This window comes from Streptomyces sp. XD-27, from assembly GCF_030553055.1.
GTDB lineage: Bacteria > Actinomycetota > Actinomycetes > Streptomycetales > Streptomycetaceae > Streptomyces.
Genome location: NZ_CP130713.1, coordinates 919,874 through 976,650, shown reverse-complemented (window position 1 = coordinate 976,650; position 56,777 = coordinate 919,874). Strand labels below are relative to the sequence as shown.

At 73.4% G+C, this 56,777-nt stretch carries 47 protein-coding genes and 3 pseudogenes (2 of these 50 running past the window's edge); 22 read left to right on the top strand and 28 right to left on the bottom strand.

What is annotated here, in order from left to right; translation table 11 throughout:
- Positions 1-52, top strand: a pseudogene (gene wecB / locus Q3Y56_RS04170) (non-hydrolyzing UDP-N-acetylglucosamine 2-epimerase); its annotated part reaches 1,069 nt to the left of the window's first position; the annotation flags it as partial.
- Between the two features lie 166 nt (positions 53-218).
- Complete coding sequence (locus tag Q3Y56_RS04160; RefSeq protein WP_304460622.1) at positions 219-917, top strand: family 16 glycoside hydrolase; 699 nt, start codon at positions 219-221, stop codon at positions 915-917.
- Positions 918-993: 76 nt separating this feature from the next.
- Here Q3Y56_RS04160 and Q3Y56_RS04155 read toward each other — a convergent pair whose 3' ends face one another.
- Together Q3Y56_RS04155 and Q3Y56_RS04150 are read right to left on the bottom strand one after the other, a co-directional pair.
- Positions 994-1,617, bottom strand: coding sequence for an isochorismatase family protein (locus Q3Y56_RS04155; protein ID WP_304460621.1), 624 nt, complete (start codon positions 1,615-1,617; stop codon positions 994-996).
- 82 nt (positions 1,618-1,699) lie between these two features.
- On the bottom strand, positions 1,700-2,692 hold the full coding sequence (locus Q3Y56_RS04150) for a GlxA family transcriptional regulator (RefSeq protein WP_304460620.1): 993 nt from the start codon (positions 2,690-2,692) through the stop codon (positions 1,700-1,702).
- A 168-nt stretch (positions 2,693-2,860) separates the two neighbouring features.
- On the opposite strand from Q3Y56_RS04150, the gene Q3Y56_RS04145 reads away from it, so the two are divergent.
- Positions 2,861-3,298: a hypothetical protein gene (locus Q3Y56_RS04145; RefSeq protein ID WP_304460619.1), complete on the top strand. Its 438-nt coding sequence runs from the start codon at positions 2,861-2,863 to the stop codon at positions 3,296-3,298.
- 53 nt (positions 3,299-3,351) lie between these two features.
- Here the strand turns inward: Q3Y56_RS04145 and cynS are convergent, their stop codons facing one another.
- Together cynS and Q3Y56_RS04135 are read right to left on the bottom strand one after the other, a co-directional pair.
- On the bottom strand, positions 3,352-3,822 hold the full coding sequence (cynS, locus tag Q3Y56_RS04140) for a cyanase (protein WP_304460618.1): 471 nt from the start codon (positions 3,820-3,822) through the stop codon (positions 3,352-3,354).
- Positions 3,823-3,915: 93 nt separating this feature from the next.
- Positions 3,916-4,521 carry a carbonic anhydrase gene (locus Q3Y56_RS04135; RefSeq protein WP_304460617.1) on the bottom strand — a complete coding sequence of 202 codons (606 nt, stop codon included), beginning with the start codon at positions 4,519-4,521 and terminating at the stop codon, positions 3,916-3,918.
- Between the two features lie 134 nt (positions 4,522-4,655).
- Between Q3Y56_RS04135 and cynR the strand changes: the two genes are divergently transcribed.
- Positions 4,656-5,576, top strand: coding sequence for a transcriptional regulator CynR (gene cynR, locus Q3Y56_RS04130; protein ID WP_304465464.1), 921 nt, complete (start codon positions 4,656-4,658; stop codon positions 5,574-5,576).
- A gap of 43 nt (positions 5,577-5,619) precedes the next feature.
- Entirely contained in the window at positions 5,620-9,009 is a 3,390-nt protein-coding gene (locus tag Q3Y56_RS04125; RefSeq protein WP_304460616.1) for a hypothetical protein, read from the top strand.
- A gap of 39 nt (positions 9,010-9,048) precedes the next feature.
- Here the strand turns inward: Q3Y56_RS04125 and Q3Y56_RS04120 are convergent, their stop codons facing one another.
- Positions 9,049-10,647 carry an MFS transporter gene (locus tag Q3Y56_RS04120; RefSeq protein WP_304460615.1) on the bottom strand — a complete coding sequence of 533 codons (1,599 nt, stop codon included), beginning with the start codon at positions 10,645-10,647 and terminating at the stop codon, positions 9,049-9,051.
- Between the two features lie 387 nt (positions 10,648-11,034).
- Between Q3Y56_RS04120 and nadE the strand changes: the two genes are divergently transcribed.
- Positions 11,035-11,865, top strand: a complete 831-nt coding sequence (gene nadE / locus Q3Y56_RS04115; protein ID WP_304460614.1) for an ammonia-dependent NAD(+) synthetase — start codon at positions 11,035-11,037, stop codon at positions 11,863-11,865.
- On the opposite strand, the gene Q3Y56_RS04110 is transcribed toward nadE, so the two are convergent.
- The 9 genes and pseudogenes from Q3Y56_RS04110 to Q3Y56_RS04070 all read right to left on the bottom strand — a co-directional run bounded on the left by Q3Y56_RS04110 (position 11,862) and on the right by Q3Y56_RS04070 (position 21,317).
- Positions 11,862-12,023, bottom strand: coding sequence for a hypothetical protein (locus Q3Y56_RS04110; RefSeq protein WP_304460613.1), 162 nt, complete (start codon positions 12,021-12,023; stop codon positions 11,862-11,864). The genes nadE and Q3Y56_RS04110 overlap by 4 nt on opposite strands.
- Entirely contained in the window at positions 12,014-12,952 is a 939-nt protein-coding gene (locus Q3Y56_RS04105) for a protein kinase (RefSeq protein WP_304460612.1), read from the bottom strand. The genes Q3Y56_RS04110 and Q3Y56_RS04105 overlap by 10 nt, the downstream gene beginning before the upstream one ends.
- Positions 12,953-13,127: 175 nt before the next feature.
- Positions 13,128-14,864: an acyl-CoA reductase gene (locus tag Q3Y56_RS04100; RefSeq protein ID WP_304460611.1), complete on the bottom strand. Its 1,737-nt coding sequence runs from the start codon at positions 14,862-14,864 to the stop codon at positions 13,128-13,130.
- A 17-nt stretch (positions 14,865-14,881) separates the two neighbouring features.
- Positions 14,882-15,427, bottom strand: a pseudogene (locus tag Q3Y56_RS04095) (aldehyde dehydrogenase family protein); the annotation flags it as partial.
- 131 nt (positions 15,428-15,558) lie between these two features.
- A complete protein-coding gene (locus tag Q3Y56_RS04090; RefSeq protein ID WP_304460610.1) occupies positions 15,559-16,761 on the bottom strand; it encodes an acyl-protein synthase in 1,203 nt (400 codons plus the stop codon).
- Positions 16,758-17,951: a GNAT family N-acetyltransferase gene (locus Q3Y56_RS04085; protein ID WP_304460609.1), complete on the bottom strand. Its 1,194-nt coding sequence runs from the start codon at positions 17,949-17,951 to the stop codon at positions 16,758-16,760. Before Q3Y56_RS04085 ends, Q3Y56_RS04090 begins: the two co-directional genes overlap by 4 nt.
- Positions 17,948-19,342: an MFS transporter gene (locus Q3Y56_RS04080; protein WP_304460608.1), complete on the bottom strand. Its 1,395-nt coding sequence runs from the start codon at positions 19,340-19,342 to the stop codon at positions 17,948-17,950. The genes Q3Y56_RS04085 and Q3Y56_RS04080 overlap by 4 nt, the downstream gene beginning before the upstream one ends.
- Positions 19,339-20,604: a phenylacetate--CoA ligase family protein gene (locus Q3Y56_RS04075; RefSeq protein WP_304460607.1), complete on the bottom strand. Its 1,266-nt coding sequence runs from the start codon at positions 20,602-20,604 to the stop codon at positions 19,339-19,341. The genes Q3Y56_RS04080 and Q3Y56_RS04075 overlap by 4 nt, the downstream gene beginning before the upstream one ends.
- 488 nt (positions 20,605-21,092) lie before the next feature.
- Positions 21,093-21,317 (bottom strand): hypothetical protein, encoded by a 225-nt coding sequence (locus tag Q3Y56_RS04070; protein WP_304460606.1) that lies wholly within the window; start codon positions 21,315-21,317, stop codon positions 21,093-21,095.
- Here Q3Y56_RS04070 and Q3Y56_RS04065 point away from each other — a divergent pair.
- The 3 genes from Q3Y56_RS04065 (at position 21,316) to Q3Y56_RS04055 (ending at position 24,165) form a co-directional block, all read left to right on the top strand.
- On the top strand, positions 21,316-21,795 hold the full coding sequence (locus Q3Y56_RS04065; RefSeq protein ID WP_304460605.1) for an OsmC family protein: 480 nt from the start codon (positions 21,316-21,318) through the stop codon (positions 21,793-21,795). The two genes, Q3Y56_RS04070 and Q3Y56_RS04065, sit on opposite strands and share 2 nt — an antisense overlap.
- Before the next feature lie 154 nt (positions 21,796-21,949).
- Positions 21,950-23,248: a serine/threonine-protein kinase gene (locus Q3Y56_RS04060; RefSeq protein WP_304460604.1), complete on the top strand. Its 1,299-nt coding sequence runs from the start codon at positions 21,950-21,952 to the stop codon at positions 23,246-23,248.
- The gene (locus Q3Y56_RS04055; RefSeq protein ID WP_304460603.1) at positions 23,227-24,165 is read left to right on the top strand and encodes a PQQ-binding-like beta-propeller repeat protein; all 939 of its coding nucleotides are present in this window, start codon (positions 23,227-23,229) and stop codon (positions 24,163-24,165) included. The genes Q3Y56_RS04060 and Q3Y56_RS04055 overlap by 22 nt, the downstream gene beginning before the upstream one ends.
- A gap of 19 nt (positions 24,166-24,184) precedes the next feature.
- On the opposite strand, the gene Q3Y56_RS04050 is transcribed toward Q3Y56_RS04055, so the two are convergent.
- The 3 genes from Q3Y56_RS04050 to Q3Y56_RS04040 all read right to left on the bottom strand — a co-directional run bounded on the left by Q3Y56_RS04050 (position 24,185) and on the right by Q3Y56_RS04040 (position 28,285).
- Positions 24,185-25,600, bottom strand: a complete 1,416-nt coding sequence (locus Q3Y56_RS04050; protein WP_304460602.1) for an NAD-dependent malic enzyme — start codon at positions 25,598-25,600, stop codon at positions 24,185-24,187.
- Positions 25,601-25,661: 61 nt separating this feature from the next.
- Positions 25,662-27,128 (bottom strand): aspartate ammonia-lyase, encoded by a 1,467-nt coding sequence (gene aspA / locus Q3Y56_RS04045; RefSeq protein ID WP_304460601.1) that lies wholly within the window; start codon positions 27,126-27,128, stop codon positions 25,662-25,664.
- 113 nt (positions 27,129-27,241) lie between these two features.
- Positions 27,242-28,285 (bottom strand): asparaginase, encoded by a 1,044-nt coding sequence (locus tag Q3Y56_RS04040; protein ID WP_304460600.1) that lies wholly within the window; start codon positions 28,283-28,285, stop codon positions 27,242-27,244.
- A 164-nt stretch (positions 28,286-28,449) separates the two neighbouring features.
- Between Q3Y56_RS04040 and Q3Y56_RS04035 the strand changes: the two genes are divergently transcribed.
- Positions 28,450-28,905 carry an Lrp/AsnC family transcriptional regulator gene (locus tag Q3Y56_RS04035; protein WP_304460599.1) on the top strand — a complete coding sequence of 152 codons (456 nt, stop codon included), beginning with the start codon at positions 28,450-28,452 and terminating at the stop codon, positions 28,903-28,905.
- A 52-nt stretch (positions 28,906-28,957) separates the two neighbouring features.
- Here the strand turns inward: Q3Y56_RS04035 and Q3Y56_RS04030 are convergent, their stop codons facing one another.
- Both Q3Y56_RS04030 and Q3Y56_RS04025 read right to left on the bottom strand, forming a co-directional pair.
- Positions 28,958-29,659: a hypothetical protein gene (locus Q3Y56_RS04030; protein WP_304460598.1), complete on the bottom strand. Its 702-nt coding sequence runs from the start codon at positions 29,657-29,659 to the stop codon at positions 28,958-28,960.
- The gene (locus tag Q3Y56_RS04025; RefSeq protein WP_304460597.1) at positions 29,596-29,883 is read right to left on the bottom strand and encodes a KR domain-containing protein; all 288 of its coding nucleotides are present in this window, start codon (positions 29,881-29,883) and stop codon (positions 29,596-29,598) included. Before Q3Y56_RS04025 ends, Q3Y56_RS04030 begins: the two co-directional genes overlap by 64 nt.
- A gap of 292 nt (positions 29,884-30,175) precedes the next feature.
- On the opposite strand from Q3Y56_RS04025, the gene Q3Y56_RS04020 reads away from it, so the two are divergent.
- Positions 30,176-31,285, top strand: coding sequence for a DUF418 domain-containing protein (locus tag Q3Y56_RS04020; RefSeq protein WP_369696705.1), 1,110 nt, complete (start codon positions 30,176-30,178; stop codon positions 31,283-31,285).
- Positions 31,286-31,444: 159 nt separating this feature from the next.
- On the opposite strand, the gene Q3Y56_RS04015 is transcribed toward Q3Y56_RS04020, so the two are convergent.
- The 4 genes and pseudogenes from Q3Y56_RS04015 to Q3Y56_RS04000 form a co-directional block, all read right to left on the bottom strand.
- Entirely contained in the window at positions 31,445-31,816 is a 372-nt protein-coding gene (locus Q3Y56_RS04015) for a hypothetical protein (RefSeq protein ID WP_304460596.1), read from the bottom strand.
- A 2-nt stretch (positions 31,817-31,818) separates the two neighbouring features.
- Positions 31,819-32,369, bottom strand: a pseudogene (locus Q3Y56_RS04010) (roadblock/LC7 domain-containing protein).
- A 37-nt stretch (positions 32,370-32,406) separates the two neighbouring features.
- Entirely contained in the window at positions 32,407-33,171 is a 765-nt protein-coding gene (locus tag Q3Y56_RS04005; RefSeq protein ID WP_304460595.1) for a transcriptional regulator, read from the bottom strand.
- Positions 33,168-33,554 carry a hypothetical protein gene (locus Q3Y56_RS04000; RefSeq protein ID WP_304460594.1) on the bottom strand — a complete coding sequence of 129 codons (387 nt, stop codon included), beginning with the start codon at positions 33,552-33,554 and terminating at the stop codon, positions 33,168-33,170. Before Q3Y56_RS04000 ends, Q3Y56_RS04005 begins: the two co-directional genes overlap by 4 nt.
- Before the next feature lie 470 nt (positions 33,555-34,024).
- Between Q3Y56_RS04000 and Q3Y56_RS03995 the strand changes: the two genes are divergently transcribed.
- From Q3Y56_RS03995 to Q3Y56_RS03985, 3 genes are all read left to right on the top strand, one after another.
- Positions 34,025-35,749 carry a sigma-70 family RNA polymerase sigma factor gene (locus Q3Y56_RS03995; RefSeq protein ID WP_304460593.1) on the top strand — a complete coding sequence of 575 codons (1,725 nt, stop codon included), beginning with the start codon at positions 34,025-34,027 and terminating at the stop codon, positions 35,747-35,749.
- A 145-nt stretch (positions 35,750-35,894) separates the two neighbouring features.
- Positions 35,895-37,940, top strand: coding sequence for an RICIN domain-containing protein (locus Q3Y56_RS03990; RefSeq protein ID WP_304460592.1), 2,046 nt, complete (start codon positions 35,895-35,897; stop codon positions 37,938-37,940).
- A 160-nt stretch (positions 37,941-38,100) separates the two neighbouring features.
- A complete protein-coding gene (locus Q3Y56_RS03985) occupies positions 38,101-38,706 on the top strand; it encodes a hypothetical protein (protein WP_304460591.1) in 606 nt (201 codons plus the stop codon).
- A gap of 23 nt (positions 38,707-38,729) precedes the next feature.
- On the opposite strand, the gene Q3Y56_RS03980 is transcribed toward Q3Y56_RS03985, so the two are convergent.
- The 3 genes from Q3Y56_RS03980 to Q3Y56_RS03970 all read right to left on the bottom strand — a co-directional run bounded on the left by Q3Y56_RS03980 (position 38,730) and on the right by Q3Y56_RS03970 (position 42,956).
- Entirely contained in the window at positions 38,730-39,875 is a 1,146-nt protein-coding gene (locus Q3Y56_RS03980) for a hypothetical protein (protein WP_304460590.1), read from the bottom strand.
- Between the two features lie 210 nt (positions 39,876-40,085).
- Positions 40,086-41,987, bottom strand: a complete 1,902-nt coding sequence (locus tag Q3Y56_RS03975) for an FG-GAP-like repeat-containing protein (protein WP_304460589.1) — start codon at positions 41,985-41,987, stop codon at positions 40,086-40,088.
- A 120-nt stretch (positions 41,988-42,107) separates the two neighbouring features.
- Positions 42,108-42,956, bottom strand: a complete 849-nt coding sequence (locus tag Q3Y56_RS03970) for a hypothetical protein (protein ID WP_304460588.1) — start codon at positions 42,954-42,956, stop codon at positions 42,108-42,110.
- A gap of 214 nt (positions 42,957-43,170) precedes the next feature.
- On the opposite strand from Q3Y56_RS03970, the gene Q3Y56_RS03965 reads away from it, so the two are divergent.
- The 3 genes from Q3Y56_RS03965 (at position 43,171) to Q3Y56_RS03955 (ending at position 46,115) form a co-directional block, all read left to right on the top strand.
- A complete protein-coding gene (locus Q3Y56_RS03965; RefSeq protein WP_304460587.1) occupies positions 43,171-43,929 on the top strand; it encodes an IclR family transcriptional regulator in 759 nt (252 codons plus the stop codon).
- Positions 43,930-44,032: 103 nt separating this feature from the next.
- Positions 44,033-45,286 carry a PP2C family protein-serine/threonine phosphatase gene (locus Q3Y56_RS03960; RefSeq protein WP_304460586.1) on the top strand — a complete coding sequence of 418 codons (1,254 nt, stop codon included), beginning with the start codon at positions 44,033-44,035 and terminating at the stop codon, positions 45,284-45,286.
- Positions 45,287-45,314: 28 nt separating this feature from the next.
- Positions 45,315-46,115 carry a hypothetical protein gene (locus Q3Y56_RS03955; protein ID WP_304460585.1) on the top strand — a complete coding sequence of 267 codons (801 nt, stop codon included), beginning with the start codon at positions 45,315-45,317 and terminating at the stop codon, positions 46,113-46,115.
- Here the strand turns inward: Q3Y56_RS03955 and Q3Y56_RS03950 are convergent.
- A complete protein-coding gene (locus Q3Y56_RS03950) occupies positions 46,084-46,677 on the bottom strand; it encodes a hypothetical protein (RefSeq protein WP_304460584.1) in 594 nt (197 codons plus the stop codon). The genes Q3Y56_RS03955 and Q3Y56_RS03950 overlap by 32 nt on opposite strands.
- Positions 46,678-46,987: 310 nt before the next feature.
- Here Q3Y56_RS03950 and Q3Y56_RS03945 point away from each other — a divergent pair, with 310 nt between their 5' ends.
- The 5 genes from Q3Y56_RS03945 (at position 46,988) to Q3Y56_RS03925 (ending at position 56,505) form a co-directional block, all read left to right on the top strand.
- Complete coding sequence (locus tag Q3Y56_RS03945) at positions 46,988-47,497, top strand: ATP-binding protein (protein WP_304460583.1); 510 nt, start codon at positions 46,988-46,990, stop codon at positions 47,495-47,497.
- A gap of 131 nt (positions 47,498-47,628) precedes the next feature.
- Positions 47,629-50,505 carry an AAA family ATPase gene (locus Q3Y56_RS03940; RefSeq protein WP_304460582.1) on the top strand — a complete coding sequence of 959 codons (2,877 nt, stop codon included), beginning with the start codon at positions 47,629-47,631 and terminating at the stop codon, positions 50,503-50,505.
- A gap of 158 nt (positions 50,506-50,663) precedes the next feature.
- Positions 50,664-53,636, top strand: coding sequence for a tetratricopeptide repeat protein (locus Q3Y56_RS03935; protein WP_304460581.1), 2,973 nt, complete (start codon positions 50,664-50,666; stop codon positions 53,634-53,636).
- A gap of 64 nt (positions 53,637-53,700) precedes the next feature.
- Positions 53,701-55,326 carry an RNA repair domain-containing protein gene (locus Q3Y56_RS03930; protein WP_304460580.1) on the top strand — a complete coding sequence of 542 codons (1,626 nt, stop codon included), beginning with the start codon at positions 53,701-53,703 and terminating at the stop codon, positions 55,324-55,326.
- Positions 55,327-55,446: 120 nt separating this feature from the next.
- On the top strand, positions 55,447-56,505 hold the full coding sequence (locus tag Q3Y56_RS03925) for a phytase (RefSeq protein WP_304460579.1): 1,059 nt from the start codon (positions 55,447-55,449) through the stop codon (positions 56,503-56,505).
- Here the strand turns inward: Q3Y56_RS03925 and Q3Y56_RS03920 are convergent.
- Positions 56,495-56,777: the end of a hypothetical protein gene (locus tag Q3Y56_RS03920; RefSeq protein ID WP_304460578.1), read on the bottom strand. It continues 746 nt past the right edge of the window; 283 of the gene's 1,029 nt are visible here — the last part of the coding sequence; its start codon lies off the right edge, out of view; the stop codon is at positions 56,495-56,497. The two genes, Q3Y56_RS03925 and Q3Y56_RS03920, sit on opposite strands and share 11 nt — an antisense overlap.

The following is a 56,777-nucleotide window of genomic DNA, read 5'->3' as shown; positions in this document are numbered from 1 at the left end:
CCTGACCGCCGCGACACGGCTGCTGAACGACCGGGACGAGTACGGGCGGATGGCACAGGCCCGCCACCCGTTCGGCGACGGCCGGGCCGCGGAGCACATCGTGGCCCGGCTCGCCGAGGACTTCGGGGCGGACCGGTCCGCGCCGGTGCGAGCGGAGCGGCGGCGGACGACGGGCGCCCACTGGGCGACCGGGCATCGGGCTCGTATGATCCGTCGGCATGACGTCCGTGCGGTGGTGCGCCTTCCGGCGGTTCGCAGGGATCGTGCTCATCGCCGTCCTCGCGGTGAGCGGCGCACTCGTGGTGGACCGCGTCCGCGGAGAGGGGCGGCGGGACGAGCCGGTCCCGTCCTGGCAGGACGGCGCGGTGTACGGGCCGTGGCGGTCGGTCTTCCACGGGTACGGGAGCAACGGCGGCGGGGCGGACGAGCTGACGCTCACCCCGCGCGCGGCCCGCGAACCCGCCCGCACCCATGCCGCACTGGTGGTCTCCACCGCACGCTATGAGCGGGTGGACTACCGGGCGCGGATGCGTACCGCCGAGCAGTTGCGCAGCCCCGAGCCCAACCCGTGGGAAGTGGCGTGGCTGGTGTGGGCGTACACCGACCCCGAGCACTTCTACTATCTGGCGCTCAAGCCCAACGGCTGGGAGCTGGGGAAGCGGGACCCCGACTACCGGGGCGGGCAGCGGTTCCTGGCCACCGGCTCGCCGCCCTTTCCGGTCGGTACCTGGTCGGACATCAGGGTGCGGCAGCGGGGCCCGCGGATGACGGTGGTGGTGAACGACCATCCGCTGGTGGACTTCGAGGACCGGGAACGCCCGTACACGGCGGGCAGCGTGGGCGCCTACACCGAGGACGCCCGTGCCGAGTTCCGGAAGATCCGCGTCGCGGAGCACGGGTTCGACGAAGAGCGGTGAGAAGGGTGTCCGCCACGGCGGACACCCTTCCTGGCGTGGGCCCTTGCCGCCCGCGGAAGGGTGTCCCGCGTACCGCTCAGGCGCGGAGGGCGTCGGCGGTCGGGACGACGAGGCCGAACAGGTCGGTCATGGTGGTCAGGGCGGCGGTCTGGAGGGCGGTGGCGGGCAGGACGGTGCCGTCCGGGGCGGTGAGGGCGCGGGTGGCGGTGGTCTCGGCGACGACGGTGGGCCGGTAGCCGCGGTAGAAGGCGCCCTCGGCGGTGAAGGTGATGCACATGTGCGTCATGAATCCGGCCAGTACGAGGTTGCGGCCGCTGCCCGGGGCGAAGCCCAGGTCGCTCAGGGTCTTCTCCAGGTCCGTGCCGTGGAAGGCGTTGGGGACCTGCTTGACCACGACCGGTTCGCCGTCCACCGGGGCGACCTCGTCGCTGATGGAGCCGATGCGGGCGCGGATGTCGTACGGGGTGTTCTCGCCGCCGTCGTTGATGACGTGGATGACCGGGGCGCCCGCGGCGCGGGCGCGCTCCAGCAGGCGGGCGCCCGCCGCGAGGGCTTCCTCGGCGCCTTCCAGGGCCATGACGCCGGTGCGGTAGGTGTTCTGGAAGTCGATCATGATCAGGACGGACTCGCTCAGCCGGGGCGGCTGGTTGTCCAGGCCGCTCAGGTCGCGCAGGGTCGTGGACGCGGTGTTCGTGCTCATCAGGAACCTTTCATCACGGAAGTGGGCATGGCGAAGGTCTCCGCCTCGCTCCATGCCAGGCAGAAGAGGTGGGTGCGGCAGGTCAGGTCGGCTGCGTGCGGAAGCGGCGGCGGTAGGCCGCCGGGGTGGTGGTCAGCTGCCGCCTGAACGCCCGGTGCAGGGTCTCCGCCGAGCCGAGCCCGGAAGCGGCCGCGACCTGGTCGAGCGGGCAGTCGGTGGTCTCCAGCAGGCGCCGGGCCACCTCGATGCGGGCCGCTTCGACGTAGGCGCCGGGGCTGCTGCCCGTCTCCTGTTTGAAGACGCGGGCGAAGTGCCGTTCGCTCAGGCACATCCGGGCGGACAGGGCCCCGGCGGACAGGTCCTCGTCGAGGTGGTCGGCGATCCACAGCCGCAGCTCGTCGATGTCCCGGCGGGTGGCGGCGGGGCGGCTGAGCGGCACGGAGAACTGACTCTGGCCGCCCTGCCGTTTGAGGTACATCACCAGTTGCCGGGCCACCGCCAGCGCGGTCTGCTCACCGAGGTCCTCGGCGACCAGGGCCAGGGCGAGGTCCAGGCAGGCGCTGATTCCCGCCCCGGTCCACAGCCGGCCGCGGTCGGTGCGGACGAAGATCGGATCGGGGTCGACCGTGACGTCCGGATGGTCGGCGGCGAGCTGGGCGGCGGTCGACCAGTGGGTCGTCGCCGTCCTCCCGTCCAGCAGCCCGGCCGCCGCCAGCAGGTGCGCGCCCACGCACACCGACGCCACCCGCCGGGCGTGCGGGGCGGTCTCCTTCACCCACGCCACGACAGCGCTGTCGATCCGGGCGAGAGGGCCGTCGTCGGCCATGTCGACCGCGCCCGGCACCAGCAGCGTGTCCACCTGCGCGCCGACGTCGTCGAAAGCCACGTCGGTGAGCAGCCGCACCCCCGCCGACGTGCGGACCGCGCCGGCGACCGGCCCGGCGAGGCGGACCTGGTAGCGGGCGTGGCCCGCGGTCTCCCGGTTGGCCAGCGCGAAGACCTCGGCCGGGCCGGTGACGTCGAGGAGATCGACATCGGGGAAGACCGCGATGACGACACGGTGCGGAAGGGGCATGCGCCCATCCTCACCACCGCCCGTCCATGACGGCAATGACGATTCCCTGTCACATACGGACGCCGGGATGTCCCGGGCGGAAGGAACGCATCGGGGGCGAGACGCGATCGCTCCATGGACAATGCCCTTACAGGGCAGTGTTCGTGGGAGCGCAGGGGGAGGAGCATCATGCTGGAGGAACTGATCCTGGCCGGGGGAACCACGGTGGTCGGAGCCATGGCCACGGATTCCTGGATGGCCGCGCGTGACGGGGTCGCGAGGTTGTTCCGCGGCCGGGGAGAAGACCGGCAGGCGGCCATCGAGGCCCAGTTGGACAACAACGCGGCCCTCGTCGTACGGGCGGCCGACGCCGAGCGGGCGCGCCGGAGCCTGCTCCCCGTATGGTTGCTGGAGCTCGAATCGCTGCTGGATCAGCACCCGGACGTGGCCGGCGAACTACGGGAGCTGGTCAGCGAGATCCAGCGGCGGCTGCCCGAGACGCAGCGCGCATGGGTGCAGAACAACGTCGCCAAGGACGGCGGGCAGGTCTTCGCGGTCCAGGGCGGCAACGTCATCGTGCACCAGACTCCTCCCGGACAGGAAGGCGGCAGCGCAGAGGCCCGGTGAGGCGACGAGGCCCCTGCGCGGCGAACCCGACGAGGGTCGGTGGCGAGTGCCTGTCAGAAGGGCTTGGTCGGCAGGTACTTGCCGTCCAGGGTGATGACGGCGCGCTCGCCGCCCTCGGGGTCGGCGACCTTCTTCACGTCCAGCTTGAAGTTGATCGCGGAGATGACGCCGTCACCGAACTGCTCGTGGACCAGTGCCTTGAGCGTGGTGCCGTAGACCTGGAGCATCTCGTGGAAGCGGTAGACGGTCGGGTCGGTGGGGATGCCGCCGGGGATCGAGCCGCGGGTGGGGATCGTCTGCAGCAGCATCACCGCGTCCTCGTCAAGCCCCAGCAGCTCGGCCACGGCCTTCGCGGACGCTTCGGGGAGGGGGTGCTGGCCGAGGACCGCGGCGGTGGTGAACGCCACCGACAGACCGGAGGCGTCGGCGATCTGCTGCCAGGTGAGGTTCTTGCGGGTCTTGGCCGCCACGGCCTGAGCGGCCAGGGCCTGGCGGGCGTGGGGGTCGAACTGGGCGTGCACCATGAGAGGGGCTCCTTTTCTGGGGGCGTGCCGGTCCGCGTGGGAAGAACGGAAGAAGCGGAATGGCAGGTTCTTGGGGGCGGGGTCTGGCCCTGGTCAGGACGCGGGGGCCGTGCCCGTACGGGTGGCATCGAGTGCTTCGACGCGGCCGGTGGCGATGTCGAAGACCCAGCCGTGCAGCGTCACCTTCTTCTCCGAGAGAGCCCGGGCGACAGCGGGGTGGGTGGCCAGGTTCGCCAGTTGCGCGTACACGTTCTGCCGGACCAGGGCCCTTACCTTCCGCGGGCCTGCTTCCCTACCGGCAGTGCGGGCCAGGGCGGCGTCCGCGTGCCGCAGCCAGCCGGCGACCACCGGGGCGCCACTGAGGTCGTGGCCTTCGGCCAGGGCGGTCATCGCTCCGCAGGCGGAGTGCCCGCAGACGACGATGTCGGATACGCCCAGCACGGCGACGGCGTACTCGATGCTCGCCGTCACCCCGTTGGCACCGGGCGTGTAGGCGGGGACGAGGTTGCCGGCGGTGCGGATGACGAAGAGCTCGCCCGGCTCGCCCTGGGTGATCAGCTCCGGTACGACACGGGCGTCCGAGCAGCCGATGAACAGCGTGTGCGGCGTGTGGTGCGCGGCCAGATGGGCGAAGAGGTCCGCCTTGGCCGGGAAGACGTCCTGCTGGAAACGGGCGATGCCGTCGGCGAGGTCGGGCATGGGTCACTTCCTTCGGTGGCTACCGGCCTCCGTGGGCTGGTGCGATCCACTGTGCATGACCTGCGTCTATAGCGTCCAAGAGCTGTTCACCATGATTGCTATTGGCCATGTCTATAGTTCTGGGTATGGCCACCCTGGAACTGCGTCACCTGCGCTACCTGCTCGCCGTGGCCGAACACGGCAACTTCACCCGCGCCGCCGAAGACCTGCACATCTCCCAGCCCACCCTGTCCCAGCAGATCAAGCAGCTCGAGCGCACCCTCGGTGTGCAACTGCTGGACCGCACCGGCCGCACCGTGCGACTCACGGACGCCGGCGCCGTCTACACCGACCACGCCCGGCGCGCCCTGCGTGACCTGGCCGTCGCCGAACGCGCCGTCCACGACGTGCAGGACCTCTCCCGCGGCCACCTTCGGCTGGGAGTCACCCCCACCTTCACCGCCTACCTCATCGGCCCGCTCGCCGCCGAGCTCCACACCCGCCACCCCGGGGTCGACCTGACCCTGGTGGAGATGGCCCAGGAACGCATCGAAGCGGGGCTGCTCGCCGACGACCTCGACCTCGGCATCGCCTTCGCCGGCTCCCACCTACCCGGTATCACCGCCACCCCGCTGTTCACCGAAACCCTCAGCCTGGTCACCGGGGCCCACCACAGCCGGACGCCGCCGGAGCCCCTACCGGTCCGGGCCCTGGCAGACCGGCAACTGGCGCTGCTCAGTGGCGACTTCGCCACCCGCGGCCACATCGACGCCTACCTCACCGACCACCGCGTCACCCCCCGCATCGCGGTCGAGGCCGACTCCATCCAGGCCCTCACCGAAATCGTCCGACGCACCGGTCTGGCCACCGTCCTGCCCGACGCGATCACCCACGACCACCCCCACCTCACCCCCGTCGCCCTGGCCCCGCCCCTGCCCGCCCGCAGCGTCACCCTCCTGCAGCGCGAAGGCGCCTACCGCAGCGCCGCCTCGCGCGCCTTCGCCCAGCTCACCCACGACCTCGTCGGCACCCGCCGCTCCACCCGCCCTCATCGACAGGGCTGCCCGCCCTCCTGAAACCGCATCGCGCGGACGGATCACCAGCGGGCACAATCGGCGGATGCCGACCACCGCGGAGCAGCTGCTCTCCGCACTCGAACCACTGCCGTTCCCCGCCCGCCTCTCCCTCACCGCGAGGACCGCCCGCCGGCTTGCGGACGACGGGCGACTCACCCCGCTGCTCACCGACCTGGACGCGCGCGGGCCGTACGAGCGGCGGCTCGCGGCGCTGGCCGCCACCGCCGGACAGGACGCCGGCTTCCTCGCCGCGCGGCTGGCCGACCCCGACCCGGTCGTCGCCGGGTACGCGCTGCGCGCCGTCCGTGACCTGCCCGTGCCGGACGAGGCGGTGGAAGCGGCGTACGACGACGCACCGGCCGCCCTGCGGCACCGGCTGGCACGCCTGCTCGCCTCCGGCGGCCGTACCGCGCTCGCCGAACGGCTGGTGGCGCGGCTGCGCGCGGAATGGGGCGACGCCGAGGCAGCGCGCCTGCTGCCGGCCTGCTCCACCCCCTTCGTGGCACGGCACCTGCCCGCACTCGCGCACGCCGTCGACGGCTGGACCAGGCTCGCGCGCCGGCACCCCGACCCGGTGCTGGACCACGCCGAGGCCGCCCTGGCCGACCGCGCGGGCGGACAGCAGCGTCAGGACTGGTGGCGCCTCCACGCCACGACGGTCGCGGCACTCGCGCCGCTCCGCCCCGAGCGGGTACTGACCCTGCTGGAGCGGTACGGGCCCCACAGCCTGCCTCCCGCGCTGCGCAGCGGACTCGGCGCACTGGTCACCGCCGACGCCGAGCGCGTCATCCGCTGGATCACCTCCCCCGACCGGCACGAACAGCGGTACGAGCCGATACCGCCGCCGGGAGTGCTGCGCAGGCTGGTACGGGCCGCGCCCGCGTCGCTGCCCGCGCTGGGCCACCACTGGCTGCGCCGCGGCGACCACTTCGCCGCGCTGCTGAAGGCCATGGCCCCCCGCCTGCGCCCGGCGTTCCTCGACGCGGTCACCGCCGGCGGGGCGCGCGGCGAGCAGGCTCTCGGCGTTCTCGACCTGCTGCCCCGGACACGCCGCTGGGCGGAGGTGCGGCGGGCGGCGGCCGCGTTCACCGGCGAGAACTGGTGGGCGGACGACCTGGACACGCTCGCCCACGGCCCGTTCGACGAGGCGCGGCCCGCGCTCCTCGCCGCCGTCCGACGGCCCGACGCCGCCGACCGGGCCGTCGCCTGGCCGCTGCTGGTGGCCTGCGCCGCCCGGGACGGCGGCCGCGAGGCGGTCACCGAACTGCTCGCCGAGATGAGCCGCCTGCGCAACGAGCAGGACCCGGTGCGCGCCGCGGCGCTCGACGCCCTCGCCGGAGTGCGCCCGGGGCTGTTCGGCTCCGACGACGCCGCGCTGCTGGACCGGATCGCCGTCGACGCCCTGGAGGCACGGGACGGTTCGGTCAAGAGCCGCACGGCGGTACGCACACTCTCCGAGCGCGTGCTGGTCGAGCACGCCACGGATGGCGAAACGGCTCTGCGGCCCTGGGCGCTGCGCACCCTGGAGCGGATCGCGGGCCGGGCCGGCGTGCCCGACTTCGGCCCGCTGCACCGGGTCCTGCGCCGAGGCCAGGAGCGCGAGGTGTTCGAAGCACTGCGCCCATGGCTCGAGGCCGCGGCCCATCGGGCCGACTTCCGGCTGCTGCTGGGCCTGGCCGACGCGCTGGGGCCGCGCGCCCGGCTGCTGCCGGAGCTGCAGGACATGCTGGCCACGGCCCTGGAACGCGGCGACGACGAGACGTTCGCGGCGGCCGCGGAGCTGTGGCTGGCCGCACCGGCCACCCGTGACGAACGGGTCGCCAGGATCGTCGCGCTCGAACCGTCGGCGGCCGTCCTTACGCCCGTACGGCGCGTGCTGGCCCGGCGGCGCACGGATCTGCTGGACGCGCTGCTCGGCGACACCCCGCCGTACGGCCGCTTCCTGGTGCGCGGCGCCCGGCGGCCGCTGCCGGACCTCGGCGACAGCGACCGCTGGCTGCCCCGCCAGCAGCGAGCGGCGGCACGGCTCGCCGGGCAGGCGGCCGCGGACGGCTCCCTTCCGCTCGACGACCGGGCCGCCGCGATCCGGGCCGCCGCACCGGTCCCGGAGCTGGGACGCGCCCTGGCGATGAAGCACAAGGACGACGGGAACGTGGTCGTCGCCGAGGCGGCGCTCGGCGCGCTGCCCTGGACCGACCGGCCGCAGGACGCCCTGCCGGTACTGCTGGAGCAGGCCGGCGGCGACCGGGCGCGGGTCGCCGTGTACGCGGCGGCACGCGCCGCGCGCTTCACCGCCCCGTCCCAACTCGCCCAGGCACTCGGCGCGCTGCTGACCGGGGAGCAGGCCGCGAAGGTGACCTCCCGCAAGGAGGCCGTACGGCTCGCGGCCCGCTTCCTGCCGCCGCGGCGGGCGGCGGCCCTGCTGGCGCGCGCCTTCCACGCCCCCGACCGCCACCCGGACGTGCGGTCCGCCGTCGTCCGCGCGCTGCCGCCGCTGCTCGGCGCGCCTGAGGCATGGCCCCTCCTCGAGGACGCCGCACGCGACGGCGCCCCGGCCGTGCTCGACTCGCTCCTGCGGGTCACCCCATGGGAGCTGGCCGATGCGCACCGCCCCGGGTACGCCGCCGTGGTCGACGCGGCGTACGACGCGTGCCTGGCGTCGGCCGACGGCTTCGCGGGCTACGGCACGCTGCGGGCCGCGGGTGTCTGGTCCCGTTACGCCCCCGGGCTGGCCGACCGGATCGCCCGTACGGTCTGCGACCTCGGCAGCCGCACGCACTGGACATACGCGGCGTGGGTGCTGCGCGACCTGGCCACCTCCGAGCTGCCGCATCCCGTGGGCGGCGCGGCCGAGGGCAGTGTGTTCCACGGCGCGGTGGCCGAGCTGCTGGCCGCGGCACAGGGGCCCGAGGGCGGCTGCGACGCGCTGGAGGACCGGGACCTGCCGGCGCTGCAGCGGCTGCGGACCCTGGTGTCACCGGGCTCGGACCAGGGCGACCGGCCCGAGGTGCTCGAGGCGCTCGCCGAACAGCTGGCACCGGAACCGCTGCTGGCGGCCGAACGCGCCGACCTGCTGCGCAGGCTGGTGGACCGCACCGCGGAGCCGGCCGCGCTCCTCGGGCGCCTGCGGGATCTGGCGGACGCTCTGGAGGACGCCGGGGTGACCGTCGCGGCGCAGACCGCGGGCCGGCTGTGGACCTCCTGGGCGCACCGAGCGCTGCCGCAGCACACCGGGCCACTGCTGGCCGCCGCCGACCGGCTGGCCAGGGACGGCGGCACGGTCGGCGGCCTGCTGGCGGCCGGGCTGGTGACCGGGACGGGCAACGCCCTCGGCTGGCCCGAGGAGTGGCGGTCGCTGCTGCGCCTGCTGCGCAGGCACCCGGACCCTGACGTACGCCACGAGGCGTACCGGACGGTGACGGAGACCGAATGACGGTGCACTCCGGGGTCCACCTGATATCCGGGTCCGGGTTCACGTGGCCGGTCCGGAACGGGGGGTCGTCCCCGTCACGGAGCGGCTGCCTCCTCGATCGTATTCCGGCTCCTGCGCCGGCCCCGTGGGCTTTCCGGCAGGACGCAAGGCAATTGCCAGCACAGCTGCTCCGAAGAGTGCGATGAGCGTGATCCAGGCCGCGCCGACGTGCATAGCGTGGATAAACGCATCATCGGCGGCGTGCGCAAGCGTGGGCCGGTGGGTCGCGGTGGCGACATGCCGGGCCTGTTCGGCGGAAATCCGCGCCCGGTCCTGCACCGGCCCGGGTACATCGCTGAGCGAGGGCTCGATCGCGCGCCGATACACGATCGACATGATCGTGCCGCCGACGGCGATCCCGATCACGCTGCCGGTCTGTCGCACGGTGTTGGTGACGGCCGACCCGGCACCGGCCCGTTCCAACGGCAGGGAGCTGATCAATGCCGCCGTCACCGGGCCGATCACCATGCCGATGGAGAGGCCCTGGACCAACAACAGGATCTCGATCCAGATGAGCGGGGTGTGCAGTCCGAGGAACCCGTACGCGCCCATGGTCAGCGCCGCCACGGTGAGCGCTGATGCGGTGATGAGGCGTAGCGACCAGCGGCGGACCAGACGCGCGCCAAGCGTCGCCCCCAGGGTCGCGCCGAGCGCGGTCGGGAGGCTGGCCAAGCCCGCCTCCATCGGCGAAAAGCCGCGTGCGCCCTGCAGATAGAACGCGTTATAGAAGGTGACGGCGGCTATGGCAAGGAAGAGCAATCCGAGTGCCGCGTTGCCGCCACCGAATGTACGTTGCGCGAGCAGTCGGGGATCGAAGCTGGGCATCTTGATGCGCAGTTCGACGAGTACGAAAGCGGCCAGCAGGACCAGCCCGACGGCGATCGGCGCCCAGACGTCTGTGCGGCTCCAGGCGGTCACCTGCCCCGCACGGATCAGCCCGTAGGCCAACGCCGCGAGCCCGCTGATCGACAGCAGCATTCCAGCCGGGTCCAGCGGCCGCAGGACGGGGCTGCGGAAATTCGGGACCAGAATGGCGATCCCGACCAACGCCAGCGCCACGACCGGGACATTGACCAGAAAGACCGAGCCCCACCAGAAATGGTCGAGAAGCAACCCTGCCAACACCGGGCCTGCAGCCATTCCGACGCCGGCGGATGTCGAGGAAATGGCGATCGCGGTTGCCCGCGCGGGGCCGGTGAAGGTCCACATGAGGATGGCCAGGTTGGCCGGCATGATCAGCGCGCTGCCGACTCCCATCGCGGCTCGAGCGGCAGTCAGTTGGCCTGCGTCGCCTGCGTACGCCGCCCACACCGAGGACCCGGCGAAGATCACCAATCCGGTTGCGAGCACAGTCCGGTGACCGAAGCGATCACCCAGTGCGCCTGCGGTGAACATCAAGGTGGCGAAGGCCAGAGTGTACGAGCCAGTGGCCCATTGAAGCTCGGCCGGGCTGGCATCCAGTCCATGGACCGGGTCTGCGAGGGTCTCCAAGGTGGTACTCAGGACGGTGTTGTCCAGCCAGATCAGCAGTGAGCACAACATGAGAACGGCAAGGATCAACTGCTGCCTGAACTTCGGCAACGTTGGGGACGCGGTCATGAATACCCTCGGGTGCGATCGGTGAAAACCTGACGCGACGGGACCGTAGGCAATAGTCACGCCTCTGTCAATTCCTGAAAGACCGTGAACAAGCTGCTGTTTCAGCGAGTTATCGGGGGCATATCGTCGCGCCCCTTGTCAATTCCCGAGTACCCGTGAACAGCTGCTGGTTCAGTGAGTCGCCGGGGGCATATTGTGACGCCCCCTGTCAATTTCTTGGCTTGTCAATTCGCTGACGAGGGTTCTGTGTTTGAGTCGTGCGGTCCTTTCCGGGGCGGGGGCGGGCTGAGGGCCCGGCTCTCGCGTCGGGTGGGCGCCGGGTTCCCCACAAAACGTGCTGGGTAGGGTGGGCCGACCGCACATCGTGAACCGGAACAGGGAGCAGTCGTGAGCGAGCCGGAGTCCATCGCCCTGCAGCAGGAGATCGCCCGGGAACTCCAGGTCGCCGAGATCTTCGAGGCCGAGCGGGAGATCGAACGCCGGGTGGCCTTCCTCGCCGAGCGGCTGACCTCCACCGGCCTGCGCTCCCTCGTGCTCGGCATCAGCGGCGGCGTCGACTCCACCACCACCGGCCGGCTGTGCCAGCTCGCCGTCGAGCGGGCCCGCACCGCCGGGCACCAGGCGCGGTTCTACGCGATGCGGCTGCCCTACGGGGTCCAGGCCGACGAGTACGACGCCCAGCTCGCGCTCTCCTTCATCCGGGCCGACCACGTGCTGACCGTGGACATCAAGCCCGCGAGCGACGCCGCGCTCGAGGCCTCGCTGGCCGCCGGCGTGAGCTTCCGCGACGCCCACCACCAGGACTTCGTGCACGGCAACATCAAGGCGCGGCAGCGCATGATCGCCCAGTACGCGGTGGCCGGCGCGCACGACGGCCTGGTCGTCGGCACCGACCACGCCGCCGAGGCGGTCTCCGGCTTCTTCACCAAGTTCGGCGACGGCGCCGCCGACCTGGTCCCGCTGACCGGCCTGACCAAGCGCCGGGTGCGCGCCGTCGCGGACGCGCTGGGCGCGCCGGCCGAGCTGGTGTGGAAGACCCCGACGGCCGACCTGGAGACCCTCGACCCCGGCAAGGCCGACGAGGACGCGCTCGGCGTCACCTACGACGACATCGACGACTTCCTGGAGGGCAAGCCGGTGGACGAGCGGTCCTTTGAAACGATCGTCCGCCGCTACCGCCTCACCGACCACAAGCGGCAGCTGCCCGTCGCCCCCTAGCAGCGGGTCGACGGGCCGCTCTGGCGGGTGAGGTTGTCGTTGGACATCCAGCCCGTCGTGCTCGTGCCGGCGACGCGGACGTAGGTCCAGTTGTGGCCGTACGCGTTCACGACGGAGCAGTGGTACCAGAGCTTCGTTCCGGACTTGGTCAGGGACACGGCGGGGCGGCCTTGTGGTCCGTGTCGCCGTCCCCCGCCCGGCTCGGCCGCTGCGAGGGGGTGCCGGACGGCTTGCCGTGTGAGCCCGCGGAGGACGAGGCGCTCGGGGGGCTCATGTCGTTGGTCGCGTTGCCCGGGTTCGGCCGATCGGTGCCCGAGGGGGAACCGGCCCCGGGCCGCGCCGCCTGCGCCTCGTCGCCGTTCGTACCACCGTGCTCGCCTATCAACGCGTAGGTGAGGCCGCCTCCGACGAGCGCGACGGCGGCCGCCGCGGCGATGACGGTGCGGCTGCGGCGCCGCGCGCGGCGGGCCGCGGTGCGTCCTGTGGGGCGGCCGTCGCCAGGCTGGTGGAACGTTACGTCACCGGCCCCGGGCGGAGTCGGCGGGCCAAAGCCGGGCGCGGCCGGAGGAACGGGAGTCGGAGGAACGGGGGGCGTAGGAAGGGAGCCTGGAGGGACGGAGGGCGGAGGAACGGGGGCCGGCGGCGCGGCGTTCCACGTCCTGCCCTCGGCGACGCTCTCCAGCATCTCGCGCGCCTGGCCGGCGGAAGGCCGGTTCTCCGGCTCCTTCGCCATCAGCGCCCGCAGCACCGGCGTGAGCGGTCCGGCTCGCCGGGGCTCGGGCAGCGGCTCGGTGACGATCGCCGCGGCCTCGGACGGCTCCAGCGTGCCGCGCTCCGCCAGCACATCGTCCAGCGAGGGGCCGTCGACCAGTTCCATGACGATGACCGGCAGGCCCTGCTCCTCGGTCACGTCGTGCACGGTGACCACGCCGCTGTGCCGGATGCGGGCGGCGGCCTGCGCCTCCCGCTGCACCCGGGCCCGCAGGTCGGCGAGCTCGGGCGCCGAGGTGTCGGTGAAGGCCCGCAGGATCTTGACGGCGACCTCCCGGTTGAGCAGTTCGTCCACCGCACGGGCGACCACTCCCATGCCGCCGCGCCCGACCGTCGCGTGACCCGGTCGGCCGGGTGACCGGCCGACCGGACGCACACCGTGCTGACGGGGTGTCAGGCCCCGGCCGTGGCCGGCTCCTGGCGCGTGTCGACCACGGTCCGCAGTTTGCCGGTGCCCGGTGTCCGCTCCAGGGCGGCGCTGTCCACCTCCCTCACCTCCAGCTCCAGCAGCCCCTCGCCGACGGCCGCCCGCAGCTCCGGGTAGCCCGCGAGGAAGACCTCGCGCGCCCGTGCGGCGCGCGGCTCGCCGGCTGCCCGCTCCATGCGGACCGTGAGCCGCTCCCGCCGGCCGTCATGGGCGAGTACGAGCTGCGTCTCGCCGCGGTGGCCCAGGCCCTCCTCGGCGAGGGCGACGAACCGCCGGTAGTTGAGGAAGTACGTCGCCACCCGCACCACGTCCCGAGCCGCCCCAGCAGCTCGAACCGCGGGGCGCGGCTGCCGCACGGGCAGGGGCCCGGCACGGCCCGGCCGAGGTCCCCGATGACGTACCGGCCCAGGTCCTGGCCCCGCCGCGCGCGCGTGGTGAACACCAGGCGGCCCGTCTCCCCGTCGGCCACCGGCCGATCCTCCTCCCCATCGAGGATCTCCAGGGAGTGGAGGTCCGCGTGGAGGTGGTGCACGCCCCCGGTGCTCTCGGTGCACTGGTAGCCCAGCGGGCCCAGGTCCGTGCTGCCGTAGGTCAGCGAGCGGACCGTCTCGATGCCGAAGTCCTCGGCCAGCACCCGCCGCTGCTCGGCGGTGAAGTGCTCGCCGCCGTAGAAGATCCGGCGGATCCCGCCGTACGAGCGCAGTACATCGGCCTGGTCGTGCAGCAGTTGCCACAGGTACGAGGGCATGCCGAACAGCGTGTCGACCTCGTACGCCACCAGCGCCCGCGCCGTCGCCCGGTGGTCGGGGCCGGCGGCGAGGGGGATCTGTACGCCGCCCAGCCGCTCCAGTATGGAGAAGAAGCTGATGAACCCGCCGTACATGCCGCCGCAGTAGAAGAGGTTGGCGGTCCGGTCGCGGCGCGGGTCGTATCCGGCCGCCAGCAGGCCCCGCGCGGCGGCGTGCATCTGCGCGTCGTAGTCCTCGTACGTGAACAGCGACAGCGCGGGCGTGCCGGTGCTGCCGCCGCTGCGGAAGTACAGCTCCGCGTCGGCCCGGGAGACCGTCCCGTTCCGTTCCTGCACCGCGGCCTTGTCGCGCAGCGGGCCGCCCGGCGGGGGCGGCGGCACCGGGCGCACCAGGTCGTCGAGGCAGGCGACGGTGGCGAACCGCTCGTCGGCCCGCACCGCGACACGGCGGCTGTAGCGCTGGAGCGCGTACACCCCGTCGTGCGGCTCGCCGGAGTAGCCCGACGGCATTGCGCCCAGCGGCGTGACCCGGGTCGCGCCGGCGGCCAGCACCAGCTGGGACAGTTCGGCGACGTCGGCGCGGCCGCCCGCGATACCGGCCGTCTGGAGGTAGCGGCGCATCGGCCGCAGCACGGTGAGCGCCTGCTTGCGCGGCAGCGGCTTGACCCAGACGCTCCGGTGGAGCGGGGAGGCGGTGAGCGCCGGGCGGGTGTCGGCGATCACGCGCCAGGAGCCGTCGGCCGCGGCGTGCACGCGGGTGAGCCCGAGGTGCTCCTCCAACCGGGCGATCAGCTCGGTGGTGGTGACCTCGGCCTCCTCCGCACGGCCGGGCGCGTCGGCGGCGGCCGGGGCGGGCATCGCGGCCAGCACGCCGGCGAAGCGCTCCGCGAACGCGAAGACCTCCTCCTCGTCCTCGGTGTCGAGGTAGACCACCTGCGGGCTGGAGCAGGCCTGCTGCTCGTACGCGCAGACGTCGGCGGCCAGCGCCGCGAGCGCCCCTCGTCGTGCCAGGCATCGCGCGCCAGATAGGCGAAGGAGATCTTGTGGCCCCATTCCACCAGGCGGCAGCCCGGCGGCACGTGCGCGGCGACGCCCTCGACGGCGGCTTCGCCGCCCCACACCGCGACGGCGTCCGCGGGCGCGCACATCATGCGCAGCCACTCCTGCCGCGACGAGGGGAAGCGCAGCACGATCACGCGCTCGGCGACGGCTCCCGTGGGGTCCAGCGCGGCCAGTTCGGCCAGCACGTGCTGGGCGAGCAGGGTGTCGCCGGAGCTGGTCTTGAGCACGTTGACGTTGCCGGCGAGCAGGCCCTCGACGACGCTGAGCGGGGCCACCGTCGCGGCGTTGCCGGGCGCGATGTGGGCGACCAGGCCCACCGGCGCCCACGCCTCGTAGACGGTCTCCTTCGCGTCGGGGCGCAGCAGCCGCTGCGGCGCCGTACCGCCCAGCTCGCGGCGGAGCTTGGCGGTCAACTCGGCGCGGCTGAGGGCCATGCCCAGCTCGGCGAGCACGCCCTCGTCCTCGCCGGCGGGCAGGTGGGCGGCCAGGCGCACGCGCGTCGGATGGGCGGGGTCGCGCAGGGCGGTGGCCAGCGCGTCGCACGCGGACAGCACGGCCGCGGAGTCGAGCGGGGCGGCCAGGGCGGCCTCCACGGTCGCGGCCAGCTCCGCCAGGCGGCGGCCCGCCTCCCCGTCGCCGACGAACGCGCCCTGCCAGTAATGCTGGTGCTCTGCGGTGGGGGTGGTCACGACAGTCCCTTCATCAGTTCGGCGGCGGCCACCGCACAGCTCTTGTTGCGGCTCACCCCGGCCCGGCCGAGGACCGTGAACCAGGGAGTCTCCAGGTCGCACGGGCACTCCCGGCCCGGCTGAAGCGTCGCCAGGTCGCCCATGACGACGCTCTGCGCCGGTACGGAGGTGATGTACGGGGAGACCAGGTGCAGGAAGCCGGGCTCGCCGTGGGGGAGGGGCTCCAGCGTGCGCGTCGAGCGGACGGACACCCGCGACCACACGGGGGCGTGCAGCCGGTGGTGGTCGCACTCGATGTACGGGACGCAGTGCTCGACCGAGCCGAAGGTGTCGCGGATCCGCTCCGGCGGCACGCCCAACTGCTCGGTGACCCGGGCGTACAGCTCCTCCTTGCCGATCTGCCGGTCGGCGTGGCCCTTCCAGCCGCCGCCGAGCACGATCAGCGAGCCCTCCGGCAGGGCCAGTGGCGGCAGCTCCATGGCCCGCATCCGCTCCAGCGTGAACCACAGGAAGGCGGGGAAGCCGAGGATCCGCACCGGCACGTCGTCCTCGGCGAACCGCCGCAGCGCCGCCACGGCGCCGAACGGGTCGAACTCGTGGCCGCCGCCGGTGTGCCGCAGCGCGTACGCCACCCGTCGGGCGGGCGCGAAGTCGCACAGGTAGTTGTCGGTGAAGGAGGTGCCCAGCTTCAGGCCGGGCGCGGGCTCGTAGCTGTACAGCAGGTAGTTGACCTCCTGCTCCGGGGTGATCCAGCCGTTGCGCTCGAAGATGCGGGCGACCATGCGCTGGGCGGAGCGGATGGTCCAGTGGTCGAAGAACATCTGCGACTTCTGGCCGGTGGTGCCCGAGGAGGTCAGATGCAGCTCCACCGCGTCGCGGGGAATCGAGAGCACCTCGTGCCGCTTGAAGAAGTTGGCGTGCACCAAGGGGGCGCCGTACGGCTCGGCTGCCTCCCGGTCGGACAGCGAGCGGAAGAGCGAGCGGAAGAACGGGGAGCGGTCCGCGTGCCAGGCGTTGATCTCCGCCATGGCCGCGGCGAACAACTCGTCCTGCTCCGGGCCGCAAGCGTACGGATCGGTGAGATCGCACAGTTCCTGGACGCGCGGTAGCAGGGCGGGGTCGGGCACCTCGACGGGGGCGAGGTGGGGGTTGACGGTGGGATGGAGGACCGGCGAACCGGTCGAGGCGGTCGGAGTCATGAGGCAACCTCGAAAGGGGGCAGGTAGGTCGACGCCCAGGTCGACAGGTAGGCGTCCAAGTAGGGCTGCAGGGGCCCGTCGGCGACCACGCCGCGGAAGTCGATCTGCTCGGCGGTCCGCGACATCACCACGTAGTCGTGGAAGCCGTCGCCGCCGGGCTCGGGGCGCATCGCCGGGTAGAGCGCGCCGGGGATGAAGCCCTGCGCGAGGAACCCGGACAGCAGGTCGTGCCGCGCCAGCGGCAGCAGCGCCTCGACGTAGCCCGCGCCGGCCCGGGTCAGGGCGCGGGTGACGGGCTCCAGCCAGGCGGCCGCGGCCTCCGGGTCGGGGTGGGCGGCGACCAGGGAGCAGTAGCGCCCGGCCCGGTTCAGGTACGCGTACACCTCGAAGCCGTCGTCGTCCGGGACGAGCAGGGTGTTGGGCGTGTGCAGCGGGTAGAACCAGCGCTCGGTGCCCGGGAACCGGTCGCGGAAGCGGCGGCGGACGAAGCCGGGCGCCTCGATCATCTCCAGCCGGGCGCTCGGCGTGGCCGGAGGAGCCGCAGCCGCGGGGGCGGCCGGACTCGCCGGTGCGGCCGGGTGAGCCGGTGGGGGCTGCGGCGCGGTCGCGCGCGTGGACCCGTAGTCGACGCCCAGGCTGCGCTCGACGGCGCGGAGCAGCGGGGCCAGCGGGGCCGGCACCTCGGCGACGGGGACGCGGCGGTCCAGCACCCCCGCGGCGTGACGCGCGTAGAGGGCGAGGCTTTCACGGGTGCTGAGGTCCACGGCGTTGGCCAGCAGGCCCAGCGGCCGGAAGCCGTTGCGGGAGACGACGCGCTGCGGACCGGCGCCGACGGTGCGGACGGTGGCGTACACCGAGTCCAGGCGCCCGGTCTCCAGCGTGCGCCGGCACAGTTCGTCGGTGAGGGCCGAGGCCAGCCCGCCGGACCGGTGGCCGGGGTGCACGGCCACGCCCTCCAGTCGGCCGACCCTGCCGCCCGGCTCGCCGTGGACGGCGGCCGACGCGGTGAGGACGCCGCTGTCCGGGCAGCGGGCGACCAGCCAGAGCGTGTCGGGGTCGCCGATGAGCCGGGACATCTCGGCGGGGTCGGTGCCCAGCGCCACGGGGTAGTGCGGCCCGTAGACGGCGTAGTAGAGCTGGCGCAGCTCGGCGATGTCGGCCGGCGACGCCCGGTCGATCACGGCGGTCATCTCTCTCCTCCGGTGGCTTCCGACTCGGGGGACGGGACGGACGGGTGGGGCTCGTCGGACGGGTGCGGCTTCCGGCCGTCCGTGCCCGGCGCCCGCAGCAGCGCCAGCGTGATCGCGGCGGGCACCAGGCCCGCGGCCTGGACCAGGCACAGCGTCCGCGCCGGGAAGTGGTCGCCGAGCAGGCCGAACAGCAGCGAGGCGACGGGGAAGGACGCACCGAGCACGGCCTGCATGACGGCGAAGAACCCCGGCTTGTCCGCGGGCGGCACGAGCCGCTGGAACAGCGCCACGAAGCGCACGCCGATGACCCCGACGCACCAGCCGGCCACCACCAGGCAGCCTGCGAGCACCAGCCGCCCGGCCACCAGTCCGGCCACGGCGAACGCCGCGGCCATCAGGCCCAGCAGACAGGCCCCCAGGCGCGTGGGGCGGCCGGGGACCCGGGCGCCGGTGACCGAGCCGAGCAGGGTGCCCGCGCCCAGCGCCGCCTCCAGCAGCGCCACGGTCGAACCGCCGTCGCCCAGTTCGGACTTGGTGTAGAGCGGGATGACCACGAAGACCGCGGTGGTGAACAGGTTGGCCGCGGTGAAGCAGACCAGGATCCCCCGGATGACCGGGAGCCCGGCCAGCACGTCGCGCAGCCCGCGCGGCTTCCCGCCCGCGGCCTGGGCGCCGTCCTCCACGTCCTGCGCGGCGGCCGGACGGAAACGGACCGTCGTGACGAGGAGGGCTGCGGCCAGGTAGGCGGTGGCGCAGCCGGCGGCCAGCCCGGGAACCCCGGCCGCGTCCACGACCAGCGCGCCCAGCAGCGCACCGCCCAGACTCGCCAGCGACTGCGTGGACAGCTCGAAGCCGGTGGCGGCCTCGATGTCCTCGTCGTCGACGAGCTCGGGCACGGAGGTGGTCAGACACGGGTCGAAGAACGCCTGGCACGAGGCCAGCACCAGCGTCGCCGCGTACGCGGCCACCGGCGGCGCCGCGCTGCCGGAGGCCCACAGAGCCAGGCCCGCGACGGCGGTGCCGGCCGTCGCCGCGGCCGTACGGAGCACCGACCGGCGCGCGCAACGGGCCACGACCCGGGCGACCACGGGCGCCAGTGCCACGGCCGGCAGGGTGCTGACGGCCATGAACAGGCCCGACGCCAGCCCCCGCCCGGCGCCGACGGCGTAGGCCACCAGCCACCACGACACGCCGACCTGGAACATGCGGACCGCGGCCTGGGTCAGCACCTGGCCCAGCCAGACCGCGCCGAAGGCGCGGTTGCGCAGGACGAGCGGCAGCCTGCGGCGCTCTACCCCGGTGCGCGGGACGGGCGGCAGCCTGCGGCGCTCTGTGCCGGTGCGCGGGACGGACGGCGGCCCGCTCCCCGTCCTCTCGTCGGTGGCGGTCACGCGGTCGGCCTCTCGTCGACCACCCGGACCAGCTTGCCCGAGCGGGAGTTGACCACCAGGTCGGCGTGGCACACCCACTCCACGGCGAGCGGGTGGACGTGCCCGGCGGCCGCGCTCTGCGGGTACAGCGGCCGGGCCCGGTTCAGCCCGTCCACGACCGCACGGCCCAGCTCCGCCAGCCCGGCGTCGTCGCCGGGGGCCGTGGCCAGGCGCAACACGAGCCCGTCGCGGCCTTCCCAGCGCCGCACCACGAGCTGGCTGCCCACGACGCGGCCGCCGGAGTCCGCCTCGGCGACGGCGGCCAGCGCGTCCTGCGCGTACAGCGACACGGGCCCCACGCGCACGCCCTCCTCGGCCCGGCCCAGGATGCGGAAGCAGCCGGACTCGGGGTCCGTCCACTCGGCGCGGTCCCCGGCGGGGTAGCGCAGGACGGGCATCAGGCGGCGGTAGAGCTGGGTCACCACGACGCGCCCGGCCCGCCCGGCCTCCTGGATCGGCTGACCGGTCGTCTCGTCGAGGATCTCCACGACGGTGTGCGGGGTGAACGCGCGGTGCACGCGCGGGTCCGGCCCGGGGACCGGACGGCCGAGCAGCCCGGCGTCGACGCTCGCGTAGCCCAGCGAGCGCGGCTCGGCGTGCGGGAAGGCGGCGGCCAGCAGTGGCCGCTGGTCGGGGAAGAGCGCCTCGCCGCCGAAGAACAGCAGCTCCACCGAGGGCAGCTGACGTCCCGTGGCCACCAGGTGCGCCGCCAGCCGGCACAGCGTGGTCGGGGTGCCCGCCACCACCTGTGCCCGGAAGTCCTCCAGTGCGGGGACGGTGGACTCCGGGGGAGCGGCCCCGCCGATGGGAAGGCGGACGTTGCCGACGGGGGCGTGGGCCAGCGCGTCGAGAACGAACAGGAAGCTGGCGTACAGGTCTCCCGCGTAGAACAGGTCCGCCACCCGGTGGCCCGGGCGCAGCCCCGCGTCCACCAGGCCCTGACCGAAGGCGGTGACGAACTCCCGCCACTCCTCGCGGGTGTAGCACGAGAACTTCGGCGCGCCGGTGGTGCCGCCGCTCTTGTAGACGACCGCCTCGCTCAGCGGGCCGGTCAGGACGCGGTTGCCCTGAAGGGTGTTGGCCGCCCAGAAGGCGTCCTGGTCCACCACGGGCAGTGCGGTGAGGTCGTCCACGCCCGGCGGGAGCGCCGCGTAGAGATCCGAGTAGAAGGGAGAGTTCAGGCGGGTGAAACGTATGAGGTCCGACAACGGATGAACGGACATTCGGCCTTTGCCTAGGGGATACGGAGGGTAAGAGGAAGGGTCTGCCGGCACGGCGAAGTCGTGACGAGGGCGCCTGAAGGACAAGGAGGCGCTTCGTTCGTCACGTGCCGCTGCTCGGGGGTGTTCCGCGGGGGGCGTGCGCACTGCCCGCCCGGCGTCGTGCCGGCGTCGCGTCCGACGCTCGATCACGAGGGAACGCCATAGAAGATACCGCAAAAGCGGGACTCTTATGACCACATGTCAGGTAAAGCTGGCGATAAACCTTTGATTCTTCAACCGCCGTCCGGAGGAGGCCGCCGACGGCCGCGTCGCCCTCCGCCTGCGAGACGGACGCCGCCTGGATCCGCTGCCCGCCGACGAAGCCCTGACCCGCGTCGGTGCTCTCGTCGCGCGCAACCGCGCCTGCCGCGCCCGCCCCGCCCCCCCGCCCGCTCGGGCTCAGCCCTCGAAGGCGCCGCGCAGCGCCACCGCGAACTCCGCCGGGTGCGTCAGGAAACCCACGTGTCCGCCCGGGAATTCCACGATCCCCGTTGGGCGAAGGAGCGCAGGTCCATGCCGATCATGCCGCCGTAACTGGTGCCGAAGACGTACGCCGGTTCACCCGCGGCGACCGCGCTCATCAGCAGGTGGGCATCGTGGCCGTGGTCCTCGATCCGCTGCGGCCCGGGCGGGCCCGTGAGGCGGCTGCGGTGCCTTCTAGGCTCTGGTCCCATGACGACAACGCACACCTACGACATCGTGGTCGAGTGGACGGGCAACCTCGGGTCAGGCACGGACAGCTACCGGACCTTCAGTCGGGACCACGAGGTGCTGGCGGACGGCAAGCCAGGGATCCCCGCCTCCTCGGATCCGGCGTTCCGCGGCGACCCCGCGCGCTGGAACCCCGAGGAGCTGCTCGTGGCCTCCGTCGCCCAGTGCCACATGCTCTGGTACCTCCACCTCTGCGCCGTCGGCGGGGTCACCGTCATCGACTACGAGGACCACGCTCATGGGGTCATGACCATGGACGAGAGCGGCGGAGGAGGTCGGATCACGCAGGTGGTCCTGCGCCCCGAGGTGACGGTCGCCGACGCGTCGATGGTGGAGAAGGCCCGCTCGCTGCACGGTGACGTGCCCGCGGTGTGCTTCATCGCCCGCTCGGTGAACTTCCCCATCACCCACGCACCCGTCATGCGCGTACAAGAGAAGTGAGCGGTGTTTCCGTGGCGGGTCCGGGCCGCCCGCGAGCCCGGGATCCGGCGGCACCCCGGCGCGGGTGTCGAGAGGATGGTTTCCGGACACCATGGAGACGACGGTGGGAGGGCGGCCGGCTCCCCTTGGGGGCGCCGTGTGTGGGGGGACATCGATGGTCGAAGCGCTGGCGGCCGACGACCCGCGGTGGGTGGGGCCGTACCGGATCACGGGCCGGTTGGGCGCCGGGGGCATGGGCCGGGTCTATCTGGGCCGCTCCCCGGGCGGGCGCGCGGTGGCCGTCAAGGTCATCCGGCCGGAGCTGACCGGTGATCCCGGCTTCCGCGCCCGGTTCGCCCGGGAGGCGGCCGCGGCCCGGTCCGTCAGCGGCGCCTTCACCGCCGCCGTGGTCGGCGCCGACCCGGACAGCGTGCCGCCCTGGCTCGCGACGCTGCACGTGTCCGGCCTGTCGCTCGCCGAGGCGGTCGCCCGGCACGGCCCGCTGCCGGCTCGCTCGGTGTGGGCGCTGGGGGCCGGGCTGGCCGAGGCCCTCCAGGCCATCCACGCCGCGGGGCTGGTCCACCGGGACCTCAAGCCGTCGAACGTGCTGCTGGCCGCCGACGGCCCCCGGGTCATCGACTTCGGCATCGCGGCGGTCCTGGAGGCGGACGCCACCCTCACGCACAGCGGAATCGTCATCGGGACCCCGGGGTTCATGGCCCCCGAGCAGTTGACCGGCGGGCCGGTGGGCCCGGCCGCCGATGTGTTCTGCCTGGGCGCGGTCCTGGTCTTCGCCGCCTGCGGGCGCGGCCCCTTCGGGCGGGGCTCCGGCGCCGCCCTCGGCTACCGCGTCGTCCACGAACCGCCGGACGTGGCGGGTGTGCCCGAGGAGGTCCGGGCCGTGGCGGTCCGCTGTCTGGCGAAGGCCCCGGACACCCGCCCCACCGTTCCCGACCTCCTGCGCGAGCTGGCCGAACGCGTCGTACCGGAGACGCCGCCGGGCGCCGAGGACGACGCGGGAACGGTCGTCCTCGCCCTCCGCTGCGCTCGTTGGCTGCCCGCCCCGGTCGCCGACTCCGTCGACCGCGCCCCCTCCCACGGCGGCGCCGAGCCCGCCCCCGCCGATGCCCCGCGAGCCCGCCCCCCGACGCCCCCGGCGCCCCCGACGCCCGCGCCGACCGAGCGGCCACCGGCCCCAGCCCGCTGCCGGGGCCTGTCAGACCGGACAGCCGGGCGGGGGGTGGCGGCTCCGTCAGACCGGACGCCGGGACGGGCGGCGGCGGCCCCGCCACCCGCCGACGGGTGCTGGCCGGACTCGTCGGGGCGGCCGTCCCGGTGGCCGCGGGCCTGGGCGCCTGGCAGCTCATGGACGGAGCGACGGGCGGGGGCGCCGGCGGGGCGGGGGCAGCCGACTCCGGGCGGGGGCGCCGAACGCAACGGGAATCGTGGGCGGTGGCCACCGGCGGCCCGGTGACGGCGGCCGTCGTCGTCGCGGGCGGCGTGGTCTACGCGAGCAGCAAGGACGGCAGCCTGTACGCGCTGGACGCCGGCAGCGGAGACCAGCGCTGGCAGTTCTCCACCGGCAACGGGGTCTACTCCTCCGCGGCCGTCACCGGCGGCATCGTCTACATCGGGAGCGCCGACTACGCGCTGTACGCGGTGAACGCGGCCACCGGCAGGGAGAAGTGGCACTTCGACACCGGCGGCGAGGTCAACTCCTCGCCCGTGGTGGCGGGCGGCGTCGTCTACGTCGGCAGCGACGACCACCATCTGTACGCGGTCGACGCCCGCACCGGCGAGCAGCGCTGGAAGTTCCCCACCGGCGGCTGGGTGCGCTCGTCACCCGTGGTCGCGGGCGGTGTCGTCTACGTCGGCAGCCGGGACCGCGGCCTCCACGCGGTCGACGCCCGCACCGGGGAGGAGCGCTGGAGCTTCCCGACCGGCGCCGAGGTCAAGTCGTCACCGGCGGTGTGGGGCCGCGTCGTCTGCGCCGGCAGCTACGACGGCAGTCTGTACGCGCTGGACGCCGGCAGCGGCGAGCAGCGCTGGCGGTTCCGCACGGACGGCGGCGTCGGCTCCTCCCCGGCCATCGCGGGCGGCGCGGTCCACGTGGGCAGCGACGACGGCCACCTGTACGCGGTCGACATCCGAAGCGGCGACCGGCGCTGGGCCTTCCGGGTCGGCCACGTCGTCTACTCCTCCCCGGCCGTCTCCGGCGGCGTCGCCTACGTCGGCGCCAAGAACGGCACCCTCTACGCGGTCGACGCCGCCACCGGCGAGGAGCGCTGGCGCCACCCGACCGGCGCCGACATCAAGTCCTCCCCGGCCGTCGCCGACGGATCGGTCTTCATCGGCGACGACAGCGGCTTCGTACGGGCCCTGCGGGCGTAGGCGCGAAGGACGACGGGACTCACCGCGTCCGGTGGAGCGCCAGGGCGGACCGCTTCACCGCCGAGGCCACGGCCTCGGCCACCTTGTCGTTGAAGACGCTGGGGATGATGTAGTTGGCGTTGAGTTCGTCGTCGTGGACGACGTCGGCCAGGGCTCCGGCGGCGGCGAGCATCATGCCGGTGTCGACGGTGCGTGACTGGGCGTCCAGCAGGCCGCGGAAGACGCCGGGGAAGACCAGCACGTTGTTGATCTGGTTGGGGAAGTCCGAACGGCCGGTGGCGACGACTGCGGCGGTCTGGCGGGCGATGGCCGGGTCGACCTCCGGGTCCGGGTTGGCCAGCGCGAAGACGATCGCGTCGTCCGCCATCCCGGCCACGTCCTCGCCGCCCAGCACGTTGGGTGCCGAGACGCCGATGAAGACGTCCGCGCCGCGCACGGCCTCCTTCAGGGTGCCGGTGACCCGCTCGGGGTTGGTGTTGTCCGCGATCCAGCGCAGTGGGGAGTCGGGGTCGGCGTCGACCAGGTCGGTGCGTCCGGCGTGGACGACGCCGTGGATGTCGGCGACCACCGCGTGGCTGACCCCGGCGGCGATCAGGAGCTTGAGGATCGCGGTACCGGCCGCGCCGGCACCGGACATGACCACGCGGACGTCGCCGATCTTCTTGCCGACCACGCGCAGGGCGTTGGTCAGGGCGGCCAGGACCACGATGGCGGTGCCGTGCTGGTCGTCGTGGAAGACCGGGATGTCCAGCGCCTCGCGCAGGCGGGCCTCGATCTCGAAGCAGCGGGGGGCGGAGATGTCCTCGAGGTTGATGCCCGCGAAGCCGGGTGCGATGGCCTTGACGATGGCGACGATCTCGTCGGAGTCCTGGGTGTCCAGGCACAGCGGCCAGGCGTCGATGCCCGCGAACCGCTTGAACAGCGCCGCCTTGCCCTCCATGACCGGCAGGGCGGCCATGGGTCCGATGTTGCCCAGGCCCAGGACGGCGGAGCCGTCGGTGACCACCGCGACGCTGTTGCGCTTGATCGTCAGCCGGCGGGCGTCCTCGGGGTTCTCCGCGATCGCCTGGCACACCCGCGCAACGCCGGGGGTGTAGACCATGGACAGGTCGTCGCGGTTGCGGATCGGGTGCTTGGAGGACATCTCGATCTTGCCGCCGAGGTGCATCAGGAACGTACGGTCGGAGACCTTGCCGAGCGTGACGCCCTCGATGCCGCGGAGTTTCTCGACGATCTCGTCGGCGTGCGCGGTGGAGGTCGCGGCGATGGTGACGTCGATACGGAGCTTCTCGTGGCCGGAGGCGGTCACGTCCAGGCCGGTGACCGAGCCGCCCGAGGACTCCACCGCGGTGGTGAGCTGGCTGACGGCGGTGCCGCTGGCCGGGACCTCAAGCCGAACGGTCATCGAGTAGGAGACGCTGGGCGCCGTTGCCATCGGGGTTCTTCTTCCTTCTGCTTCTGGTGGTCGGAATGGAAAAGGGGGGCGCGCCGGGTGATCAGCGCGCGACGGCCTCGGCGCCCTGGGCGTGCGGGCGGGCGAGGTTGTCCGGGTGGAGGATCTCCTGGAGCCGCTCCGCGGTGAGCAGGCCCTTGGCCAGGACCAGGTCGTGCACGGAGGCGCCGGTGGTCAGCGCCTCCTGGGCGACGGCGGTGGCCTGCTCGTAGCCGATGTGCGGGTTGAGCGCGGTGGCCAGTCCGATGGACTGCCCGACGAGCTGGGCCAGGTGCTCGCGGTTGGCGGTGATGCCGCTGACGCACCGCTCGGCGAGGGTCAGGCACCCGGCCCGCAGGTGGGTGAGGCTCTTGAGCAGGCTGTGCGCGATGACCGGTTCGAAGGCGTTGAGCTGGAGCTGGCCGGACTCGGCGGCGAAGGTGACGGTCACGTCGTTGCCGATCACCTCGAAGGCGATCTGGTTGACCACCTCGGGGATCACCGGGTTCACCTTGCCGGGCATGATGCTCGAACCCGCCTGCACGGGCGGCAGGTTGATCTCGGCGAGGCCGGCGCGCGGACCGCACGAGAGCAGGCGCAGGTCGTTGCAGGTCTTGGAGAGCTTGACGGCGATCCGCTTGAGCACGCCGGAGAGCTGCACGAACGCGCCCATGTCCTGGGTGGCCTCGACGAGGTCGCCGGCGACGGTGAGCGGGATGCCGGTGATCGCGCTCAGGTGGCCGCAGGCCGTCTCGGCGTACCGCGGGTGGGCGTTGAGGCCGGTGCCGATGGCGGTGCCGCCGAGGTTGATCTCGCGCAGCAGCGCGCACGCCTCGCCCAGGCGTGCCCGGTCCTCGGCCAGCATCACCGCGTAGGCCGAGAACTCCTGACCGAGCGTCATGGGCACCGCGTCCTGGAGCTGGGTGCGGCCCATCTTCACGACGTCCGCGAACTCCCCGGCCTTGGCCGCGAAAGCCTCGCGCAGGACCTCCATGGCCTCCAGCAGGCGGCCAGCGGCGAGCTGCAGGGCGAGGCTGACGGCGGTCGGGTAGACGTCGTTGGTGCTCTGCCCGGCGTTGACGTCCTCCAGCGGGTGGAGGTGGCCGTACTCGCCCTTGGCGTGGCCGAGGAGCTCCAGCGCCCGGTTGGCGACGACCTCGTTGGTGTTCAGGTTGGTGGAGGTGCCGGCGCCGCCCTGGATGACGTCCACGACGAACTGGTCGTGGAGCCGCCCGGCGCGGATCTCCTCGCAGGCGCGCACGATCGCTTCCGCCTTGCGCTCGTCGAGCAGCCCCAGGTCGCGGTTGGCCTGGGCGGCGGCCTGCTTGACGGAGGCCAGGGCGATGACGAGGTCGGGGTAGGCGGAGATGGGGGTGCCGGTGATGGGGAAGTTCTCCACGGCCCGCAGGGTGTGGACGCCGTAGTACGCGGCGGCGGGGACCTCCCTGTCGCCGAGGAGGTCGTGCTCGGTGCGTACCGGCTGGTGGTCGTGGAGCGGGGCGGTGGCGGGGCCGGGGACGGAGGCCGACATGGAGGGTCCGATCAGGTGGGGAGAGCGTGGTGGAGGCGGGGGCGGGGGAGGGGCGTCAGGCGGGCGCGCCGGACGAGGATGGGGAGGGGCGCCGGACGGGGAGGGGAAGGACGTCAGCCGGTGGCGCTCGGCGCGGCGGCCGCCGCGGCCGTGGCGGCTGCGGTGGCCGCGGTGGCCGTGGCGCCGCCGAGAGCGTGGCGCAGCGCATGGGCGCGCCCGGACGGGTCGGTGGCGGCCAGTGCCGCGGCGAGCACGGCGATCCGTGCCTGGCCACCGCGCAGGGTGCCGGTCAGTACGGCTCCGGCGGCCACGAGGTCCACCGCTCCGCCGTGGGTGTAGATCTCCGCGACCGGCCCGGTGGGCACGCGCGTGGTCACGGCGACGAGGACGCCACGGGAGACCGCCGCCTCGACGGCGGCGCTGATCTCGGGGGTGGCGTTGCCCGCTCCCGTCGCGACCAGGACGATGCCCTGGGCGCCCGCCTCGACGGCGGCGTTGAACAGCAGCGGGTCGGCGTCGCAGTGGTGCATGACGACGTCGACCCGGGGCAGCGGCTCGACGGCCGGCGGCAGGGGGAGCGGCGCCGGGCGCTCGGGCCGCCGGTGGACGAGGACTTCGCCGGCCGCCACGTCCGCGACCCGGCTGCCGGAGGGGTCGGCGAACGCGTCGACGGCCAGCGTCTGTACCTTCACCGTGCCGCGCGCGGCGTGCACCTGCCCGTCGAAGACCACCAGGACGCCGAGGTCGCGCACCGAGGCCGCCGTCAGCAGCGCGTCGTGGAGGTTGCGCGGCCCGTCGCCGTCCGGCGCCTCGAGCGGGCGCTGGGCGCCGGTGAAGACCACCGGCCGCGGGTCGTCGTGATGGAGGTCGAGCAGAAAGGCCGACTCCTCCAGCGTGTCCGTACCGTGCGTGACGACGATGCCGTCGACGGCGGGATCGGCCAGCACCTCGCGCACGGTGCGCAGGAGCGTCAGCTGGTGCGCGGTGGTGATCCGGGCGCTGTTCACGCTCATCAGGTCGACGACCCGCACGGTCACGCCCTCGGGCACGACGGCCCTGGCCAGGACGTCCCCGCCGCCGGCGTCGGCGGCGAACCCGGACCCCTGCCAGCGGCTGGCGATGGTCCCGCCGGTGCTGATGACGACGACCTGTCCCACGTCTGCTCGCTCCTCTTCCCGCTTCGTCCAGGCGATCACTGCCGGTGGCGGCCCGCACGCCGGTTCGAAGCCGGCGGGGCCGGAGCAACCATAGGACGAATCGCGCGCAATCGGATCGCTGAATCAGGCGGGGTCGGGGCGGAAGTGTGGGGGATAATTGCGTAGTGGATCAGATTGACAGGAATATCTTGCGTGAGCTCCAGAACGACGGTCGGCTGACCATCCAGGAGCTCGCCCAGCGGGTCGGCCTCACGTCGTCACCGTGCATGCGCCGCGTCCGCCAGCTCGAACAGGACGGCGTCATCCAGGGCTACCGGGCGGTCGTCAATCCCGAAGCCGTCGGACGGAACTTCGAGGTCCTCGTCTCCGTCGAGGTCAAACGGGACCGGGACGCGGTCGAGGCATTCGAGGCGGCGCTCCAGGACATCCCCGACGTCATCGAGGCGTACCGCCTCTTCGGCAGCCCGGGCTGCATGCTGCGCATCGCCGTCGCCGACCTCACCGCCTACGAGCGGCTGTGGATCGAGCGCCTCACCACGCTGTCCGGCGTCACGGAGGTGAACTCGCAGATCATCATGAAACGGATCAAGGAACCGCGGGGGCTGCCGGTCGACCGCTGAGCGGGGTGACCGTGTTCGCGGTGACCGGCGGCAGCCCGTACGCAAGCCCTGTTCAGGCGAGTACGGAGTCGAGCCGGGCGGCCCGCTCCGCGAGGTCGGCGATCGCCAGGGGATCGGCCAGGTCCGGCGCGATCCCGGCGACGGCCTGGTGGCTGGCGGCGGTGAGGTGGACGGTGCCGTCGTCGTCGATGCGATCGACACCGTCGCCGCCGGCCATGCGCTCGTTGAAGGCGATCGCCTCCGCTTCGGAGAGTCCCGGCGGGAGATCCAGGGCGACGCGGCCGTCGGCTATGCGGACCGGGTATCCGCCCGGCAGGCCCGCCGGAGCGGCGGTGGAGTGGCGCAGCGGGGCGGCCCCGGGCAGCAGCGCTTCGAGGACCGGGACGACCGCGGCCCCGGTGACGGCGTTGTAGCGCGGGCCGGGCGCGAGCGGTGGTGCCTGGTAGGCCAGCGAGTCGTCCCGCTGCCCGCCCTCGCCGAGATAGACCCGGCATCGCTGCTCCGGGTCGGCGGGCTGACGCGCTTGCATGACGTCGAACACCTGGGCGTGGTGCCCGAGTACGCGGATCAGCGGCGCGGGCCGGTCGGGGTGCGCGGCGCGCAGGGCGGCGCGTACCCGCAGCTGGATCATGGCGGCGTTCCCGAGGCCGACGGTGGGCGCCAGGTCGAGGCGGGCCAGGATCGGGCCGGTCACGTCCGGGAAGGACAGGTTCGCCACCGGCCCGGTGTGGCCGGCTTCGCGGACGGCCCGCATGACGGACAGGATGAGCGGGAGTTGGCGACCTCGTCCGGCCGGGACGCGTCGAGCCGGACCGCCTCGACCAGGCAGTCGCGGGCGCTGGCCACGGTCGCCGCGACGGCATCGCCCGCGGACGATCGGCCCGCCACCAGCACGCGCCGCACCCGGCCGCCGGCGGCCAGCCCGTCCGCGACCCGCTCGCCCATGTCACCCGCACCGATGATCAACACCGTGGTCATCGGGCCATCGTAGGTCCTGTCCCCGTGGGAACCCGGCGCGGATGTGCATCGAAGGATGTAGTGGATGTTCGCCGCTGCGGATGACGAATCCGGCCCCGAACGCCCGGACGATGGTGGGAAAGCGAACATCACGGGGAGTCGGGATGGCCGAGCACACAGGGACGCGGGCGGTCGCGGTGGCGGAGGTCGCGGTGGCGGAGGGGCCACCGGGGGCGGGGGCGCGGGCGGCGGGGCACGGGGGCGCCTGCCGTTGCTGGACGTGCTGCGCGGGGTGGCGATTCTCGGGACGTTGATGAGCAACGTCTGGATATTCGCCGGGCCGGGCGGCGAGTGGGGCCTCCTCAGCGGGGACGCCGGAGCGTCGTCGGGGGCCGACGCGTCATCTCCGGCCGGGATCGCGGAGACGGTCTTCCGGTCCCTCGCGAACGGCAAGTTCCTGTCGATGCTGACGATCCTCTTCGGCGTCGGGCTGGCCATCCAGTTCCGGTCGGCCGCCAAGCGCGGGCAGCCGTGGCCCGGCCGGTACACGTGGCGGGCGCTGTTCCTCTTCGCCGAGGGGACCGTGCACTTCGTCCTCGTCTTCGCGTGGGATGTGCTGATGGGCTACGCGGTGGTCGCGTTGCTGGTGGCCTGGCTGCTCACGCGTTCCGCGTGGGCCCAGCGCGTCACGTGGATCGCCATGGGCGCGGTCCACGTGCTGGCGATGGCGCTGCTCACGGCCGCCACGCTGCTCGCCTCGGGCGACGGGGCGGGTGGCGGGACGGGCGACGGGACGGGTGGAGGCCCCGACGCCGATGCCGTCGCGCTCTACGCCGAGGGGGGCTACGCGGACCAGGTCGCCTTCCGGCTGTCGCATGCCATGGTGCTGCGCGCGGAACCGGTGCTCTCCTTCGCGCTGTTGGTGTTCCTGTTCCTGCTCGGCGTGCGGCTCTTCAGGGCCGGGGCGTTTCAGGACGATGCGGCGGGGCGGCGCATACGGCGGCGGCTGGCCGGGTGGGGGCTGGGGATCGGCATACCCGTCAACGCCTTGGCCGCCCTGGGCGGTTCGGACTTCTTCCTCCTGGAGCGGTACGGGGCGGCGCCGGTCCTGGCGATCGGCTACCTCGGCCTGATCGGCATGGTGATGGACCGGCGCCGTCACCCGGGCCCACTGGCCTCCGCCCTGGCCTCCGTCGGCCGCACGGCCCTGTCCTGCTACGTCCTGCAGAACCTGCTCGCCATGCTGGCCTGCTATGGCATCGGCCTCGGCCTGGCATCCCGTTGGGCGGACAGCGGCCCGTGGTGGGTGATGGGTCTGTGGGCGGCGATATGCCTGGTGCTCGTGATGGGGGCGAGCCTGTGGCTGCGGCGGTTCGAGCACGGACCGTTGGAGTCGATACAGAAGCGACTGCTGCGGCGCTGACTCCCGTGCACGTACCGCGCTGACTCCTGCGCACTGCACCGCACCGCGCTGACTTCCGCGCACCGCGCCCTCGCGCACAGGGCGGAGACCGTCGAGAGCGCGGGGGCGGGGCGCCCGGCGCAGGGGAGATGGCCGGGCGCCCCGCCGGTCGGCGGGCGATCAGACCTCCAGCTCGGCCTCGATCCGCCTCAGCTGGAGCCGGGCCATCGCCAGGTTGGCCCGCGCCTTGTCCAGGGCCAGATACAGGAAGAGCCCGCCGCTGTTGCGGCCTTTCAGCAGCCGGATCAGGTGGTACTGGCTGCCGAGGGTGATCAGGATGTCCTCGATCTCGTCGTTCAGACCGAGGAGTTCCATGGCTCGCACCTTGGCGCGCACGACGTCGGTGTTGGCGGCCGCGGCCACGGTCAGGTCGAGCTCCTTGCCGCCTCCGAGCGTGCCGAGGGCCATGCCGCTCGCGTAGTCCACGAGGGCGGTTCCCAGCGCGCCCTCGATGGTCATCGCTTCCTTCAGCGCGGATTCCGTGTTGGCCATGATCAGTCGGGTGTCCTTTCCGGGTTGGGTCTGCGTGTGGTGGAGGGGGAGGGGCCGGAGGGGGGCCGGGGGCGGGGGCGGCCGGGGCGCGGGGGCGGGCGGGGTCAGGCGGGTTCCCGGCGCGCCAGTGCGGCGTCGACCAGCTCGCCGATGCGGGCGCCGGCGCGGCGGGCCTCCAGGTGCAGGCGGCCGATGTTGGTCCGCGGTCCGGCCAGTACGGTGACGACGGCCGCCGCCCCCGCCGCGTATGTGGCGACGTAGCCGTGCTCGCCTCGGATCAGCAGTTCCCGGAACTCCCCTGGTCGGTGGCGTCCGTCAGCCGCAGGGCGACGCCCAGGGCCGCCGCCGTCATGGCGGCCACCCCTTCCGCCTCCACCCCCGCGGCCTCCGCCGCCGGGGTGTCCTGGGCCAGGACCAGGCCGTCGACCGTGGCCGCCAGGGCGGCGGTGAGATGCGGGACGCGTACCCGCAGGCGCCGCAGTTCGTCGAGCACTTCGGGCTCTGCCGCCAACAGCTGCCTCCTCTCGGAGCGTTGTCTCAGGACGCGCTTCATGAGAGCGCGGACGGTGCCGTGCGGACGGACCGTGACATCACAGACGAGCCTCCAAAGCGTCACGAAGCCGGTGCAACAGGGCGACGTCCGGGTCGGTGGAGATGTCGGCGACCCAGGCGGGAAGCGTGGGAGCGGGGGGCGGGGCGGCCGCGGGCGGCGTCCGTACGCGCCCGGCGGCGGCCAGGCGCCGTACGTCCAGCAGGGTGTGGAACGCCGGGCGTCCCAGCAGCCAGGCGATGCCGGTGGCGGTCCGTACGCCGTCCGCGGCGGCCAGTACGGCCCGCTGACGGAGGGTCATGGCCGGGCCGCCGGCGGCCGGAACCGCCACCACCGGCGCGGTGTCGACCTCCGGCCGCGGCCAGAGCCGGTGCAGCAGCTCCCTGCGGCGCCGGGTCTCCCGCTCCACGGCCGGGACCGGCACGGGCCGTACGGGGCCGAGCCAGTGGGCGGCGCCCTGGCGGAAGCGGGCCGGTCCGCTGTCCGGGGCCAGGGCGAAGAAGGCGGCGTCGAACAGCGCGGCGAGATGGCAGATCTCCAACTCGCCGCTGGAGACATGGCCCTGGTCCACCAGATACCGGGCGACCCGCCGCCGTGCCCCCGCCCGGTCGACGGCCTCCTGCCACCCCTCGGCGGACAGCCGTCCGCCGTGGGTGAGCAGCGCGTCCAGGCCGGGGGCGGCGGGGCTCTCGGCGTGGACGACCGCGCCGTCGGCGAGATAGAGGGTGCCGGTGTCCCGCAGCAGCGCGCCCGTGGCGCGCTCGGTGGTCAACCGGGCGAGCAGCGCGGAGACCTCGCTCGTCATGCGAGCACCAGGCGCTCGGCCAGGTTCTGCAACCTCAGCCGGGCGAGGGCGAGGTTGCCCGTCTCCCGGTCGAGCCACAGATGGAGGAAGACGCTGCTGTCGAAGCAGGTCTCGACGAAGCAGAGCAGATGGAAGCCGTCGCCTGTGGTGACGATGACGTCCTGGACCGGGAGGCCCTTGCCCGCCTCCGCGGGGGCGAACGCGGTGTGCTCGGCGGCCATCCGGGCGAACTCCGCTGTCTCCACGGCACCGGCCTCGCCGTCGCCGCCCGGACACTCCCCGACGGTGCCGAGCGCCAGCCCGCTGACCCAGTCGATGACGGCCGCGCCCCGCGCACCCGGCAGCGCCATGGCCTCAAGCAGGCACTCGTCGATTCCTGGCACGCGTGACTCCCCTCCCCGCACGGCGCGCTGATGCGGACGGCATCGCGGTGACCATGACGTTACGCATGGTGCTCGCCTCCGGTGTGGGTTTTGGCAAGTTCCAACGGAACATGCGCAGAACTGTCTTGAACTCGGCTCTGGACAAGTGGCGGCGGTTCCGGGCTCCGTCCGAGGGCGGGGAGGCCGCAGCGAGCGGCCTCCGTAAACTGTGTTTTAAGTCACACCAGTTGGGTGTTCCGGTGATCCGGCCCGGCCGAAGTGCCCTCTCGAACATCCGTCCTGAGCTGCGCTTTCTCCGTGCCGGGCGGAACGGGGCGGGGGGTCGGCCCGCAGTGCCGTCCAGGGGGTCCGCGGCGCCCAAAGGATCTCCACAGCTTCTCCTCAGCAAATTCTTGTTATCTGATGATCGCCCTCAGGTCTCCCAGGTATCGGACGTATCCGAGTCGGGCACAGGAAGAGGGGCGCGGAGCGTGGACAGTGAGGTCGGAGTGCGGCTCGTCGAAGCCGCGCGAACCGGTGACACAGGCGCGCAGGATGAACTCGTCGCCACGTGTCTGCCGTTGGTCTACAACATCGTCGGCCGTGCCCTGAAAGGGCACGCGGACGTCGACGACGTGGTGCAGGAGACGATGATCCGGGCGCTCAACGGCCTCGACGGGTTGCGTGACGCGGCCTGCTTCCGCTCCTGGCTCGTGTCGATCACGATGAACCAGATACGCAGCCACTGGCAGCAGGAGCACCGTGACGCTCCGATCGGTGGCCTTCGGGAGGTCCACGAAGTGGCCGCCCCCGCACCGGACTTCGCAGATGCGACGATTGTGCGGCTGGGACTCGAAGGCCAGCGCAAGGAGGTCGCCGAGGCGACGCGCTGGCTCGACGACGACCAGCGGCAGGTGCTCTCCCTGTGGTGGCTGGAGGCCGCGGGCGAGCTGACCCGCGCCGAGGTCGCCACCGCCCTCGAACTCCCCCCGCAGCACGCCGCCGTACGCGTGCAGCGCACCAAGGAGCAGCTGGAGACCGCCCGGGTCGTGGTGCGCGCCCTCGGCGCCACACCCCGCTGCGGCGAGCTGGAGCAGCTGGTCGGCCTCTGGGACGGGGTCCCCTCCGCCCTGTGGCGCAAGCGGATCGCCCGGCACGCACGGGGCTGTGCCGACTGCTCCGGCCACTGGTCCGCGCTGGTCCCGGCCGAGGGGCTGCTGGTCGCGTTGGGGCTCGTCCCCATCGCCGGGGCCCTGCTGCGGTGGCGGGCGAGTGACGCCGCGTCACCCGCCATCGCCCCCGCGGCGTACGCCTCGCCCACGGCCGCCGGGGCGTCGCCCATGGCCGCCGGGGCGTCGCCCGCGGACCCCGTCGTCACCTCTGCCGGAGCACCGCCCGCGAGCGCCATCTCTCCAGCCGGCGCCCCGCCCGCGCACCCCGCAGACACCCACGTCATGTCGCGCGCCGGCCGGCACCGCACGCACCGCCGTCCGCGTACGGGGGGCAAGGCCGTAGGCGCCGCGGCGCTCGTCATGGCGGTGGGAGGGGCCGCCTTCGTCCTCAACCTTCCCGGGAACGAGGACGAGCGCGTGGAGAGCGGGGCCCCGCACGCCGCGCCGCTCGCCGACCGGCTCCCCTCCGCGACCCCGTCCACCCCCCAGCGGAAGACCACCGAGCCCGCCAGCCGCTCCGACGAGCCCACGCGGCGCCCGGTCACCAAGGCGCCGCACACGACGCCACCCTCCCCGCGCCCCACGAAGACCGCCCCGGCCACGCCCACGGCCCGCCCCACGCCGAGCCCGACCCCGCGGGCGACCCAGGCCGCGGACCCGCGGGCGCGCCTCGCGCAGCAGGTGACGGCCCTGGTCAACGCCGAGCGGGCGAAGGCCGGATGCGCGCCGGTGCGCCCCAACGACCAGCTCACCACCGCCGCCCAGCGGCACTCGGACGACATGGCGGCACGCCACTACTTCGACCACACCGAGCCGGACGGCTCCGGGCCCGGCGAGCGGATCACCGCCGCCGGATACCAGTGGCAGACCTACGGCGAGAACATCGCCGCGGGCCAGCAGAGCCCGCGGACCGTCATGGACTCCTGGATGAACAGCCCCGGACATCGGCAGAACATCCTCAACTGCGACGTGACCGAGATCGGAGTCGGCGTCACCGACGACTCCGGCGGCCCCCTGTGGACCCAGGTCTTCGCCACCCGCTGAGCAGCGGCGCGCCCGCCCGCCGTCTGCCGTAGGCGTCACCGGCGGCCGCGCCCTGCCCGGTCCCTGAGTGCCCGGCGCTCGTCCCGGCACCTCCTCAGCCATCCCTCCACTCCCATCCCCACACGAGTACAGACGGGATTCCCTCATGGAAAGAAGACGCTCGACACACCGGCGCGGCAAAGCCAAGCGCCGCCTGGCGCTGGTGGCCGCCGCGACCGCGGCCGCCGCCGGGATCGCCGTCGGCGTGGTCAGCATCGGATCGGCCAACACCGACGACCGGCCGAGCGCCGCGCACCGGCCGACGCCCGGTGCGGAACCGCTCTACGAGACGCCGCCGGAGCCGCTCACCGAGGTCCCGAACAGCAACGAGCGGCGCGGCATGGTCTACGAGGGGCTCAAGCCGGCCCCTGAGGGCGACCCCTGCGTCGGCGTCTACGTCGTCTCCGAGACCAAGGCGAAGCTGTGCACGCACGGCCCGGACGCCCCGCCGAAGGGCGTCGACATCACCAAGGACGCCCCGCCCGCGGTACGGCAGACCGCCCCGCGCCCGGCACTGAAGGGCGGCACGAGCACCACCCCGGCGGCCTCCGACGTACTGCCCGGCGGCATGCCGGCGCTCGACGCGCGTACCGGTGAGTCGGACCGGCCCGCCGCGGCCGCTTCCGGCTCGGCCACCGGCGCCAAGGCCGACGCCGGTTCCAAGGTCGTCTGCGAGGGCGACGGCTCCTCGGGCAACCGCGTCCAGGTGCTCTACGTGCACGGCCCCGGAAGCAGCCGATTCGCGCAGTACGTGGCCTCGTTCAAGAAGTGGGCCGCCGAGTCCGACGTCATCTACAACGAGAGCGCCAAGGAGACCGGCGGCAACCGCCACATCCGGTTCGTCACCGACTCCGACTGCACCGCCAACGTCCTGGACGTCGAGGTCTCGTCCGGCGCCCTGAGCGAGTTCGGCTCGACCAACAACGCGCTGTCCGCCAAGGGCTTCAACCGCCGCGACCGCAAGTACATGATCTTCGCGGACACCAACGTCTACTGCGGCATCGGCTCCTTCAACGGTGACGAGCGCCCCGGGCAGGAGAACCTCAGCAACTTCGGCCCCTCCTACGGACGTACGGACTCGGGCTGCTGGGGCGGCTCGACGCCCGCCCACGAACTGGGCCACAACCTCGGCGCGGTCAACAACAGCGCCCCGAACACCAGCGGCGGCGGCCACTGCGTGGACGAGTGGGACATCATGTGCTACTCGGACTCGCCGAACTACCCGCAGATGAAGACCGTGTGCCCCGACCGCGCGGCTGACGCGCGGCTCGACTGCCGCCACGACGACTACTTCAACACGGCCCCGAAGCCCGGCAGCTACCTGGCCACCCACTGGAACATCGCCAACAACCGCTTCCTGATAGCCGGCGGTGGCAACACCGACCCCAACCCCGACCCGGATCCGACCGGCACGCCCACGCCGACGCCGTCCCCGACGTCCACGCCCGACCCGAGCACCGGCCCCGCCGCCAAGGTCACCCAGATCACCGCCAACTCCGCCGTGGTGAGCTGGACCAAGGTGCCCTCGGCCGCGGGCTACACGGTCTTCCTCAACGGCAGCGAACTCGCCAAGGTCAACGACACCGCGATCCGCGTCGTCCGGCTGACGCCCGACACCTCGTACAAGATCGCCGTCGCCACGCGTGACTCCGGCGGCAAGACCTCGCAGCCGGGCCCCGCCGGCACCTTCCGCACCCTCGTCGCCTCCGACGGCGACACGCCCACCCGGCCGGGGACGAAGTACGTGATGGTCAACTCCCTCACCGGGCAGGCCGCCGACATGTGGGGCGGCTCCACGCAGAACGGCACGGTCGCCATCGCCTACCAGCGCCACGGCTACGCCAACCAGCAGTGGACCTTCAAGGATGCCGGCGGCGGCGCCGTGAACGTCACGTCGGCGGCGTCCGGCAAGTGCCTGCAGTTCTCCTCCGACGCCGCGGGCGCGTACGTCGCCCAGCAGCCGTGCAGCGGGGCCGCGTCCCAGAAGTGGCACCTGAAGAGCGCCGGAGACGGCTCGCACGTGCTCCAGCCGCATGGCTCCTCGCTCGTCCTGGGCGTCAGCAAGCGCTGGTATTACGGCGGTTGGCTGCTCGAACTGCAGAAGCAGAACAACGAGGGCTACCAGAAGTGGACCCTTCAGCGCGCCTCCTGACCGACCCGCGGCGGTACCCCGACCGCTGACGGCCAGGTGACCGGCCGGCGGCTGCTGCCCACCCCCCAGCAGCCGCCGGCCCACCGCTGCCCCCCACCCGCATCACCCCGAACCGGTCTCACCGGCCCTCATCAGCCGCCCCCCAACGCCAGGAGCACCCGTGCGACACCCCCGTTCCCTCCGACTCGCCCCGGTCGCCGCCGTCGCCGCACTGCTCGTCACCGGCCCGGCCCCGTCGGCCGCCGCGCACGGCGACACCATCGACCTCGACGTCGTCACCACGCAGCCCGACGACGGCCGTGTGCGCACCGTCGCGACCTGGGAGAACGACAAGGACCCGGTGACCGAACCGATCGCGGGGACGCTGTCCGCCGTCAATGTGAACGGGCGCTCCCTCGGCCCGTGGAAGCTCGTCCCCGTCGAGGGCGCGGAGGCCACCTACACCACCCGCCAGGCGCTGCCCCCCGGCCGCTGGAAGGTGACGGTGAACTGCGGCTTCCCCGACCTGGGCCACGGCGAGGCCACCGTGGACGTACCCGCCGCCGGCACCAAGCCCACCGGCGCCCCCACCAGCGCGCCCGCGGACCGGACGACGGACCAGCCGACGGACCGGCCGGCCGCCAAGGAGTCGTCCGAGTCCGCCGACGACCACGCATCCGACACGTCGTCGTCCACGCCCCTCTGGGTGGGCACGGCGGTCGCCGCCGCGGCACTGGCCGGCGGGGCCGCGTTGCTGATCGCCCGTCGCCGCCGCGCCGGACGGTGACCGGCGGACGACCGCGGCCGACGTCAGCGCGGTGATCCGCCGGCGCCCCCTTGCCGGTGCTGGACGGCGCCCGCGACGAGGTGGTCGCCGAACCGGACCAGTGAGGCGATTCCGGCCGCCCGCACATGACGCATGAGGCGCAGTACCGAGACGGCGTTGTCCATGGTCGCCGGGGGCTGGACCAGTGACCGCTCGCTCCCCACCACCGGTTCCACCAGGCATACGTGCCGCTCGGCCTCGATGAGGTCGGCCTCCAGAAGGCCCTCCCGGGCGAAGGCGAGTCCCGGCTCGCGCAGCGCGAGGTCCTCGATCGGGTCGGGCAGGACCTCGATGAGTTCGCCGATCGTGTCGCGGTACTCGCGGTACTCCATGTGCATGCTCCCGCTGAGGGGCACCGGGACCACCGTCGGAACCATGGTGGGGCGAACGGTCGCGTTGTAGAAGTCGGCGGGGAGAGCCGCGGCATGGGCTCGGGCCGCGGCGAATCCCTGGACGTAGACGGTCGCGCGCGCGATCTGTGCGGTGGCCTCGCGCACCGCCCCCTCGCGCAGCCGCTCGAGGGCCTGTCTCAGTGCGATCGTCGCGTAGACGTTGAACAGGACGTGCACATGGTGGCCGGTGATCCAGCGGGAGAGCCACATCTCCTCCTGCCGCGCCCACCGCTCGGGCACGGCGGCAGCCGCCTCCCCGCCCAGGTCCTCGGTGTCCTCCGGGCTCTCCTCGCCTCCCACGAGGTCCACCACCACCTGCCTCATCGCGGCGGTCTCCCGGGCGATGTCGCTTCCCGAGACAGGCGCTTCGCACAGGTCCGCGAGTCCGCGGCAGATCACCTGAGCGGCTTGGTGGGCGGCCTGCCCGGCGGTGAGCGCGGCCGTGCGCACCCGGAAGTAGCTCTGTACGGGAGACCTCACCGGAAGCTGGTCCGCCTCGGTGAGAGAGCCTGCCGCGGACAGCGCCCGGGCGAGCCTGGTGGCCGCGCAGGTCGCCGCCCGCAGCGCCGAGGCGCGTTCCCCGGCTCTCCCGAACGCCGGGACGGCGGCGAGCACGGCAGCCAGCCGCCCAGCCGCGGCGCGTGCTTCGGCCCCCGGACAGAGCATGGGGTGCGGCCGCGTGGCGTCGGGGAACACGGCGACCGGAGGCAGGGCGTACCCGGATCCCTGATCTGCCATCTGGCCGGCCTCCTGTCGTCCGCACGCCGCGTGCCCGGTAGCCACCAGACACGGTGATGCGGCCCGTCAGGCGGCGCAACACCCCTGTGTGCGGAGGTGGTCGTTTCACGCCACCGCGGGGATGGCCAGGGGAGACAGGGACGACGAAGGCGGTGGCACGGAACTTCTCCGTACCACCGCCTTCGCCTGGTCAGGGCGTGAGGCCACGCCTCACACCACCGGGTACACCAGGGTGTTCTCCTTGCCGAGCCGGCCGGCGCCGGTGTCGTTGTACATCGTGGTCTCACCGTCCGACCAGCGGATCAGCAGGTCGTCGGTGCGGCCGTTGGGCGTGAAGTTGCCCGTGGTCATGACCGTGTTGTGCTCCCAGGTCTTGTTGGGCTCCAGGATGCGATGCTCCTTGCCGAGGCCCGAGGTGGACGTGCCGACATAGTTGTCGAGCTCACCGTCCGTCCAACTGACCATCAGGTCCCACTTGGCGTTGCCCGAGTACTCGCCGCTGGTGAGCAGCTTGGCCTTCTTCCACGTGGCGTTCTCATCCTTGAGCTTGTGCTCCTGGCCGAAGGTGCCGGGGCCCACGTTGGTGTAGAGGGTGAGCTCACCGTCGGACCAGCGCACGACCAGGTCGGTGACGTACCTGGCGGCGTTGAACCGGCCCGCGGCGATCTGCGTGGCATGCGACCAGGTCGTCTTCTTGCCGGGCATCTTCGTCTCGCTGCCGAGGCCCTTCGCGCCGATGTCCTGGTACAGGGTGACCTCGCCGTCCGACCAGACCACCATCAGGTCGAACTGGTTGCCGCCCCCGAAGTCGCCGGCGGTGATGGTCTGGGCGTGCGGCCAGGTGGTGTTCTTGGGCGTGAGCCGGCGCTCGGAGGAGAAGTCGCCCTTGCCGTCGCTGTTGTAGAGGGTGACCTCGCCGTCCGTCCAGACGACGACCAGGTCGCTGCGGCCGGTGCCGTTGAAGTCCCCGGCCGCCATGAGCTTGGCGTGCTTCCAGGTGTCGGCCCGGCCGACGGAATAGGGCAGCGTGGGCTGGCGGTACGGGCCGTGGTCGGTGCCGCCGTCCTTCTGGGCGTCGTCGAAGAGCTGGAAGAACCGGTCCGCGTGGAACGGGCTGTAGGTCAGCCGGTTGTACAGCGGGTTGTCGCCCTTCACATCGGGGCCACCGCCGTAGGATCCGCCGACGTTACCGATGATCGTTCCGGTGCCGCGGTCGAGGTCCACCGAGGAGAACCACGGGGAGCCCGAGACGCCGCCCCACAGTCCCGCGCAGTCGATGCGCATCTGGTTGTAGCCCGGCAGCGCGCCCGTGTCGGTGGTGCATCGGACCGCCTGGTCCGTCGGGTTGTGCTTGACCATCGGGTAACCGATCACCGTCACGCGGTTCTTCGCACCCTGGGTACGCGCCAGCTTGTTGCCGCCGCCGACGACGTCCTGGAGGTTCTTGCCGCCGTTCTGGTCGACCCGGGCGAACGCGAAGTCCAGGTCGGACTCGCGTGCCTTGGTGTTCGGGGGGCTGTAGCTCCGGTCGACGAACCACTTGTCGACGGTCCAGATGCCGAGCGGCTGGTGTGCGACGTCCTTGGAGCCGTCGTAGTAGGGAATGAAGATCGCCTTGGACTTCACGCAGTGCCCGGCCGTCAGGATGAGGTTGCGGCCTTTGCTCTCCACCACGGACGCGGAGCAGGAGTGGGTCTTGGGGCCGCTCGAGTCCTTGGTGAAGAGCACGCCGACGGACTTGATGCCGCGGAAGTGCGAGGAGTTCTTGTGCGTGATTCCCTGACGGGGCTTGCCGCCGGGCGCCGGGGCCCGGGTGCGCGACCGGGCGAAGGCGCCGGGGTCGGTCGCGGAGGCGATGCGCTCGGGCGTCCAGAAGCGGATCGCCTCCTCCACCGTCCAGTCGTCGCCGTCAACCGCCCGGGCGGTCTCAGCCGCGGGGGATTCCGGTGCCCCCGGCTTGGCCGGTGCCGCTGTCGGCACCGTCGTCGGCACTGTTGTCGGCGCCGGTTCGGGTGTCGGTGTCGCCGCCGCGGCGGCACCCGCCGCGCCGACGGTCATCAGCGAGACGCAGACGGCCGAAAGGGCCATCCGGCGTATGCGCAACGTGCGCAAGGCATTTACTCCATACCGTGAGATGAGATTCGCGGCACGCCGAAGGGCATGCCGAGTCACCGGGCCTCCCTTTGGCGCAGGGCGGAACCCTGGGAGGAACGCGGTGTTACGGAACGGGTGCTACTGACCGCGTCGGCGCGACACGACGAACCACGTGCCGGCCGCCAGGACGACCACCCCGGCGCCGCCGCCCACGATCCAGGGCGCCGAAACGCCGGAGTCCTTCTCGTCCCCCGCCTCTTCCCCCGCCACGACGAGGCGTTTCGTCGTCTTCTTCTGACCGTGGTGACTGGTGACCGTGACGTCGTACGTTCCCGAGGGCGTGCCCTTGGGGACGGCGATCCGCGCCGCGTAGACCGTGGCCCCGTCGTCGCACTTGCAGGCCGGGTTGTCGGGGTCGTCGGCCGCCGCTTCCGCGATGCTGTGGGAGCCGCCGAAGGCACGGGAGGCGACGGTCACCGCCTCCTCGTCCGGCGCGGCGTGGTCGTCCGAGAGGACGACCAGCACCTTCTCGCCGGGGCGGGCCTTCGTTCCCTTGGGCTCCAGGGCGAACCGCCGGATCTCGGCCGGCCCTTGCGGCACGACCTTCACCCGCCCGGTCGCCACGGCGCGGCCGTTCAGCTTCGCGGTGAGCGGATAGTCCCCGGGGCTGATGCCGCTGCGGACCCTTGCCTGCGCCTGCGGCATGGCGGCGTCCGCGGAGTGCGTGGCGCCCTTGCTCTCGGGGGTCAGGCGCAGCGGGCCGCTCAAGGCGGGGGACGTGACGTCCACCGCGTCCCACGGGCCGGTCAGCCCCTCGACGGCGACGCCGAAGGTGTCCCCGACCTCGACCGGGGCGTCAGCGAGCGTCAGCCGCGGCCCGTTCTCGGCCTCGTCGCCGGGCGCCGCCACGGCTCCACCCGTCGCGGCCGGCGAGAACAGCAGCAGGGCGGTCAACCCGGCAGCCCACGCCGCGCGGCGCGAAGTCATGAGGCCGTTCCCCCGATCCGCGAGCACAAGCCATCCCCCGTTTCGTGCAGTCCCGGTGATCACTGCAATGTACATGCTTGCGTGGCTTTATGACCAAGATCGTGATTCTGCTCCTCATCCTCGAGGCGAGCTGCGGCTGCGGGCACGGGAACGGGCGGCCGTCGCGCGTCCGGGAGGCGTTGATTGAGTGGTAAATCGGGCGCAAGCTGGCCATATGGGTGCTCAGAGCGGTCCCACGCTCATCACGTCCGTGCAGCGAGCCTTCCGGCTGATGGAGGCCGTCAGCACCCACGCGGGCGGTGCGCCCGCGAAGCAACTGGCACGCGAGGCGGGACTGTCCCTGGCCACCGCCTACCACCTGCTGCGGACCCTGGCCCACGACGGGTACGTCCGCAAGCTGGATGACGGCGGGTACGTCATCGGTGACCAACTGGACATGCTGCACGCCGGAAGCCGCGGGCAGGCGCTGCTCACCCGCATCCGCCCCACGCTCGCCGCCCTGCGGGACGACCTGTCGGTCGCCACGTACCTGACCTTCTACGAAGAGGGCGAGATCCGGGTCGCCGAGATCGTCGACGGCCCCCGGGCCCCACGCGTCGACCTCTGGGTGGGGTTCGAGGACGCCGGGCACGCCACGGCGCTGGGCAAGTGCGTGCTGCGCGAGCTGGACGACGACGCCCGCAGCGACTACCTCGCCCGGCACCATCTCGCCGATCTCACGCCCCGCACGATCACCCGGCGTTCCGAACTGCTCCGGCGGCTCGAATCGTCGGCCCCCGCCCCGGCGGTCCTGGACCTGGAGGAGTACGCCCTCGGTACGGTCTGCGTCGCGGTGCCCGTGTACAGCGGGCAGCGGATCGGCGCGCTCGGTGTCTCGCTCCGGGCCGACCAGCGCTCCCGCATCGACGAGGTCCAGGCGCGGCTGATACCGGCGGCGGCACGCGTGACCAGGCGACTCTCGCTCACTATCTGAAAATCCTGTCCTTGTCGCTCGCGCGGCGGCGCGTGTTCTCTGGAGGAAACAGATTTCCTGCGGGTATGCACCGCAAGCAGCGCAGAGAGTTACAAGCGAGGACATGATCCAGGCCCGAGACCATCAGCGCGACCGCGCGCGTACGCGGCAGCTCACGGATCTATTGGCCCCCTCCGGTCGGCCTTCCCGACCGGACGACCCTCCGGCCTCGGCCTCGGGCGCGGCGCCGCCGGCCCGGATACGCGCCGCAGGGCGGTTCGCCGCCGCCCTCCCGGTGCTGATCGTCTCCGCCGTCGCGCTCCTCGCCCTCGTCGGCGGGGCCGAGACGACCTGGTTGCCGCTGCTCGCCGTCGGGCCCGCGCTGGCCTCCGCGACCAGCGGACCGTGGCGGGTCCTCCTGGTCGGCTTCCTCGCCGTGGCCCTGGGCGCCGCGCTCGGTGCCGACGGCGGCGCACCGGGCAGCGGCCACGCGATCCTGCTGTCCGCGCTGGTCGCCGTGACCTTGGCGAGCAGCCTGGCCAGCGCGCTGCGCGGGCGCCGGGAGCGGGTGCTGGCGGCCGTCCGCTCGGTCGCCGAGGCCGCTCAGCACGCACTGCTCAAGCCCGTGCCCGCCACCGTCGGCCGCTTCCAGGTGGCCGTCCGCTACAGCGCCGCCGCCGCGGAGGCCCGCATCGGCGGCGACCTGTACGCGCTGGTGCCCACCCCGTACGGAGTCAGGCTGATCGTCGGCGACGTACGCGGCAAGGGGCTGCCCGCGGTGGGCACCGCCGCGCTGGTGCTCGGCGTGTTCCGCGAGGCCGCCTACGACGAGCCGGACCTCCTCGACGTCGTCGACAGGATCGAGCGGAGCCTGGCACGCAACCTCGCCTCCGACGACTTCGTCACCGCCGTGGTCGTCGGCTACCCCGAAGACGGGCACATGGAGGTGGTCAACTGCGGGCACGCCCCGCCGCTGATGATCAGCCGGTCCGAGGTGGTGGCCGTAGAGCCGACCCGGTCGTCCCCGCCTCTCGGGCTGCGCGCCCTCACCGGCGAGACCCCGACCCTCCAGAGGCTGCCCTTCGCCGACGGCGACCAGTTGCTGCTCTACACCGACGGAGTCACCGAGGCGCGCAATCACCGTCGTGAGTTCTACCCGCTGGTCGAGCGGGTGGCGCGGCACGCGTCGGACGATGTGAACCGCACCCTCGCGGCGCTCCACGGGGAGCTGCTGGCACACGTGGGCGGACGGCTGCACGACGACGCGGCACTGCTCCTGCTCCGCAGACCGGCCGTTCGCGGCTCGACGACCGGGGTACCGGCCGCCTGGCGAGCGCCGGCACACCCTGGTGTGCGGAGGCAGGCGGGGGCCGCATAAGGTCTTGGTCATGTCTTGGTCAGAACGTTTGCCACACAAGAAGACGCTGTTCGCGACCGTCGCGCTCGGCATGACCCTCACCCTGACCGGGTGCAACGACGACGGCAGCTCCGCGGACGACGCCGCCGAGTCCAAGGCGCCGTCGGCCGCGTCCTCGGCTCCTTCGCAGGACGCGACCAAACCGTCGGCTCCCGCGAGCTCGTCGGCTCCCTCGGGCGCCACCGGGGACCAGCCCATGGTCGCCGGCTGGCAGACGCAGACCCGCGGTGAGCACCACTTCCGCTACGACGTCCCGGCCGAGTCCAAGAAGTGGAAGGTCCTCGACCAGGACCTCGCCGTCTCCTACACGGGCAAGGACGGCAAGCCGATCGTCGTCATGACCGGCGTCTCCCACTACCGGGAGGGCGGCTGCGCCTCCACCCCGAACCCCAAGGCGTTCGGTCAGGCGGGCAAGGGCCAGCTGGGCACGGTCGGTACCACCGGCGGCGGCAAGGACGGCACCCTGCAGGAGAACGCCCGCAACTGGGCCGGCAACTGGGGCTTCACCGCCTACGGCGGCGAGGACAACAAGCCCAAGATGGAGGTCGGCCAGGCCAGGCCGTGGAAGCGGAACGGCATCGACGGCTACACCGCGACCGCCAAGGTCACCGTCACCAACCGGCCGAGTCCGTGCGTGCCGCCGACCGCCATCGTGCACAGCATCGCGCAGAAGCTCCCGGACGGCACCATGCACGGCTGGGTGATCTACGCGGACCAGGGCGTGCCGAACGCGCTGACCTCCGCCGAGATCGAGAAGATCATGAACACCGTCCGCCCGACGGAGGGCTGACAACCGCATCAGGCGCGGGCCCGGCCGCCGGCCGGGCCCGCCGCCGGTAGTAGTGGACGGTGACGGCGCCGAGCAGCGGCCCCCAGGCCAGCAGCGGCAGGTAGCAGATGTTCAGCAGCACGATCCCCCAGGGCTCCGCCGCCATCTCGCCGTTGAGGGTGGTGTAGACGAACGCCACTCCGTAGACCGACGTCGCCACGACACCGAGCGTCGCCGGGATCACGGCCGCGGCCACGGGGATCGTACGCCCGCGTAACCATGGCACCCAGCGCGGCCACCTCTCGCCCCACGGTCTGACGAGCCCGAGCGCGAGGAGTGCGAACGCCTCGGACACCACGCTCAGGCAGACCAGGAACAGCGAACCCCAACCGGGCGCGTCCATCGCGTCGTACTCCGAGCGGGCCAGACCGACCGGGATGCCCACGGCGATGGCGATGCGCCACAGCCCCGAGGGCACATTGGTCAGGGCGGCGGCGGTGGCCGCCCTGCGGGCCCAGCGCGGGACCGGGGCGGCCGTGGCGTCGGACGGCGAGGGGGTGGCGGTGGTGGCGGTGGCCGGCATGAGGTCTCCCTGTGATCAGCTACCCCGCCATCCAACTGCCCGTCAGGCCGCCGCCGCATCGCGCCGAAGCACGATGCCCGTCACACCCTGGTCGTATGCGGGCATGCGCCCTGAGTCGCATGGGGGCGATGGACAGGCCGTCGATCGACGGGCATTTCTTGCGTACCCGTACCTGAGCGTTCCCTGATTGTTCCGGCCGTGGTCCGGAGGCGAGGGTGGTGGCGTCACCGCTGCGGCGGTCGGCCTTACGAACATCCCCCACCGCACGTACGGGCCTGAGAAGGCCAGGGACGTGAAGGAGCTTCCCGTGATGACGGTCGAGAAGACACGCTCCGCTGCCCTCGACTACCACCTGCCGAGCCGGACCGCCGACGCGACGAGGTCGGCCGTGTGCGTCATGCCCGCCGCGGCGGCATCGGTGCCCGTCCTGCGGCGGTTCGCCCGTGACACGGCGCGGCGGTGGGAGGCGTCCGAAGCGGTCGACGAGGCGGTGGCCGTCATCGTGACCGAACTGGTCGCGAACGCGGTACGGCACAGCGGCAGCCCCGACGTGACCGTCCTGCTGGCCGTCACCGGCGCGACGATGAAGATCCAGGTCAGCGACACCGGACGGTGGCGGCCGCGGTCGGTCGCGCGCGGCGCGGACGAGGAGGAGGCCGGCGACACGCCGTGCGGCGGCCGCGGCCTGCGGTTGGTGGAGGCGTACGCGGCGAGCTGCTGCGTCACGGTCACGGCGGGCGGCACCCGGGTGACCGCGGAACTGGTGCCGGGAGCCGGTGGCGGACCACCGCTCGGTGGCGGGGCCGTCCCGCCCGGCTGACCGCCGCGTCGCCGCCCGTCGCGCCACCGGTCTGTTGCCGCCCCCGCGCACCGGTCTAGCGTGGCCAGCACAGGGCCACGGGACCGGTCAGGGCCGCTCCGCCCGGTGCCGTGGGCGAGGCAGGTGATCGCGTGCGACTCGGCCCCGACCACGCTGCCGCGGCGACCGGCGGGACCTTCCGATTCGTCGGCAGGCAGCGGGAGTTCGGCCTGCTGCTTGCTGCGCTCGGACATCCGCCCGCGGTCGTCCTGGTCGAGGGGGAGGCCGGGATCGGGAAGTCCCGGCTGGTCCGCGAGGCGGTGCGGTCCGCGGCGGACCGCCGGGTGCTGACGGGCTTCTGCCACCCGCTGCGCGAGCCCTTCCCGTTCGGCCCGGTCGTGGACGCCCTGCGGAAGGCGGGCCGCTGGCTGCCGCCGCCCGGCCGCGTCTCCCCGACCGCCGGCGCCCTGGCGCGGCTGCTGCCGGACCTCGCGGACCGGCTCCCGCCTCCGCCGCCGCGGCCGGAGGACGCCCAGTCCCGGCGCCACCAGCTGGTGCAGGCGGTCCGCGCGTTCCTGGAGGCACTGGGCCCCGCGGTCCTGGTCGTCGAGGACCTGCACTGGGTCGACGAAGCCACCCGCGAGCTGCTCCTGCTGATCGCCAGGGACCTGCCCGAGCAGCTGAGCCTGGTGCTCACCTACCGGGCCGAGGACCTGCCCCTGGACACTCCGCCGCTCGGGGCCGCGTACCGCCGCCCGCCCGGGACCGGCGGCACCACGATCCGCCTCGACCCGCTGTCCGAGCACGACGTACGCGATCTGGCGTGCGCCGCGCTCGGCCCGCGCGCCACACCGGCGCTGGGCCACGTCCTGTACCGCCGCAGCGAGGGCCTGCCGCTGGCCGCCGAGGAGGACCTGATCACTCTGTGCGAGCACGCACAGGTGGCCGGTAGCGGCGATCTCACCGTCGGGCTCGAACGCGCCGAGGTGCCCAGGAGCCTGCGCGAAGCGGTCACGGAACGCCTGGCGGCCCTGTCGCCGGACGGGGCGGCGATCGTCGACGCGGCCTGTGTGCTCGCCGTCCCCGCCCCGGAGCCCCTGCTCACCGGCGTCGCCGGGCTGGAGGCGGACGCCGGCGCCAAGGGGCTGACCGAGGCGCTGCGGTCCTCCGTCCTGCGCGAGACCGGATCGGGCCGGTACGTGTTCCGGCACGTCCTCGCCCAGCAGGCCGCCTACGAGCACGTCCCCGGCCCTCGCCGCACCCGCCTGCACCGGCGGGCCGTCGAGGCGCTGACGGCGCAGTCGCCCCCGCCGCTGGTGCAGATCGCGCACCACACCTACGCCCTGGGCGACCACGAGGCATGGCTGCGGCAGGCGGAGGCCGCCGCCGACCAGGCGATCGCCCTGGGCGACCAGGGCACCGCCGCCACGCTGCTGCACCGGATCCTGGACCAGCCGCGGCTGGACGCCGACCTGCGGTCGCGGGCCGCCCTCGCGCTGGCGGGAATCGCCGTCAACGGCGTGGACTACGCCGCCAACGCCGCCGTACTGCGCCGCATCCTCGCCGACCCGCAGCTGCCGGAGGCCACCCGCGGCGACATCCGGCTGACGCTGGGCATCATCATGATCAGCCAGGTCGGCGACCGGGCCGGTTTCGAGCGGCTCGAAGAGGCCGTCGAGGAGCTGCGCAGCCGCCCCGAACGCGCCGCCCGAGCCATGGCCGCCCTGGCCATGAACGAGCAGAACGGCGCCTCGGACCACGCCTGGACCTGGCTGGACCGGGCCGAGCACACCATCCGCGACAGCCAGGACAGTCAAGCTGATGCCATCCGGGCGACGGTGCGCGCCACCCGGCTCACGCTGCTCGCCCGGGACGGCAACGCCGAGGTGTGGGCCCTGCTGGACCGGCTGCCCCGGCGGGCGGACGACGCGGAAGTCCTCAGGCAGACGGTCCGCGCCCTCTACAACGTCGGCGAGATCGCCATCGAACTGGGCCACGACCGCCGCGCCGCTGCGCTGCTGGAGGAGAGCCGGGAGCTCGCCCGGCGCGCGGGCATCCCGTATCTGGAGTGCTACAGCCGCATCGCCCTGCTGCGGCTGGCCGGTCTGGCCGGGCACTGGACGGACCTGGAGCAGCGCTTCGCCGCGCTCGGCGACGAGTTCCCCGACATCCGCATGGCCACGGCCGAGCAGGCCATGGTGGGCGCGCGGCTGGCGGCGGCCCGGGGACAGCACGCCCGTGCCCTGGAGTGGCTGGCCGCGGCCGCCGCCTCCGGGGAGCGGGAGTCCCAGGTGACCATGGCGTGCCGGGCCGCCGCGGAGACCGCCGCGATCCGGCTGGCGGAGGGGGCACCGGAGGCCGCTTCGGCGGCCACCGTGCCGGCGGTGGTGGCGCTGCGCCGGGCAGGCGCGTGGGCGCGGGCCACCGGCCTGGTGCCCGTGGCCGTTGAGGCGGCGCTCGCCCACGGCGACCGGGAGGCCGCCGGACGGCTGGCCGACGACGCCGACAGCGGACTGCGAGGCCGGGACGCGCCCGGCGCCGTCGCCGAACTGCACCTCGTACGCGGCCTGTTGCGCGAGGACGCCGAAGCCGCCGCCGAGCAGTTCGGGTACGCCCGCGAACTGTGGCGGCGGATCGGGCGCCCGTACGAGTCCGCCCGCGCGGCCGAACGCCAGGGGCGCGCCCTGGGCCGCTCCCGCCCCGACGCGGCCGCCGAGCATCTCACCCAGGCCGCCGACGCGTACGGCACGCTCGGCGCCCCCTCCGACGCCGCCCGGTGCCAGCGGACCCTGCGCGAACTCGGCCTGGCCCGCCCGTCGCCGCGCGGCCGCCGCGGCTACGGGGACCAACTCTCGCCGCGCGAACGGCAGGTCGCCGAGCTGCTCGCCCGAGGCGCCACCAACCAGGACATCGCGCAGGCCCTGTTCCTGTCTCCCCGCACCGTCGAACAGCACGTGGCCCACGTACTCAAGAAGCTGGGCGTCACGAGGCGACACGTCCGCGACGCCCTCTCCGCCGAGAAGCGGTAGTCCCGCCGGCGGGAACCCGGCCGCACCCCGCTTCGGTGTCAGAGGGGGGAGGTACGTTTGCCTCACGGCGGTCAGCCGACCGCCTCGGGGTGGGAGGAGACCACGATGCCGGAGCCGCTGTCGTTACTCGCCGTGCCGGGCGCGGGGGACGATCTCTCGTGACCCAGCACGTACGCGCCGAGAACGGTTTCGCCTACGGTGCGATCGGCGCCGACATCCACGTCTTCGGCGACGGCGTACCGGTGTACCTGCTCCAGCGGTGGAGGCCGACGGCCCCACCCGACGACGGGTTTCTGCGCGAGCTGCCGAGCCGGATGCTCAACGCCCGGTTCGGCGTCGTGGAGTTCACCGGGCGCGCGGCGGAGCTGGCGGCGCTGCGGCGGTGGCGCGACGAGGGGGCGCGGCTGGCCGTGCGGTGGCTGCACGCCCCGGGCGGCCAGGGCAAGACCCGGCTCGCCGACCACTTCGCACAGCAGTCCGCGGCCGACGGCTGGCAGGTCGTGACCGCCACGCACGGCCCGGGCAGCGTCCTGCCACCGCCCGGCAGCCAGGACCTCGGCGCCGCGGCCGACGCCAGGACCCTGCTGATCGTCGACTACGCCGACCGCTGGCCGCTGTCCCACCTGTTGTGGCTGCTCAGCAACGCGCTGCTGCACCGGCCTGCCGGGCGCGCCCGCGTCCTGCTGCTGGCCCGCAGCGACGACGTCTGGCCCGCCGTCCGCGCCGCACTGGCCAACCAACAGGCGGCGACGTCCGCCCAGTTCCTCCCGCCGCTGCCCGGCGTGTCCGACGAGGGGGGCGGAGACCGGGAAGGGAACGAGGGGGATGGGGAGGGCGGGTCCCGGTCGCCGCGGGCGGAGATGTTCACCGTCGCCCGCGACAGCTTCGCCGTCCGGTACGGCATCCCGTCCGCCGGCATCACCGCACCCGAGGCGCTCGTGAGCGCCGACTTCGGCCTGACCCTGGCGGTGCACATGGCCGCTCTGGTCGCCGTCGACGCCCGCGCCGCGGGCCGGCGGCCACCGGCCGACCTCGCCGGGCTGACCAGCTACCTCCTGGACCGCGAACACCTCCACTGGGCGCGCCTCCACAAAGACGCCGGGGACGCCGGCCACGAGATCGCCCCGTCCGGCACGGCGTTCACCACGCCGCCCGACGTGATGAACCGTACGGTCTTCGCCGCGGCGCTCACCGGGCCGCTGGCGCCCGCGAAGGGGCGGGACGTCGTCGACGGGATGGACCTGCGGCTGCCGGCCCGGCGCGTCCTCGCGGACCACGCCGTGTGCTACCCCCCGGCGGATCCGGACCAGGACACCGTGCTGGAACCGCTGTACCCGGACCGGCTGAGCGAGGACTTCCTGGCGCTCACTCTCCCGGGACACCGAGCCGAGTACCCGGCACAGCCGTGGGCCGGGCCGACGATCAGCGCTCTGCTCACCGGCGCGGGCATGGGCACCGGAACGGGCGCGGGCAACGGTACGAGGACGGGCGCGGGCACCGGGACGGGCGCGGGCACCGGCAGCGGCACCGGTCCTGGTAGCGGCGGCGGTGGCGGCGTCAGGATCCGGACCGGCATCGGCACGGGCTCGGTCGCCGACACCTGGACACCCCGTGCCGTCACCTTCCTCGTCGCCGCCGCCCAGCGCTGGCCGCACGTCGGCCCGCGGTACCTGTTCCCGCTGCTCGCGTCCGCCCCGCAGCTCGCCGTCGCCGGCGGCAGCGGCGCGCTGTCCGCCCTGGCCGCGCTCGACGACATCGCTCCGGAGCTCCTCGAGGCCGTCGCCGCGCACTTCCCGTCCTTCCGGCGGCCCGACGTCGACCTCGACCCGGGCATCGCCGCCGTCAGCGTCCGGCTGCTGCCGCACCGCCTCGCAGGCGCCGGGCACCCCGGCGACCAGGCCGCCGTACGGCACCAACTCAGCATCCGGCTCCACCACGCGGGTCGGCTGGAAGAGGCCGTGGCCCAGTCCGCGACCGCCGTCGAGCAGTACCGGGCGATCGATCCGGCCGACATGCCCACTCCCGCCCTGGCGGTCACGGTCGAACGCAACCTCGCGGTCGCGCTGAAGGCCCACGGCGTCCGGCTGGCCGCCGTCGGGCGGCGCGCCGAGGCGCAGGCCGTCACCGAGGAATCCGTGGGCATCCTGCGCGGGCTCGCCGAGCGCGACGAGCGCTTCCTTCCCGACCTCGCGAACGCGCTGCTCAACGTGGGACGCGGCCTGTCCCTCGCCGACCGCTGGGACGAGGCGGCCGCCGCGCAGGAGGAGTGTGTGGCGCTGCACCGGCGGCTGGCCGCGGCCGACCCCGCCGCACACGAGCCGGACCTGTCCGCGTCGCTGGTGGCGCTCGGCCTGTGCCTCGGCCGGACCGGCCGACCGGAGGAAGCGGTGACGGCGACCCGGGAAGGCGTGACCATCCTGCGCCGGCTCGCGCGGGCGGAGCCGGCCGCCTACACCCCGGCCCTGGCCACTGCCCTGACCAACCTCGCCGCGGCCCTGGCCCGCACCGGCAGCCGTGACGCCGTCCCCACGGGGCAGGAGGCCGCGACGCTGTACCGGCAGCTCGCCGCAACCAATCCGGCCTCCTACGAGAGCGAACTGGCGAACGTCCTGTCCGGGCTCGGCCTGCGGTTCCTCATGGCGGGCCGGCCTGCCGAGGCGCTCTCCGCCGCCCACGAGTCGGTGGCGATCCTGCGCCGACTGGCCGAGCGGCAGCCGGAGGCCCACGGGCACTTCCTGGCCGAGGCGCTGGGCGCGCTCAGCACGGTCCTGCTCGTCACCCGGCGGCATGACGACGCCCTCGCCGCGGCCGACGAGTGCGTGGCCGTACGCCGCAGGATGGCCGAGGCCGACCCGGGGGTCACGCCGAAGCTCACCCACGCCCTGCTCAACGCCGTGGGCGTCCGGGCCGAGGCGGGCGGCTCCCGGCTGCAGGAAGCCGTCCACCTGTTCTCCGAGGCCACGGGCATCTGCGAGCGGAGCCGTGCCACGGCGGCGGTCGTCGCCGGGCTGCACCAGGCCGTCGGCTCCCGGCTCGCCGACCAGCTGGCCGCCGAACGCCGCCCCGACGCGGCCGACCGGATCCGCCGCGCCGTCGCGGGTCTCGGCGCCGCGAGCGACGCAGGCCCGTGAGAGGCAGGCAGCGGCCGCGCGCGTGGTGGCACTGTGGGTACCGGAGGCCACGGAGGCGTGAGCGATGCGCACCAGCCAGGAGATCTACCACCGTGTCTGCTACGACCCGCGGTTCGATCCCGCCCGGTTCGTGCTGGGGATCAGGCAGCGCGGCACCGCCGCGCCCGAGCGGATCCCGCTGCCCGCCTTCGTCCCCGGAGGTGACATCCCCTGGCATCGCGTGCTGTTCGTCGAGGCGGACGGCGAGCTGGTCTGGGACCGCGCCACCGGCATGGACCGCATCGACGCCTCGCGGGCCGGACGGGTACCGGACCCGCGCCGCCTGCGGGCGCCGTTCTTCATGGCCAGGACGCCGTACGCATGGGACCCGGCGGCCGGCTGGTGCCCCGTAGGCCGTACGCAGGGCCGTACGCCCCGCCCACCGCCGACGGTGGCGGGGCTGCGCGTCCTGACCTGGCACACGCTCGCCCTGACGGCCGCCGACGCGGACATCATCGCGCTGGAGGAGGCCGACCCGGAACCGCTCGCCCTGCTGCTGCGGGCCCCGTGGGTGCGGGCCGGCTACACACTGAGCACCGATCCGGCCGGCCAGGACATCGACGACGGCGGCCCGCTGCTGCTCAGCCGGTTGCCCGTACGGGAGGCGGGGTGGCACACCCTCGGACCGCACGGGGCTGTGACCGCCATCGTCGTGGACACCGCCCCGGACGCCGAATCCGGACCGCTCGTCGTGGCCGCCACCCGTCCGGCCGCATGGGACCAGCTCGCCGAGGTGCTGGCCGGTGTGGTCGGCGACCTGATCCTGCTCGGCGACGTCAACGGTGACGTCAACGGCGGCGGCGAGGGTGGAGGCGGACCCGCCGCGGCGCTCGGACTGCGGGACGCCTGGACCGACGTGCACGGGAACGGGCGCGGGCACCGGCCCCGCGACCGGGTGCTCGTGCGCGCGGGCGGCTGGCGCCCGACCCGAGCGGTCCCGGGCTCACCCACCCCGGAGGAGTCGTACGCATCAGACCACCATGGCGTGGCGGCGGACCCGGTCTCCGGCGCGTACGGCGTGGAGGTGGACCTGGCCCACGGCGATCAGGACACCGGCGCGACCGGGGCCACCGATGTGCTCGCCGTCGCGCCGACGCCCCGTACCGCGGTGGCGTGGATCCCCCCACAGGAGCTGTGGCCGTCGATCCAGTACATCCGACGGCAGCACGATCGGCAGATCCGCCGCTGGCCACCGCACGTCAACCTGCTCTTCGGCTTCGTACCGGAGGCCGATTTCGAGCGGGCGGCGCCGTTGCTCGCCGCGGCGGCGGCCGAGACGACGGCGTTCACCGCCCGGCTGGAGGGGGTACGCGCCTTCCGGCACCGGGAGGACGCCACCGTCTGGCTCGACCCGGCGGCGGCCGGCGCGGCCCCGTGGGCGGAACTGCACCACGCCCTCGAGCAGCGGTTCCCCCGCTGCGTCGGCCGCGCCAAGGGCTTCACGCCGCACCTCTCCCTGGGCCGGACCCGGGACCCGCACCGGCTCGCCGCCCAGTGCGAGGCCCTGTTGGGCGGCATGTCGGCGCGGGTGGGGGAGGTGGTCCTGCTCTCCCGCCGAGGCGACGAGCCCATGCGGCCGCGGGCCACCATCACGCTGGGGACGGGCGAGGTGCGGTGGCTGCCCGAGGGCACCTGGACGTCCGAGAGTTGACGAACCGTCACACAGTGACGCCTGCCGCCGGTCATGGGTATTCCGTTCACCTGTCGTTCAGGAAACACTCGAACGGGCTTCCTATCGTCCTCGTTGTCCCACCCCCACATGAAGGGAACCATGGTGTCCCCTGACATCACCCCCACCCGACCGGCCGTACGCGGTACCGCCGTTGCCGTCACCGTCACCGCCGCCGCGGCCCTGCTCTGGCAGGCCGCCGCGCCGTCCCACGCGGACACCCCGCACACCGCGGGCACCGAGGTGACGGCCACCGTCGAGACGGCGCCGGTCTCCCACAGTGGCGACGCCGCCGACGACCCCGCCGTCTGGGTGCACCCCGGCGATCCGGCGAAGTCCGTGGTGGTCGGTACCGACAAGAAGGGCGCCCTGGAGGTCTACGACCTGAAGGGCGCCCGCATCCAGCGCGTCGCCGGAGACCATGGCAACAACGTCGACCTCCGCGGCGACATCGTCGTCTCGGCGGACGACGAGGCGGAGAACGGCAACGGCGCCATGCACATCTACCGCATGGACGCGGCCACCCGGAAGCTGAAGCACCTCAAGGACGTGCCCACCGAGGTCACCGCGCACGGCATCTGCATGTACAAGTCGCCGTCGTCCGGAAAGCTCTACGCCTTCCCCAACTCCACCTCCGGACGCGTCGAGCAGTGGGAGATCACCGTCGACGGCGACGCGGTGGCCACCCGGTCGGTGCGGCTCTTCGGCGCCGAGAGCACCGTGGAGGGCTGCTTCGCCGACGAGACCACCGGCAAGCTGTACCTCGGCGAGGAGGACGTCGGCGTGTGGGCTTACGGTGCCGAGCCGGACGCGGGCACCGGCCGCACCCTGATGGACTCCACCGGCTCGGACGGTCACCTCACCGCCGACGTCGAGGGCATCACCGCCGCGGGCGACCGGATCATCGTCTCCTCCCAGGGCAGCAACGACTACACCACCTACGACCGGGCCACGGGCAGTTACACCGGCCGCTTCTCCGTGGTCCGGGGCAGCGCCGCCGACGGCTGCGAGGACACCGACGGCATCGACGCGACGACGGCGAACCTGGGACCGGCCTTCCCCCACGGCGTCTTCGTCTGCCAGGACGGCTCCAACACCTCGCCCGGCACCAGCGGCAACCAGAACTTCAAGCTCATACCGCTGGAACGCATCACGACGTGAGCACGCGGCAGACGGGGCGCGTGCGCAGCCAGTACGAGCGGGCGGCGGCGGTCAGCGCGACGCCGTACACGGCGAACGCGGCCATGCCGATCCAGCAGACCAGCAGCGCGTCCTGCGAGGAGGGGAAGTCACCGCGCGGCATCGTCACCACGCCGACCGTGGCCAGGGCCGAGTAGCCGACCCCGACCACCCCGTACGGGGCGAGCGTGGCGGCGCCGACCAGGGCGGGGGCCAGGGGCAGCCAGCGCGGGACGCGGCGTCCGTGCAGGAGC

Excerpts from the sequence above, each read along its gene's own strand:
- Q3Y56_RS04160 (WP_304460622.1), top strand. The coding sequence starts at position 219 with ATGACGTCCGTGCGGTGGTGCGCCTTCCGGCGGTTCGCAGGGATCGTG.
- Q3Y56_RS03990 (WP_304460592.1), top strand. The coding sequence starts at position 35,895 with ATGGAAAGAAGACGCTCGACACACCGGCGCGGCAAAGCCAAGCGCCGC.
- cynS (WP_304460618.1), bottom strand. The coding sequence starts at position 3,822 with ATGGTGCACGCCCAGTTCGACCCCCACGCCCGCCAGGCCCTGGCCGCT.
- Q3Y56_RS04070 (WP_304460606.1), bottom strand. The coding sequence starts at position 21,317 with ATGGGACCAGAGCCTAGAAGGCACCGCAGCCGCCTCACGGGCCCGCCC.
- Q3Y56_RS03970 (WP_304460588.1), bottom strand. The coding sequence starts at position 42,956 with ATGACTTCGCGCCGCGCGGCGTGGGCTGCCGGGTTGACCGCCCTGCTG.
- Q3Y56_RS04075 (WP_304460607.1), bottom strand. The coding sequence starts at position 20,604 with ATGTCCGTTCATCCGTTGTCGGACCTCATACGTTTCACCCGCCTGAAC.
- Q3Y56_RS04135 (WP_304460617.1), bottom strand. The coding sequence starts at position 4,521 with ATGCCCGACCTCGCCGACGGCATCGCCCGTTTCCAGCAGGACGTCTTC.
- Q3Y56_RS04025 (WP_304460597.1), bottom strand. The coding sequence starts at position 29,883 with ATGACCACGGTGTTGATCATCGGTGCGGGTGACATGGGCGAGCGGGTC.
- Q3Y56_RS04005 (WP_304460595.1), bottom strand. The coding sequence starts at position 33,171 with ATGACGAGCGAGGTCTCCGCGCTGCTCGCCCGGTTGACCACCGAGCGC.
- Q3Y56_RS03945 (WP_304460583.1), top strand. The coding sequence starts at position 46,988 with ATGACGGTCGAGAAGACACGCTCCGCTGCCCTCGACTACCACCTGCCG.
- Q3Y56_RS04030 (WP_304460598.1), bottom strand. The coding sequence starts at position 29,659 with ATGCGGGCCGTCCGCGAAGCCGGCCACACCGGGCCGGTGGCGAACCTG.
- Q3Y56_RS04120 (WP_304460615.1), bottom strand. The coding sequence starts at position 10,647 with ATGACCGCGTCCCCAACGTTGCCGAAGTTCAGGCAGCAGTTGATCCTT.
- Q3Y56_RS03960 (WP_304460586.1), top strand. The coding sequence starts at position 44,033 with ATGATCCAGGCCCGAGACCATCAGCGCGACCGCGCGCGTACGCGGCAG.
- Q3Y56_RS03980 (WP_304460590.1), bottom strand. The coding sequence starts at position 39,875 with ATGGCAGATCAGGGATCCGGGTACGCCCTGCCTCCGGTCGCCGTGTTC.
- Q3Y56_RS04060 (WP_304460604.1), top strand. The coding sequence starts at position 21,950 with ATGGTCGAAGCGCTGGCGGCCGACGACCCGCGGTGGGTGGGGCCGTAC.
- Q3Y56_RS04150 (WP_304460620.1), bottom strand. The coding sequence starts at position 2,692 with ATGCCCCTTCCGCACCGTGTCGTCATCGCGGTCTTCCCCGATGTCGAT.
- Q3Y56_RS03965 (WP_304460587.1), top strand. The coding sequence starts at position 43,171 with ATGGGTGCTCAGAGCGGTCCCACGCTCATCACGTCCGTGCAGCGAGCC.
- Q3Y56_RS03925 (WP_304460579.1), top strand. The coding sequence starts at position 55,447 with ATGGTGTCCCCTGACATCACCCCCACCCGACCGGCCGTACGCGGTACC.
- Q3Y56_RS04125 (WP_304460616.1), top strand. The coding sequence starts at position 5,620 with ATGCCGACCACCGCGGAGCAGCTGCTCTCCGCACTCGAACCACTGCCG.
- Q3Y56_RS04105 (WP_304460612.1), bottom strand. The coding sequence starts at position 12,952 with ATGGGAGTGGTCGCCCGTGCGGTGGACGAACTGCTCAACCGGGAGGTC.
- Q3Y56_RS04090 (WP_304460610.1), bottom strand. The coding sequence starts at position 16,761 with ATGACTCCGACCGCCTCGACCGGTTCGCCGGTCCTCCATCCCACCGTC.
- Q3Y56_RS04100 (WP_304460611.1), bottom strand. The coding sequence starts at position 14,864 with ATGGGGCCACAAGATCTCCTTCGCCTATCTGGCGCGCGATGCCTGGCA.
- Q3Y56_RS04145 (WP_304460619.1), top strand. The coding sequence starts at position 2,861 with ATGCTGGAGGAACTGATCCTGGCCGGGGGAACCACGGTGGTCGGAGCC.
- Q3Y56_RS04050 (WP_304460602.1), bottom strand. The coding sequence starts at position 25,600 with ATGGCAACGGCGCCCAGCGTCTCCTACTCGATGACCGTTCGGCTTGAG.
- Q3Y56_RS04015 (WP_304460596.1), bottom strand. The coding sequence starts at position 31,816 with ATGGCCAACACGGAATCCGCGCTGAAGGAAGCGATGACCATCGAGGGC.
- Q3Y56_RS04020 (WP_369696705.1), top strand. The coding sequence starts at position 30,176 with ATGAGCAACGTCTGGATATTCGCCGGGCCGGGCGGCGAGTGGGGCCTC.
- Q3Y56_RS03950 (WP_304460584.1), bottom strand. The coding sequence starts at position 46,677 with ATGCCGGCCACCGCCACCACCGCCACCCCCTCGCCGTCCGACGCCACG.
- Q3Y56_RS04155 (WP_304460621.1), bottom strand. The coding sequence starts at position 1,617 with ATGAGCACGAACACCGCGTCCACGACCCTGCGCGACCTGAGCGGCCTG.
- aspA (WP_304460601.1), bottom strand. The coding sequence starts at position 27,128 with ATGTCGGCCTCCGTCCCCGGCCCCGCCACCGCCCCGCTCCACGACCAC.
- Q3Y56_RS04065 (WP_304460605.1), top strand. The coding sequence starts at position 21,316 with ATGACGACAACGCACACCTACGACATCGTGGTCGAGTGGACGGGCAAC.
- Q3Y56_RS03930 (WP_304460580.1), top strand. The coding sequence starts at position 53,701 with ATGCGCACCAGCCAGGAGATCTACCACCGTGTCTGCTACGACCCGCGG.
- Q3Y56_RS04085 (WP_304460609.1), bottom strand. The coding sequence starts at position 17,951 with ATGACCGCCGTGATCGACCGGGCGTCGCCGGCCGACATCGCCGAGCTG.